Origin of the sequence: Limosilactobacillus agrestimuris (assembly GCF_943193105.1) — a bacterium.
Taxonomy (GTDB): domain Bacteria; phylum Bacillota; class Bacilli; order Lactobacillales; family Lactobacillaceae; genus Limosilactobacillus; species Limosilactobacillus agrestimuris.
In genome coordinates, this window is sequence record NZ_CALPCW010000001.1 from 288358 (window position 1) to 346028 (window position 57671).

61 protein-coding genes and 1 pseudogene (2 of these 62 only partly in view) are annotated in these 57671 nt (G+C 40.4%); 60 read left to right on the forward strand and 2 right to left on the reverse strand.

What is annotated here, in order from left to right; all coding sequences use genetic code 11:
- From NFR46_RS09440 to NFR46_RS01410, 8 genes and pseudogenes are all read left to right on the forward strand, one after another.
- A pseudogene (locus tag NFR46_RS09440) lies at positions 1-82 on the forward strand (IS982 family transposase) (its annotated part extends 65 nt beyond the left edge of the window); the annotation flags it as partial.
- A gap of 1267 nt (positions 83-1349) precedes the next feature.
- Positions 1350-2372 (forward strand): alcohol dehydrogenase AdhP, encoded by a 1023-nt coding sequence (gene adhP, locus NFR46_RS01380; RefSeq protein WP_191683841.1) that lies wholly within the window; start codon positions 1350-1352, stop codon positions 2370-2372.
- A gap of 164 nt (positions 2373-2536) precedes the next feature.
- Positions 2537-3004, forward strand: a complete 468-nt coding sequence (locus NFR46_RS01385; protein WP_191683840.1) for a CtsR family transcriptional regulator — start codon at positions 2537-2539, stop codon at positions 3002-3004.
- A 14-nt stretch (positions 3005-3018) separates the two neighbouring features.
- Entirely contained in the window at positions 3019-5508 is a 2490-nt protein-coding gene (locus NFR46_RS01390) for an ATP-dependent Clp protease ATP-binding subunit (RefSeq protein ID WP_251574128.1), read from the forward strand.
- 241 nt (positions 5509-5749) lie between these two features.
- Positions 5750-6343, forward strand: a complete 594-nt coding sequence (locus NFR46_RS01395; RefSeq protein ID WP_251574129.1) for a TetR/AcrR family transcriptional regulator — start codon at positions 5750-5752, stop codon at positions 6341-6343.
- 225 nt (positions 6344-6568) lie between these two features.
- Positions 6569-10192, forward strand: a complete 3624-nt coding sequence (gene rpoB / locus NFR46_RS01400) for a DNA-directed RNA polymerase subunit beta (RefSeq protein ID WP_251574130.1) — start codon at positions 6569-6571, stop codon at positions 10190-10192.
- Between the two features lie 53 nt (positions 10193-10245).
- On the forward strand, positions 10246-13881 hold the full coding sequence (gene rpoC, locus NFR46_RS01405) for a DNA-directed RNA polymerase subunit beta' (protein ID WP_191683836.1): 3636 nt from the start codon (positions 10246-10248) through the stop codon (positions 13879-13881).
- Between the two features lie 131 nt (positions 13882-14012).
- Positions 14013-15227: a DUF998 domain-containing protein gene (locus NFR46_RS01410; RefSeq protein WP_251574132.1), complete on the forward strand. Its 1215-nt coding sequence runs from the start codon at positions 14013-14015 to the stop codon at positions 15225-15227.
- Here the strand turns inward: NFR46_RS01410 and NFR46_RS09445 are convergent.
- Complete coding sequence (locus NFR46_RS09445) at positions 15183-15878, reverse strand: prepilin peptidase (RefSeq protein WP_420908573.1); 696 nt, start codon at positions 15876-15878, stop codon at positions 15183-15185. The genes NFR46_RS01410 and NFR46_RS09445 overlap by 45 nt on opposite strands.
- 257 nt (positions 15879-16135) lie before the next feature.
- On the opposite strand from NFR46_RS09445, the gene rpsL reads away from it, so the two are divergent.
- The 5 genes from rpsL to NFR46_RS01435 all read left to right on the forward strand — a co-directional run bounded on the left by rpsL (position 16136) and on the right by NFR46_RS01435 (position 22103).
- Complete coding sequence (rpsL, locus tag NFR46_RS01415; RefSeq protein WP_040530789.1) at positions 16136-16555, forward strand: 30S ribosomal protein S12; 420 nt, start codon at positions 16136-16138, stop codon at positions 16553-16555.
- A 21-nt stretch (positions 16556-16576) separates the two neighbouring features.
- Positions 16577-17047 (forward strand): 30S ribosomal protein S7, encoded by a 471-nt coding sequence (gene rpsG, locus NFR46_RS01420; protein ID WP_003716646.1) that lies wholly within the window; start codon positions 16577-16579, stop codon positions 17045-17047.
- A gap of 136 nt (positions 17048-17183) precedes the next feature.
- Complete coding sequence (gene fusA, locus NFR46_RS01425) at positions 17184-19268, forward strand: elongation factor G (protein ID WP_251574133.1); 2085 nt, start codon at positions 17184-17186, stop codon at positions 19266-19268.
- 156 nt (positions 19269-19424) lie between these two features.
- On the forward strand, positions 19425-20765 hold the full coding sequence (gene guaD / locus NFR46_RS01430; RefSeq protein WP_251574135.1) for a guanine deaminase: 1341 nt from the start codon (positions 19425-19427) through the stop codon (positions 20763-20765).
- Between the two features lie 12 nt (positions 20766-20777).
- Entirely contained in the window at positions 20778-22103 is a 1326-nt protein-coding gene (locus NFR46_RS01435; protein WP_251574137.1) for a uracil-xanthine permease family protein, read from the forward strand.
- 52 nt (positions 22104-22155) lie between these two features.
- Here the strand turns inward: NFR46_RS01435 and NFR46_RS01440 are convergent, their stop codons facing one another.
- Positions 22156-25044 carry a YfhO family protein gene (locus NFR46_RS01440; protein WP_251574139.1) on the reverse strand — a complete coding sequence of 963 codons (2889 nt, stop codon included), beginning with the start codon at positions 25042-25044 and terminating at the stop codon, positions 22156-22158.
- Positions 25045-25388: 344 nt separating this feature from the next.
- On the opposite strand from NFR46_RS01440, the gene rpsJ reads away from it, so the two are divergent.
- From rpsJ to rlmD, 47 genes are all read left to right on the forward strand, one after another.
- Positions 25389-25697 (forward strand): 30S ribosomal protein S10, encoded by a 309-nt coding sequence (gene rpsJ, locus NFR46_RS01445; RefSeq protein WP_003716651.1) that lies wholly within the window; start codon positions 25389-25391, stop codon positions 25695-25697.
- 43 nt (positions 25698-25740) lie between these two features.
- Positions 25741-26403, forward strand: a complete 663-nt coding sequence (rplC, locus tag NFR46_RS01450) for a 50S ribosomal protein L3 (protein WP_182580885.1) — start codon at positions 25741-25743, stop codon at positions 26401-26403.
- 22 nt (positions 26404-26425) lie between these two features.
- On the forward strand, positions 26426-27049 hold the full coding sequence (rplD, locus tag NFR46_RS01455) for a 50S ribosomal protein L4 (RefSeq protein ID WP_251574141.1): 624 nt from the start codon (positions 26426-26428) through the stop codon (positions 27047-27049).
- On the forward strand, positions 27049-27342 hold the full coding sequence (gene rplW, locus NFR46_RS01460; RefSeq protein ID WP_003716654.1) for a 50S ribosomal protein L23: 294 nt from the start codon (positions 27049-27051) through the stop codon (positions 27340-27342). Before rplD ends, rplW begins: the two co-directional genes overlap by 1 nt.
- A gap of 25 nt (positions 27343-27367) precedes the next feature.
- Positions 27368-28213: a 50S ribosomal protein L2 gene (gene rplB / locus NFR46_RS01465; protein ID WP_191683827.1), complete on the forward strand. Its 846-nt coding sequence runs from the start codon at positions 27368-27370 to the stop codon at positions 28211-28213.
- Between the two features lie 40 nt (positions 28214-28253).
- Positions 28254-28529: a 30S ribosomal protein S19 gene (gene rpsS, locus NFR46_RS01470; protein WP_003716656.1), complete on the forward strand. Its 276-nt coding sequence runs from the start codon at positions 28254-28256 to the stop codon at positions 28527-28529.
- An 18-nt stretch (positions 28530-28547) separates the two neighbouring features.
- Entirely contained in the window at positions 28548-28895 is a 348-nt protein-coding gene (gene rplV / locus NFR46_RS01475) for a 50S ribosomal protein L22 (protein ID WP_003664558.1), read from the forward strand.
- A gap of 12 nt (positions 28896-28907) precedes the next feature.
- Positions 28908-29567, forward strand: a complete 660-nt coding sequence (rpsC, locus tag NFR46_RS01480; protein ID WP_003716658.1) for a 30S ribosomal protein S3 — start codon at positions 28908-28910, stop codon at positions 29565-29567.
- A gap of 2 nt (positions 29568-29569) precedes the next feature.
- Positions 29570-30004 carry a 50S ribosomal protein L16 gene (rplP, locus tag NFR46_RS01485; RefSeq protein WP_003716659.1) on the forward strand — a complete coding sequence of 145 codons (435 nt, stop codon included), beginning with the start codon at positions 29570-29572 and terminating at the stop codon, positions 30002-30004.
- Positions 29994-30200, forward strand: coding sequence for a 50S ribosomal protein L29 (gene rpmC / locus NFR46_RS01490; RefSeq protein ID WP_003716660.1), 207 nt, complete (start codon positions 29994-29996; stop codon positions 30198-30200). Before rplP ends, rpmC begins: the two co-directional genes overlap by 11 nt.
- 25 nt (positions 30201-30225) lie before the next feature.
- Positions 30226-30492, forward strand: a complete 267-nt coding sequence (rpsQ, locus tag NFR46_RS01495; protein WP_003716661.1) for a 30S ribosomal protein S17 — start codon at positions 30226-30228, stop codon at positions 30490-30492.
- A 64-nt stretch (positions 30493-30556) separates the two neighbouring features.
- Complete coding sequence (rplN, locus tag NFR46_RS01500; protein WP_003716662.1) at positions 30557-30925, forward strand: 50S ribosomal protein L14; 369 nt, start codon at positions 30557-30559, stop codon at positions 30923-30925.
- 34 nt (positions 30926-30959) lie between these two features.
- Entirely contained in the window at positions 30960-31268 is a 309-nt protein-coding gene (gene rplX, locus NFR46_RS01505) for a 50S ribosomal protein L24 (protein ID WP_003716663.1), read from the forward strand.
- A gap of 30 nt (positions 31269-31298) precedes the next feature.
- Positions 31299-31841, forward strand: a complete 543-nt coding sequence (rplE, locus tag NFR46_RS01510; protein ID WP_003716664.1) for a 50S ribosomal protein L5 — start codon at positions 31299-31301, stop codon at positions 31839-31841.
- Between the two features lie 15 nt (positions 31842-31856).
- Positions 31857-32042 carry a type Z 30S ribosomal protein S14 gene (locus NFR46_RS01515; RefSeq protein ID WP_003716665.1) on the forward strand — a complete coding sequence of 62 codons (186 nt, stop codon included), beginning with the start codon at positions 31857-31859 and terminating at the stop codon, positions 32040-32042.
- A 31-nt stretch (positions 32043-32073) separates the two neighbouring features.
- Positions 32074-32472, forward strand: coding sequence for a 30S ribosomal protein S8 (gene rpsH, locus NFR46_RS01520; RefSeq protein WP_040530800.1), 399 nt, complete (start codon positions 32074-32076; stop codon positions 32470-32472).
- 29 nt (positions 32473-32501) lie between these two features.
- Positions 32502-33038 carry a 50S ribosomal protein L6 gene (gene rplF / locus NFR46_RS01525; RefSeq protein WP_182580890.1) on the forward strand — a complete coding sequence of 179 codons (537 nt, stop codon included), beginning with the start codon at positions 32502-32504 and terminating at the stop codon, positions 33036-33038.
- Positions 33039-33103: 65 nt separating this feature from the next.
- Complete coding sequence (gene rplR / locus NFR46_RS01530) at positions 33104-33460, forward strand: 50S ribosomal protein L18 (RefSeq protein WP_040530802.1); 357 nt, start codon at positions 33104-33106, stop codon at positions 33458-33460.
- A gap of 22 nt (positions 33461-33482) precedes the next feature.
- Entirely contained in the window at positions 33483-33992 is a 510-nt protein-coding gene (gene rpsE / locus NFR46_RS01535; protein WP_003716669.1) for a 30S ribosomal protein S5, read from the forward strand.
- A 14-nt stretch (positions 33993-34006) separates the two neighbouring features.
- Entirely contained in the window at positions 34007-34189 is a 183-nt protein-coding gene (rpmD, locus tag NFR46_RS01540) for a 50S ribosomal protein L30 (protein ID WP_003716670.1), read from the forward strand.
- Between the two features lie 32 nt (positions 34190-34221).
- Complete coding sequence (rplO, locus tag NFR46_RS01545) at positions 34222-34656, forward strand: 50S ribosomal protein L15 (RefSeq protein ID WP_182582801.1); 435 nt, start codon at positions 34222-34224, stop codon at positions 34654-34656.
- The gene (gene secY / locus NFR46_RS01550; protein ID WP_251574143.1) at positions 34657-35979 is read left to right on the forward strand and encodes a preprotein translocase subunit SecY; all 1323 of its coding nucleotides are present in this window, start codon (positions 34657-34659) and stop codon (positions 35977-35979) included. It begins immediately after the preceding gene.
- Between the two features lie 5 nt (positions 35980-35984).
- Positions 35985-36635 carry an adenylate kinase gene (locus NFR46_RS01555; protein WP_277612838.1) on the forward strand — a complete coding sequence of 217 codons (651 nt, stop codon included), beginning with the start codon at positions 35985-35987 and terminating at the stop codon, positions 36633-36635.
- A gap of 129 nt (positions 36636-36764) precedes the next feature.
- Positions 36765-36983 (forward strand): translation initiation factor IF-1, encoded by a 219-nt coding sequence (infA, locus tag NFR46_RS01560; RefSeq protein ID WP_040530804.1) that lies wholly within the window; start codon positions 36765-36767, stop codon positions 36981-36983.
- A gap of 35 nt (positions 36984-37018) precedes the next feature.
- Positions 37019-37138 (forward strand): 50S ribosomal protein L36, encoded by a 120-nt coding sequence (rpmJ, locus tag NFR46_RS01565; protein WP_003714521.1) that lies wholly within the window; start codon positions 37019-37021, stop codon positions 37136-37138.
- A gap of 31 nt (positions 37139-37169) precedes the next feature.
- Positions 37170-37535, forward strand: a complete 366-nt coding sequence (gene rpsM, locus NFR46_RS01570) for a 30S ribosomal protein S13 (protein WP_003716675.1) — start codon at positions 37170-37172, stop codon at positions 37533-37535.
- 34 nt (positions 37536-37569) lie between these two features.
- Positions 37570-37959, forward strand: a complete 390-nt coding sequence (gene rpsK, locus NFR46_RS01575; RefSeq protein ID WP_003716676.1) for a 30S ribosomal protein S11 — start codon at positions 37570-37572, stop codon at positions 37957-37959.
- 82 nt (positions 37960-38041) lie between these two features.
- Positions 38042-38986 (forward strand): DNA-directed RNA polymerase subunit alpha, encoded by a 945-nt coding sequence (locus NFR46_RS01580; RefSeq protein WP_182580895.1) that lies wholly within the window; start codon positions 38042-38044, stop codon positions 38984-38986.
- Positions 38987-39020: 34 nt separating this feature from the next.
- Complete coding sequence (rplQ, locus tag NFR46_RS01585; protein ID WP_003716678.1) at positions 39021-39404, forward strand: 50S ribosomal protein L17; 384 nt, start codon at positions 39021-39023, stop codon at positions 39402-39404.
- 201 nt (positions 39405-39605) lie between these two features.
- Entirely contained in the window at positions 39606-40433 is an 828-nt protein-coding gene (locus NFR46_RS01590; RefSeq protein WP_251574145.1) for an energy-coupling factor transporter ATPase, read from the forward strand.
- Positions 40409-41272 carry an ATP-binding cassette domain-containing protein gene (locus NFR46_RS01595; protein WP_251574147.1) on the forward strand — a complete coding sequence of 288 codons (864 nt, stop codon included), beginning with the start codon at positions 40409-40411 and terminating at the stop codon, positions 41270-41272. Before NFR46_RS01590 ends, NFR46_RS01595 begins: the two co-directional genes overlap by 25 nt.
- A complete protein-coding gene (locus NFR46_RS01600) occupies positions 41265-42065 on the forward strand; it encodes an energy-coupling factor transporter transmembrane component T family protein (protein WP_251574148.1) in 801 nt (266 codons plus the stop codon). The genes NFR46_RS01595 and NFR46_RS01600 overlap by 8 nt, the downstream gene beginning before the upstream one ends.
- 18 nt (positions 42066-42083) lie before the next feature.
- Positions 42084-42854, forward strand: a complete 771-nt coding sequence (truA, locus tag NFR46_RS01605; RefSeq protein ID WP_251574149.1) for a tRNA pseudouridine(38-40) synthase TruA — start codon at positions 42084-42086, stop codon at positions 42852-42854.
- 105 nt (positions 42855-42959) lie between these two features.
- Positions 42960-43403, forward strand: a complete 444-nt coding sequence (gene rplM / locus NFR46_RS01610; RefSeq protein WP_251574150.1) for a 50S ribosomal protein L13 — start codon at positions 42960-42962, stop codon at positions 43401-43403.
- Between the two features lie 7 nt (positions 43404-43410).
- On the forward strand, positions 43411-43812 hold the full coding sequence (rpsI, locus tag NFR46_RS01615) for a 30S ribosomal protein S9 (RefSeq protein ID WP_056974559.1): 402 nt from the start codon (positions 43411-43413) through the stop codon (positions 43810-43812).
- Between the two features lie 151 nt (positions 43813-43963).
- Positions 43964-44737, forward strand: coding sequence for a (S)-acetoin forming diacetyl reductase (locus NFR46_RS01620; RefSeq protein ID WP_251574151.1), 774 nt, complete (start codon positions 43964-43966; stop codon positions 44735-44737).
- A 141-nt stretch (positions 44738-44878) separates the two neighbouring features.
- On the forward strand, positions 44879-45508 hold the full coding sequence (locus tag NFR46_RS01625) for a glycoside hydrolase family 73 protein (protein ID WP_251574152.1): 630 nt from the start codon (positions 44879-44881) through the stop codon (positions 45506-45508).
- 18 nt (positions 45509-45526) lie between these two features.
- On the forward strand, positions 45527-46102 hold the full coding sequence (locus NFR46_RS01630) for a xanthine phosphoribosyltransferase (protein ID WP_251574154.1): 576 nt from the start codon (positions 45527-45529) through the stop codon (positions 46100-46102).
- Between the two features lie 24 nt (positions 46103-46126).
- Positions 46127-47314 (forward strand): ATP-grasp domain-containing protein, encoded by a 1188-nt coding sequence (locus NFR46_RS01635; RefSeq protein ID WP_251574156.1) that lies wholly within the window; start codon positions 46127-46129, stop codon positions 47312-47314.
- A gap of 135 nt (positions 47315-47449) precedes the next feature.
- The gene (pcrA, locus tag NFR46_RS01640; RefSeq protein WP_251574158.1) at positions 47450-49735 is read left to right on the forward strand and encodes a DNA helicase PcrA; all 2286 of its coding nucleotides are present in this window, start codon (positions 47450-47452) and stop codon (positions 49733-49735) included.
- A gap of 19 nt (positions 49736-49754) precedes the next feature.
- Entirely contained in the window at positions 49755-51797 is a 2043-nt protein-coding gene (ligA, locus tag NFR46_RS01645; protein WP_251574160.1) for an NAD-dependent DNA ligase LigA, read from the forward strand.
- Positions 51798-51800: 3 nt separating this feature from the next.
- Positions 51801-52916: a CamS family sex pheromone protein gene (locus NFR46_RS01650; protein ID WP_251574161.1), complete on the forward strand. Its 1116-nt coding sequence runs from the start codon at positions 51801-51803 to the stop codon at positions 52914-52916.
- A gap of 395 nt (positions 52917-53311) precedes the next feature.
- Positions 53312-53629 (forward strand): Asp-tRNA(Asn)/Glu-tRNA(Gln) amidotransferase subunit GatC, encoded by a 318-nt coding sequence (gatC, locus tag NFR46_RS01655; protein WP_191683808.1) that lies wholly within the window; start codon positions 53312-53314, stop codon positions 53627-53629.
- Positions 53629-55101 (forward strand): Asp-tRNA(Asn)/Glu-tRNA(Gln) amidotransferase subunit GatA, encoded by a 1473-nt coding sequence (gene gatA, locus NFR46_RS01660; protein WP_251574162.1) that lies wholly within the window; start codon positions 53629-53631, stop codon positions 55099-55101. Before gatC ends, gatA begins: the two co-directional genes overlap by 1 nt.
- Position 55102: 1 nt before the next feature.
- A complete protein-coding gene (gatB, locus tag NFR46_RS01665; protein ID WP_251574163.1) occupies positions 55103-56527 on the forward strand; it encodes an Asp-tRNA(Asn)/Glu-tRNA(Gln) amidotransferase subunit GatB in 1425 nt (474 codons plus the stop codon).
- Positions 56528-56536: 9 nt separating this feature from the next.
- Positions 56537-57556 (forward strand): diacylglycerol kinase, encoded by a 1020-nt coding sequence (locus tag NFR46_RS01670; RefSeq protein WP_251574164.1) that lies wholly within the window; start codon positions 56537-56539, stop codon positions 57554-57556.
- 96 nt (positions 57557-57652) lie between these two features.
- Positions 57653-57671: the 5' portion of a 23S rRNA (uracil(1939)-C(5))-methyltransferase RlmD gene (gene rlmD, locus NFR46_RS01675; RefSeq protein ID WP_251574165.1), read on the forward strand. Its footprint extends 1358 nt past the window's final position; only the first 19 of its 1377 coding nucleotides appear in the window; it begins with the start codon at positions 57653-57655; its stop codon lies beyond the right edge, outside the window.

Sequence of the window (57671 nt, forward strand, 5' to 3'; positions counted from 1 at the left end):
TACTTTATCTGGTTTTCAGACTCGGTTGGAAATGATAATTTTGGTCTACAATTTACGGATAATGAGTTTTATTACGAACTAGCACTATGGGTAGTTATGCTAAGTAAAATATATTTTTCCGAATAAAAAATTATTTTGAAACCTGCAATGTCAATTTAAATTAGAAAAAACTGAAAATTGTTCCTTAGAGATTTGACTTAAGAATACTTCTAATGGCGTGCGATAATTAAGTGCTTTTCGGGGAATGTAGCCGTTTGTATTGTGTGCCGGTAGAAAAGCATATGAGATTTTTATGGGTATTACTTTGTGGATAGATAAAGCTGGTAATAAAATAATCCCGGTGAGTGATGTATTACGAGGATATAGTTACTTTTATCCAAGGACAATAAAAAAACAGCAATAGCAAATACTACCGCTGAAATAGCAACTCTTACGATTGTTTTCAGAAATGACTTGGAGTTTAACCAAGAATTCCCTCAATTAGGCGTTTGAGAGCCTTTACAGAATGTAGCAGTTACTTAACGAGTCTATTCGGCACGATTAGAATTATGATGCACCAACAATGCAATTGGGACACCTTCCAACATGCACGCATTTGTAGGTTCGTTACGCCTAACAATGTGCTTAAACATTGTATCATAGAAAAAGCATATTATAATATAAGTGTTAGAATTATGATGCCGGTGTGCAAAATGGTTTCAGTTCGTTACTTAAACCGAACCGGTTGTGGGCGCCTAATAAGCGCTCTTTTTTATTAAAAAATGGCTACCGAATAACGATAGCCACATTTTCTGCCGGACAGAAGTATTCTGTATATTTTCTGTACCAAGACTCAAATTTCACAAATGAAATCCTAATATAATAGGAAGAAACTAGTTACTTGTGTACCATTTGTTCAAATCTTGTAATTCCGATAATAAAAAAGTCTGGTGTATTTAATAAGCCAATACATTAGGCTTTTTATTTATTCTCTACTTTGTTATTACTTTATTAGTAATAACTTTAGTATCAATAGGTAATTTAATTCTTAAAAGTGTTCCATCTTCATAATTAGGGTGGGGCACTTTTTACATTTTAATTGAAAGCGGTCATTAGTTGAAATTTTAAGGCGACTTCCTAAGTGAACATAGAGGTTAACAAAATAAGACTATATATTAGAATTTATTTGCTAATTTAATCACATTGGTATTATCTGGTTATAATTACATTAAGTAAAATAGTAGGCAAATAAAGAAATATTGGTCTGAAAAATTTCTGTTTATTTATTCACAAAAGCGCTTTAAAAAGCAAAACTAATTTGGTATTATAGCTTGTGTAATAAATAACAAGTCCAAAGGAGATTTTAGATTATGAAAGCTGCTGTTATTAATGATCCAGTAGATGGTTACGTTACTGTTAAGGATGTTAAACTTCGTGATCTTAAGCCGGGTGAAGCTTTAGTTGACATGGAATACTGTGGCCTTTGTCACACCGACTTACACGTTGCCGCTGGTGACTTTGGTAAGAAGCCAGGTCGGATTATCGGTCATGAAGGTGTTGGTCGTGTATCTAAAGTTGCTCCTGGCGTTACTTCCTTAAAAGTTGGGGACCGGGTATCTATTGCTTGGTTCTTTAAGGGCTGTGGACACTGTGAATACTGCCTTACTGGTCGTGAAACACTTTGCCGGAACGTTTTGAATGCTGGTTACACTGCTGATGGTGCAATGGCAGAACAATGCATTGTTCCTGCTGACTACGCTGTTAAGGTTCCCGAAGGCCTTGATCCTGTTGAAGCTACCTCATTAACCTGTGCTGGTGTTACTATGTACAAGGCATTAAAGGTTGCTGACATTAAGCCAGGTCAATGGGTATCAATTGTTGGTGCTGGTGGTCTTGGTAACTTGGGAATTCAATTTGCTCACAACGTCTTCGGTGCTCACGTTATTGCTGTTGACGGTAATCCCGACAAGCTTGAAGCTGCTAAGGAAAATGGTGCAGAAATTCTTATTAACCGTCATGATGGTGACGTTGATAAGCAAATCCAAGAAAAAGTTGGTGGTGTTCACGCCGCTGTTGTAACTGCTGTTTCTGCTTCAGCATTTGACCAAGCGGTTGATTCACTTCGTCCAGATGGTAAGTTAGTTGCCGTTGCTCTTCCACAAGGTGACATGAAACTTAACATTGCTAAGACAGTTCTTGATGGAATTATCGTTGCTGGTTCATTAGTAGGTACTCGTCAAGACTTAGCTGAATGTTTCCAATTTGGTGCTGAAGGTAAGGTTCACCCAATTGTTAAGACACGGAAGCTTAGTGAAATCAATGACATGATCCAAGAATTAAAGGATAACAAGGTTGTTGGTCGGAACGTTGTTGATTTCAGCCTAGAAGATTAATCTAAATTATCCCCTTTTTGAAATAAAAGAGACTGGAGAGCCACCAGTCTCTTTTTCTGGTTTAAATTACATTCCATATTATTGGGACTGTTTTCTGGTTCCCAATTTAATATTGTGGTAAAATTTGGTCAAGATTAGTCAAATAAAATTTGGAGGTGATGTTAATGGAAGAAAAGAGTATTTCAGATATTATTGAGGAGTATTTGAAGCAAATCCTTGGAGAGTCATCTCAGATTGAAATCCGCCGATCAGAAATTGCTAATCATTTTGACGTTGTTCCATCACAGATTAACTACGTAATCAAGACACGATTTACCATTCAACACGGTTACCTAGTTCAAAGTAAGCGTGGTGGCGGTGGTTATATTCGGATCGAGCGGGTTAATTTACTTGATAATGTTGATGTGTTAAACTCACTGATCCAAGCAATTGGCGATTCGATTAGTGAGCGTGATGCTTATGATATTATTCGAACGCTTTATGATGAGAAAGTATTGACGAGGCGAGAGGGGGACTTAATGTTAGTTGCCTTATCAAAGCAAACACTAAATGTGAATGATTGTAATGTTGAATCTCGTTTGAGAGCGAGAATTTTAATTTCAATGCTGAATCGTTTACGGTATGAGAGCTAGGTGGAAAGCAATTAATGGATAATATGTTTACACCAAGTGCTAAGCACGTTTTAGCACTTGCCCATGAACAAGCAAAATACTTTAAACACCAAGCCGTGGGTACTGAACATTTATTACTTGCATTGGCAATTGAGAAAGAGGGGATTGCTAGCAAGATTTTTGAGCAATTCTCCATTACTAGTGATGATATTCAAGAAGAGATTGAAAGAATGATTGGCTACGGAACTATGGATGACATGGGACCGGCCGATTATCTCCCGTATTCACCAAAGGCACGACAAGTATTAGCGTTAGCTGGTCAGGAAGCACAACAGTTAAATGCGTTAAAGATCGGTACTGAACATATCTTACTTGCGTTAATTTCGGATGAGGGGATCCTTTCTTCGAGAATCTTGATGAGCCTGGATGTTTTACCACGTCAGATTCGTAAGGTAACCTTACGTCGCCTTGGTATTTCTGATATTCAAGCACGGCAACGGTTAGGGAAACAACAAAGACGACAGGCAAGAAAGTCAGGAACACCAACCCTTGATAAGCTTGCTCGAGATATGACTCAAATGGCAAGGGATGGTAAGCTTGACCCTGTAATCGGTCGTGATAAAGAGTTGCGACGGGTGGAACAAATTCTTAGTCGACGAACAAAGAATAACCCAGTCCTGATCGGTGAACCGGGGGTTGGGAAAACCGCAGTGGCGGAAGAGCTAGCTCGCCGGATGGCAAATAATGAAGTTCCTGAAGATTTAGCGCGAAAACGTTTAATGATGCTTGATATGGGCTCGTTAGTTGCTGGGACCAAGTATCGAGGAGAATTTGAAGATCGTCTAAAAAAGGTTATTGATGAGATTCAAAAAGATGGCCACGTAATTCTCTTTATTGATGAATTACATACCTTGATTGGTGCTGGAGGAGCTGAAGGAGCAATTGATGCTTCTAATATTTTGAAACCAGCCCTTGCCCGTGGTGACTTACAGACTATTGGTGCAACTACTCTTGATGAATATCAAAAGTATATTGAATCGGATGCTGCATTAGAGCGTCGGTTTGCCACGGTTCAAGTTGAAGAACCATCTGAAAATGTTGCCTTGCAAATTTTGAACGGTTTACGGCCAAAATATGAGGAACATCACCATGTCAAAATTGATGATGATGCCTTAAAACAAGCTGTTAAACTTTCTAGTCGGTATATTACTGATCGTTACCTACCAGATAAGGCAATTGATTTAGTTGATGAAGCTTCATCGATGGTACGGATTGATGCTGAAGAAAAGAAAAAGCATCAGCCATCACTGACTTCTAAATTAGCTGAACTTCGGCAGAAGAAGGAAAATGCGATTGAGGATCAGGACTTTGATCAAGCTGCGAACCTTCGTCAAGAAGAATTGACATTAAAGGCCAAGGCTGATGAGCAAGAAAAGAAGGCAGAGAAGCAATCTGCAAAGCACCAGCTACATACTACTGGAGAAGACGTTGCTAAGATTGTGGCTGAATGGACTGGCGTTCCACTAACCCAGTTGAAAAAGAGCGAGAGTGAACGGCTGGTTAATCTAGAAAAAGTTCTTCATAACCGGGTTATCGGCCAGGACGAAGCTGTTTCTGTGGTTGCAAAGGCAATTCGTCGTGCTCGAAGTGGGTTGAAGGATCCGCAACGACCAATTGGTTCATTTATGTTTCTTGGGCCAACCGGTGTCGGGAAGACTGAGCTAGCAAAGGCACTTGCAGCGGCAATGTTTGGTTCAGAGGACAATATGATCCGGATCGACATGTCCGAGTATATGGAAAAGTACAGTACAAGTCGGTTAATTGGTGCAGCTCCTGGTTATGTTGGCTATGATGAGGGTGGACAGTTAACCGAAAAGGTTCGTCAACATCCTTACTCAGTTGTGCTGTTAGATGAAGCTGAAAAGGCTCACCCAGATGTCTTTAACTTGTTACTTCAAGTTCTTGATGATGGTTACTTGACTGACGCTAAGGGGAGAAAAGTAGATTTTCGCAATACCATTATTATTATGACTTCTAATCTTGGGGCTACCCAGCTTCAGGATGAGAAGGAAGTTGGTTTTGGTGCACGAGATGTTAGTCAAGATTATCAAGCAATGGCATCTGCAATCCGTCAACAATTGAAGCTACATTTCCGTCCTGAGTTTTTGAACCGGATTGATGAAACAGTAATCTTCCATTCCTTACAAAAGAATGAACTTCATCAAATTGTTAAACTAATGGTTGCTCAATTAAGAGCACGGGTCGCGGAACAAGGAATTAACCTGAAAGTCACTCCTGCAGCTATTGATGTTGTAGCAACTAAGGGTTACGATCCGGCATATGGTGCTCGGCCACTTCGGCGTGCTTTACAGGATTTGGTTGAGGATTCACTAAGTACTGCATTATTAAGTGATGAGATTAAAACCGGTGATAATGTGGTTGTCGGTGCTCACCAAGGAAAGATTAATTTAAAAGTAAAAAATAGTAGTGAAAATAGTCGTCGAGGACGAATGATAAAAAAATAATATTAATTTGACAAAAGAGGTTCCGTTGTTCAATTTGTTGGATGGCGGAATCTCTTTATTTCTCGAACTTTATTAAACATTAATGTTATCGTCTGTTTAATAAAAAATGATATAAATAAAAATATTATTTTATCTATATTAAAATGAATAACAGATAATTTTGCTGAGAAGCTTGTCAAACCATACTTTTGGTGGCATTATATATTTATAATGCGATTAATATGTTAGGAGATAATAAACCATGAAGAGGGCTGAACAGCTTGAGAAGACACGACAGTCAATTATGAGAACAGCAACTAAGCTTTTCTTACAAAAAGGCTTTGGTGAGACCTCTACTCGTGATATTGCTAAACAAGTCGGGATCACCCAACCAGCTCTTTACCATCACTTTAGAGATAAGGAAGTTCTTTATCTTGATGTGATGACTAACCTGAGTAGTAAGGTTCGTAAAGACATTAATAAGGTAATGCGAAAGCATAAGCTGACCCCTAATGAACAACTGTGGCAAATTGCTGTTGTGTTGAAAAAACACCATCCAGTAAGTATTTATGATCAGTATCACCAAGCAATTAATTTACTTTCAAAGAGTTCTCAGCAAAAACTAAATATGATTTTAGCGATGAACTATCTTCAACCAATTGCTGAGTACTTTAAACAACCAGAAGTAGAATTGCGTCCTGATATTTTGCCACAAGAAGCGGCTGAATTATTCTTAGCCGAAATTTCACCAATTTTTGGTACCTACCAACCAATTGGTGGTCATAATATTAGCGATGACCAGCGTGATCAGTTGATTTTGGACTGCATTATTAGTGGTCTTTCAAAAGTAAAATAATTATTTGAGTAACTCTATTGACATTTAATTAATAATCTTATATCATATAGTAGTATGTAATTGTGAGTTCTCATATGAACTTAGTGATCTATTGTCCACTAGGTTCAGTAAATAAAACCAAAGGCAGTTTTTAACTGTTTTTGGATTTTTTTTGCTCAAAATTACGATTTTGACCTATTTGTAATCAAATTGTAATATTTAAAACTCACTGAATAAATTAGAGAGGTGAACAGTTTGGCCGGACATTTAGTTAAATACGGTAAGCACCGTACCCGTCGTAGCTACTCCCGAATTAAAGAAGTTCTCGAGTTGCCAAACCTAATTGAAATCCAAACCAACTCATATAAATGGTTCATGGATAAAGGTTTACGGGAAATGTTTAATGATATTATGCCAATCGATGATTTCCAAGGGAAGTTGTCATTGGAATTCGTTGACTATCAACTTTTGGAACCTAAGTATACTGTTGATGAAGCGCGTGAACATGATGCAAACTACTCTGCACCACTTCACGTTACTTTGCGTCTTACTAACCATGAAACTGGGGAAATTAAGTCTCAAGATGTTTTCTTTGGTGAATTCCCATTAATGACAGATCAAGGGACCTTCATTATTAATGGTGCTGAACGGGTTATTGTTTCTCAATTAGTTCGGTCACCAGGTGTTTACTATAGTGAAGAAGCCGGCAAGAATGGTCGGCCAAGTTATGGTGCTACATTTATTCCAAACCGTGGTGCCTGGCTTGAATACGAAACTGATGCCAAAAACATTTCTTACGTTCGAATTGACCGGACTCGTAAGCTACCAATGACAGAATTAATCCGGGCTCTTGGATTTGGCTCAGATGATGAAATCATTGATATGTTTGGTGGTAACAGTGAAACCTTATCATTGACTTTGGATAAGGATGTTCACAAGAATGCTGAAGATTCTCGGGTTGAAGAAGCACTTAAGGACATTTACGAACGTCTTCGTCCAGGTGAACCAAAGACCGCTGACTCAGCTCGGAACTTGTTAACTGCACGGTTCTTTGATCCAAAGCGTTATGATATGGCTCCAGTTGGTCGTTACAAGACTAACAAGAAGTTAATGTTGAAGTACCGTCTTCTTGGTGAAACCTTGGCTGAAACCCTTGCTGATCCAGATACTGGTGAAGTACTTGCACAAAAGGGTGACAAGGTAACTAAGGAAGTATTGAAGAAGTTAGAACCATACTTAGATCGTGATGACTTCAAGATGATTACTTATACTCCTTCTGATGAAGCCGTAGTTACTGAACCAGTAAAGCTTCAAAAGATCTTAGTTTACTCCCATGAAGATCCAGATCGTGTTGTGCCAATTATTGGTAATGGTCATATTCCATTAGAATACAAGCACATTGAACCAGCTGATATTCTTGCTTCATTGAACTACTTCTTTAACTTACAAGAAGGTATTGGTTCAACTGATGATATTGATCACTTGGGTAATCGGCGGATCCGTTCTGTTGGTGAATTATTACAAAACCAATTCCGGATTGGTTTAGCACGAATGGAACGTGTTGTTCGTGAACGGATGTCAATTCAAGATCCTGATACCGTTACTCCACAGCAATTGATTAATATTCGTCCAGTTGTTGCTTCAATTCGTGAATTCTTCGGTTCTTCACAATTGTCACAATTCATGGATCAAACTAACCCACTTGGTGAATTGACCCATAAGCGGCGTCTTTCTGCCCTTGGTCCTGGTGGTTTAACTCGTGATCGTGCCGGATATGAAGTTCGGGATGTTCACTATACCCACTATGGTCGGATGTGCCCAATTGAAACTCCCGAAGGTCCTAACATTGGTTTGATTAACAGTCTTTCATCCTATGCCCGTGTTAATAAGTACGGATTTATTGAAACTCCGTACCGGCGTGTTTCATGGAAGACTCATAAGGTAACCGATAAGATTGACTACTTAACTGCTGACGAAGAAGATAATTATGTTATCGCTCAGGCTAATACACCATTGAATGATGATGGTTCATTTGCTGAAGACCAAGTTATGTGTCGTGATAAGGATGATTACATTGAAACGAGTGTTGAGAACGTCGACTACATGGACGTTTCTCCAAAACAAGTTGTCTCCGTTGCTTCCGCATGTATTCCATTCCTTGAAAACGATGACTCTAACCGTGCCTTGATGGGTGCTAACATGCAGCGTCAAGCTGTTCCATTGTTGAACCCTCATGCACCATTGGTAAGTACTGGAATTGACTATAAAGCAGCTCATGACTCTGGGGTGGCCATGATTGCTAAGAAGCCAGGGACAGTTGAATATGTTGATGCTCGTGAAGTTCGTGTTCGTGAAGAAGACGGTACTCTTGATACTTACAAGTTAATGAAGTTCCGTCGTTCTAACGGTGGTAAGAACTATAACCAACGGCCAATTGTTAAAGTTGGCGAACATGTTGATGCTGATGATGTCCTTGCTGATGGACCATCAATGGAACAAGGTGAATTAGCCTTGGGTCAAAACCCATTGATTGCCTTTATGACCTGGGAAGGTTACAACTTCGAAGATGCCATCGCAATTAACGAACGGTTGGTTAAGGATGATGTTTACACATCTATCCATATTGAATCTTACGAATCAGAAGCTCGGGAAACCAAGCTTGGACCTGAAGAAATGACTCGTGAAATTCCTAACGTCGGTGATGACGCCCTTAAGGATCTGGATGAAAATGGGATCGTTCGAATTGGTGCTGAAGTCCACGACGGTGATATCTTAGTTGGTAAGGTTACTCCTAAGGGAATGACAGAATTATCCGCTGAAGAACGTTTGCTTCACGCTATCTTTGGTGAAAAGTCACGTGAAGTTCGTGATACTTCTCTCCGTGTTCCTCACGGTGGTGGCGGTATTATCCAAGACGTTAAGGTCTTTACTCGTGAAAATGGTGATGAACTTTCACCAGGTGTTAACACCATGGTTCGGGTTTACATCGCTCAAAAGCGGAAGATCCAAGTTGGTGATAAGATGTCAGGTCGTCACGGTAACAAGGGTACTGTTTCAATCGTTGTCCCTGAAGAAGATATGCCATATATGCCAGATGGTACTCCAATCGACATTATGTTGAGTCCAATGGGTGTGCCAAGTCGTATGAACATTGGTCAGTTGCTTGAATTGCACTTAGGAATGGCCGCAAAGCGTCTTGGTATTCACATGGCAACACCAGTATTTGATGGTGCTACTGATAAGGATGTTTGGGATGCTGTTAAGGAATCTGGATTCCCAGAAGATGGGAAGACAATCCTTTATGATGGTCGGACAGGTGAACCATTTGAAAACCGGATTGCCGTTGGTTCAATGCACTATCTTAAGTTAGCCCACATGGTTGATGATAAGATTCACGCCCGTTCTACTGGTCCATACTCACTTGTTACCCAACAACCATTGGGTGGTAAAGCTCAATTCGGTGGTCAGCGGTTCGGTGAAATGGAAGTTTGGGCTCTTGAAGCTTACGGTGCTGCATACATCCTTCAAGAAATCCTTACTTACAAGTCAGATGATACTGTTGGTCGTGTTCGGACTTACGATGCCATCATTAATGGTGAACCAATTCCAAAGCCAGGTGTTCCTGAATCATTCCGGGTTCTTGTTAAGGAATTACAAGCATTAGGCCTTGATATGAAGGTTCTTGATGGTAACCATAATGAAGTTCAATTAAAGAACATGGACGAAGACGATGATCAAGTTGTTAATGTTGATGCTTTAGCTAAGTATGCCGCAAAGCATAATGCTGAAGAAAAGGAAAAGAAGGAAGAAGCTTCTTCTGAAAAGTCAACAGCAACAACTGATGAACAAGACAAGACTAAGCAAGACTAGTTAGTTTTACTTAGCACTGAACGTAAACTACTAAAATAAGGAGGAAAAATCCTTTGATTGATGTCAATAAATTTGAAAGTATGCAGATCGGCCTGGCATCACCAGATAAGATCCGTAGTTGGTCTTATGGGGAAGTTAAGAAGCCCGAAACAATCAACTACCGGACTTTAAAGCCAGAAAAGCAAGGTCTGTTTGACGAACGAATCTTTGGCCCAACTAAGGACTATGAATGTGCTTGTGGCAAGTACAAGCGGATTCGCTACAAGGGTCGTGTTTGTGACCGTTGTGGTGTTGAAGTTACTAGTTCAAAGGTTCGTCGTGAACGGATGGGTCACATCGAATTGGCTGCTCCAGTTTCACATATTTGGTACTTCAAGGGGATTCCAAGTCGGATGGGTCTTGTCTTAGACATGAGTCCACGTTCACTTGAAGAAGTTATTTACTTTGCTTCATATGTTGTTTTGGATCCAGGTGATACTCCACTTGAAAAGAAACAACTTCTCTCTGAAGCTGAATACCGTGATAAGAAAGCTGAATTTGGTGATCGCTTTACTGCTGAAATGGGTGCCGCTGCTATTAAGAAGTTATTAGCTGACGTTGACCTTGAAAAGGAAGCAGCAGAACTGAAGGAAGAATTGAAGGAAGCTACTGGTCAAAAGCGGACCCGTGCTATTCGTCGATTGGATATTTTGGAAGCCTTCATTAAGTCTGGTAACAAGCCTGAATGGATGGTTCTTGATGTTATTCCAGTTATGCCACCTGACTTACGTCCAATGGTTCAACTTGAAGGTGGCCGGTTCGCTACTTCTGACTTAAACGATTTATACCGGCGTGTTATTAACCGGAACAACCGTTTAAAGCGCCTTTTGAAGTTGCAAGCTCCCGGAATCATTGTTCAAAATGAAAAGCGGATGCTTCAAGAAGCCGTTGATGCTTTGATTGATAACGGTCGTCGGGGTCGTCCAGTTTCTGGTCCTGGTAACCGTCCATTGAAGTCACTTTCTCACCTTCTTAAGGGTAAGCAAGGCCGTTTCCGTCAAAACTTACTTGGTAAGCGGGTTGATTACTCTGGTCGTTCAGTTATTGATGTTGGTCCATCATTACGGATGAACCAAATGGGACTTCCAGTTCCAATGGCTCTTGAATTATTCAAGCCATTCATTATGCACGAATTAGTTAAGCGTGGTTTATCTGCTAACGTTAAAGCAGCTAAGCGGAAGATCGATCGTCGGGATGATGATGTCTTTGATGTTCTTGAAGATGTTATTAAGGAACACCCAGTTCTCCTTAACCGGGCACCCACTTTGCACCGGTTAGGTATCCAGGCTTTCGAACCAATTCTGGTTTCTGGGAAGTCAATGCGTCTTCACCCATTGGTATGTACTGCTTACAATGCCGATTTTGATGGGGACCAGATGGCTATCCACGTGCCACTCTCAGATGAAGCACAAGCCGAAGCACGGTTACTTATGCTTGCCGCTTCCCACATTTTGAGTCCTCGTGATGGTGAACCAATCGTTTCTCCATCTCAGGATATGGTTATCGGTAACTACTACATGACCACTGAAGATAAGGGTCGTGAAGGTGAAGGAATGATCTTCAAGGATACCGATGAAGCTGAAATGGCATACCGGAATAACTATGTTTCATTACAAACACGTGTTGGTGTGCAAGTTTCTGCATTCCCTGATAAGCCATTCACTGAAGAACAACGTGGCAAGATCATGGTAACTAGTGTTGGTAAGTTATTGTTCAACCGGATTCTTCCTAAGGACTTTAACTACATTAACGAACCAACCGCAGATAATATCACTAAGGGTGTTGATGATCGCTTCTTCCTCGATCCTGGTGAAAATATCAACGATTACCTTGAAAATGCACCACTTGTTCCACCATTCAAGAAGGGCTTCTTGTCTGACTTGATTGCTGAAGTTTACAAGAAGTACAAGGTTACCAAGACTTCTCTTTTCCTTGACCGGATTAAGGATCTTGGTTACTATGAATCAACTATTTCTGGTTTGACAACTGCAATGTCAGATATTCATGACTTACCTGAAAAGCCAGAAATCATTAAGAAGGCTCGTAAGCAAGTTGATTTGGTTACTAAGCAATTCCGTCGTGGTTTGATTACTGATGATGAACGTTATGATCGGGTTATTGGTATTTGGAACGATGCTAAGGATGAAGTTCAAAACAAGTTGATTGAACACATGGACATCCATAACCCAATCAACATGATGTCTGACTCAGGTGCTCGTGGTAATATTTCTAACTTTACTCAGCTTGCCGGAATGCGTGGATTGATGGCTTCACCAAACGGTAAGATTATGGAATTGCCAGTTCTTTCTAACTTCTATGAAGGTTTGTCAGTTCTGGAAATGTTCATTTCCTCTCACGGTGCTCGTAAGGGTATGACTGATACTGCCTTGAAGACTGCTAACTCAGGTTACTTAACTCGGCGGTTGGTTGATGTTGCTCAAGACGTTGTTGTTCGTGAAAAGGACTGTGGAACTGATCGTGGTCTTGAAGTTACTGCAATTACAAACGGTAACGAAATGATCGAACCACTTTACGATCGGATTATGGGTCGTTATACGATGAAGTCAGTCTTTGATCCAAAGACTGGCGAAAAGATCGTTGGCAAGAACGTTCTGATTGATGAAGAAATGGCACAAAAGATTGTTGATGCTGGTGTGAAGAAGGTTACTATTCGTTCCGCATTTACTTGTAACACTGAACACGGTGTTTGTGAACGGTGCTACGGCCGGAACGCCGCTACTGGTGACCGTGTTGAAGCCGGTGAAGCAGTTGGTACTGTTGCAGCTCAATCAATTGGTGAACCAGGTACTCAATTGACCTTGCGGAACTTCCACACTGGTGGTGTTGCCGGTAACGACGATATTACCCAAGGTCTTCCACGTATCCAAGAAATTGTTGAAGCACGTAATCCTAAGGGTCGTGCAACAATTACTGAAGTTACTGGTGAAGTTGAATCGATCGAGGAAAATCCTGCAGAACGGACTAAGGATGTTACTGTTAAGGGTGAAACTGATACCCGGACGTACACTTTACCAATTACTGCTCGGATGCGGGTAGCTGAAGGGGACTTCATTCACCGTGGTACCGCCCTTAACGAAGGTTCAATTGATCCTAAGGAATTGATTCGTGTTCGTGATGTTCTTTCTACAGAAACATACCTCCTTGCTGAAGTACAAAAAGTTTACCGTATGCAGGGTATTGATCTGTTAGATAAGCACGTTGAAATTATGATTCGTCAAATGATGCGGAAAGTACGTGTCATGGATCCAGGTGACACTGATATGTTGCCAGGACAATTGATGGATATTGGTCAATTCCGTGACGCTAACTACAAGACATTGATAGCTGGTAACATTCCCGCTACAGCTCGTCCAGTTATCTTAGGTATTACCAAGGCTGCCCTTGAAACTAACAGTTTCTTATCAGCTGCTTCATTCCAGGAAACTACTCGTGTCCTGACTGATGCTGCTATTCGTGGTAAGAACGATCCATTAGTTGGTTTGAAGGAAAATGTTATTATCGGTAAGATTATTCCTGCCGGTACTGGTATGAGTACATACCGGAACATTAAGCCAAAGGAAGTTAATGTTGCCGCTTACTCCATTAAGGACTTAGAAGCCAAGATGAAGGAAGAAGACAAGCAAAACTAATTAACTAGTGTTTGAAAAGGACCGTGACTTGATTGTCATGGTCCTTTTTGCTATTTTAAATGTTGGATAATTAACGTCAGGGGAACTGTAGTTTAAGTTACTATGGTTCTCCATTACTTTTGGGAGAAAAAATGTCAAAAAGATATACTATTGAAATTCCAGCGTCAGCAATGAAAAAGACGGGTTTTAAATCAAATGAACAACTAGAATTAAATGTTAATCATAATGAAATTACTATTAGGCCTTCGAAGGTAACTGATCAATTGCCACGAATTAAATTATATTGGTACATCTTACCAGCTATCTTATTAACAGTTTCATTTTTTATTTTTTGTCGTAATCACCATATGAGGACAGTGCCAATTACTGGGGGTTATTCGATTGCTAATGGTTCGATGTTGCTAAGTTTGGTAAGTGGGTTATTTGTCTTTGTGGTTAGTTTTATTGTTACTAAGCTACGAAATAATGGGCCAACGAGGAATGTTTATTGGCGAAGCTTACCGACAATTACGATTGCTTGTGGGTTGATTATTGCGTTCTCATTTTCAGCTTTTTTTTGGTTGTTAGGGAAACTTTTTATGGATGCATGCTTTGATATCTATACTTCAACTACTTTTGTTTTTGTAATTATTGCGCTAATTAATTACTTGATGATTAACCTTGCCTTAACCCTTACTTCAGGAATCATTACTAATTTATTAACGATCATGATTATCGGTGGGATGCTGTTTTCCATGCTTACAAATTCTACCCGAGACTGGTGGAAACACAATTTTAGCTTTTTGGGGACGTCACAGAATCCAGCAAATTTGCAATTTAATGTAACCTTGATTTTTTCGGGATTATTAATGATTGCACTGGTTGATTACCTTTTTGTTAATTTACAACGGAAGTATCCGGGAGTTAAGACGCAATTATTGCGCTGGTTATTGTATGGTGAGGCTGCTTGTATTGCAGCAATTGGGCTATTCCCCAATGATCCTAAGTTTCATATCCTCCATGACCGGATTTCAATGTGGTTAGTTTATATTATGCTAATTTTAATCGTTGCAATTAGGTGGATCTTGCCAGAAGTGACTAAGCAATTTTTGACGATTTCCTATGTAATTGGTGCGGTGATGGGGGCAGAATATATTATCTTTAAGCTAGCAAATTACCTATCATTAACAGCGTTTGAACTAATTGAATTTGCCCTTTCATTTTCATGGTTACTATTGTTACTTCAAAATATTGAAAACCTTGCTCAATATGGCGAACAATTATTTCTTGTTAAAATAAGAGACGATTCGACAGATGAAACCTTAGTAGGGACAGAAAAGCAACCTCAGGATGAAGCCAAGAGCTAATCCAGGGATGAGGGGCAGTTTTCTGTCCTTTTTAATTATTGCAGGGATGAGAGTAAGTAAGCAGCCAATTAAAACAATCTGGGCGGTTGCTTCCCAGTGCCAAATTATGTTGGTTGCAAGAATAAATTCAATATCACCAGTGCCAAGTCCTTTAGTAATCATTTGAAGTGTAAATAGGAAGCCAGAAATAATTAAGAGTTCAACCGTGACATTTATAATTGAAAAATGTTGCTGTGGGAGAATGAGGATGAGTGGAAACAAACCAATTATGGCGACCGGATAGATTACTTGGGCAATAAAATCGGTGGTTGAAAGGTATAAGAGTGTAAGTAAAACACAGGTGAGAACAAGATTGTGGTACCAGGAGTGAGTGAAGGCTTTGAGGGTGACTAAGACGATTATTAGTTCTGATAACGGAAAAAATAGCGAAATCCGCTTATTACACCAGTGGCAGTGTCCTAGTTGAAGGACAAAACCGAAGATGGGGATGAGTTGCCACCAGCATAATGTGTGATGGCAATGATCACAAAAAGAACGTTTAGGTGACCACGGCAACTGATTATTGAGTTGCCGTTGAGCGCAAAGGGTCGTAAAGGACGTGAGAGTAACAAGAATACAACAATTAATAAGTATAAAAAGCAACGTGATCATCTCCAAAAGTTTTGCTATAGATACATAACGTAAAAATCACGAAATGTTACTTAGAAAATTTATTGAGACTTCGTTGACATTACTGGTAGTCCGTGATAGTCTATTAAAGGTGCTTTTTATAGCAACGTCGGTGTCTGTCGTTGGGCAGACTTTGCGTCAACGAAGGCACGTAATTTAATATCATCCAAGAACTTTTTTTATTCGCAAAAAAGAACCACCTGGATGTGTGGACTTAAAAATTAGGAAGGGGAAAAATTATGCCAACCATTAACCAATTGGTACGTAAGGGCCGTAAGAGCCACAAGGGCAAGTCAAAGTCACCAGCTCTTGGCTACGTTTACAACACTTTTAAGAAGGAAGAAGTTAAGACTCCATCACCACAAAAGCGTGGAGTTGCTACCCGTGTCGGTACTATGACACCTAAGAAGCCTAACTCAGCTTTGCGGAAGTACGCCCGTGTACGTCTTTCAAACTTGATTGAAGTTACTGCTTATATCCCTGGTATTGGTCACAACCTCCAAGAACACTCAGTTGTTTTAATTCGTGGTGGTCGTGTTAAGGATTTGCCTGGGGTTCGTTACCACATCGTTCGTGGTACTCTTGATACTGCTGGTGTTGAAGGACGGATGCAATCACGTTCTAAGTACGGTACCAAGAAGCCTAAGGACAAGAAGTAAAATATTAGGAGGGATTAAGTAATGCCACGTAAAGGACATGTACAAAAGCGTGAAATTTTACCAGATCCAATGTACAACTCAAAGTTGGTTACCAGCTTGATTGACCACTTGATGATCGATGGTAAGCGCGGAACTGCTACTAAGATTTTGTATGCAGCTTTTGATGAAATTAAGAATGAAACAGGTAACAACCCTGTAGAAGTTTTCGAACAAGCTATGGAAAATGTTATGCCTGTTCTTGAAGTTAAGGCTCGCCGTGTTGGTGGTTCAAACTACCAAGTTCCAATCGAAGTTCGTCCAGAACGCCGGACCACTTTAGGTCTTCGCTGGATTGTTCAATACGCACGGTTGCGTGGTGAACACACAATGGTTGAACGTCTTGCACGCGAAATTATTGATGCTTCAAACAACACTGGTGCTTCAGTTAAGAAGCGTGAAGATACTCACCGTATGGCTGAAGCCAACCGTGCTTTCGCACACTACCGTTGGTAATCACTGCGAATTGAAACCGGTTGTCTAACCAGTTACAATATAGGGGTGACGTAGATTATTGAATAACCGTCATCCCTTTTTCTAAATAAAGTTCGATTTAAAATAACCATATTCTGGAAGGAGATACACTTTTAAGATGGCTAACAAACGTGAATACCCTCTTGACAAGACTCGTAACATCGGTATCATGGCCCACATCGATGCCGGTAAGACGACTGCCACTGAACGGATTCTTTACTACACTGGTAAGATTCACAAGATTGGTGAAACCCACGATGGTGCTTCACAAATGGACTGGATGGATGAAGAAAAGGAACGTGGTATCACTATCACTTCCGCAGCCACTACTGCCGTTTGGAAGGATTACCGGATTAACATTATCGATACCCCAGGACACGTGGACTTCACTGTCGAAGTTGAACGTGCACTTCGGGTTCTTGATGGTGCCGTAACTGTTCTTGATGCCCAAGCTGGGGTTGAACCACAAACTGAAACTGTTTGGCGTCAAGCTGATGACTTCAATGTTCCACGGATCGTGTTCGCTAACAAGATGGACAAGGTTGGTGCCAACTTTGATTACTCAGTTCAAACTATCAAGGATCGTTTGAACGTTACTCCATTGCCAATCCAAATGCCAATTGGTGCCGAAGATACTTTCTCTGGTGTTGTTGACTTGGTTAAGATGGTTGCTTATGTTTACGATGAAGATAAGCTTGGTACTAACTGGGACACTGTTGACATTCCTGATGATATGAAGGAAGAAGCTCAAAAGCGTCACGATGCTTTGATCGAAACCTTAGCTGACATTGATGACAACATCATGGAAAAGTACCTTGAAGGTGACGAAATTTCTGTTGATGAAATTAAGGCTGCTATTCGTAAGGGTACTTTGGAACAAAAGCTCTTCCCTGTATTGGCTGGTTCAGCATACAAGGATAAGGGTATCCAAATGATGCTTGATGCTGTTATCGACTACTTACCATCACCACTTGATGTTAAGCCATTCGTTGCTCATGATGCTGATGGTAATGAAGTTGAATTGACTGCCGGTGATGACAAGCCATTCGCTGCTTTGGCATTTAAGATTGCTACTGACCCATTCGTTGGTCGTTTGACTTTCTTACGTGTTTACACTGGTTCACTTCAATCAGGTTCATATGTTCTTAACGCTACTAAGGATAAGCGTGAACGTATTGGTCGTTTGCTCCAAATGCACTCTAACCAACAACACGAAATCCCAGAAGTATTCTCTGGTGATATTGCCGCTGCTATCGGTTTGAAGAACACTGGTACTGGTGATTCCTTGACTGATCCAGATCACCCACTTCAACTTGAATCAATGGACTTCCCTGACCCAGTTATTCAAGTTTCCGTTGAACCTAAGTCAAAGGCTGACCAAGATAAGATGGACAAGGGTCTCCAAAAGTTGGCTGAAGAAGATCCAACCTTCAAGGCTGAAACTAACCCTGAAACTGGTGAAACTTTGATTGCCGGTATGGGTGAACTTCACTTGGACATCATTGTTGAACGTCTTCGTCGTGAATTCCACGCTGAAGTTACTGTTGGTAAGCCACAAGTTTCCTACCGTGAAGCATTTACTAAGAAGGTATCTGCACAAGGTAAGTTCGTTCGTCAATCTGGTGGTAAGGGTCAATACGGTGATGTATGGATCGAATTTACACCACTTGAAGAAGGTAAGGGATTTGAATTCGAAGATGCCATCGTTGGTGGTGTTGTTCCTCGTGAATTCATCCCTGCCGTTGAACAAGGTTTGAAGGAAGCTATGCAAAACGGTGTATTAGCAGGTTACCCACTTGTTGATATGCACGCTAAGCTTTACGATGGTAGTTACCACGAAGTCGACTCTAGTGAAGCCGCCTTCAAGGTTGCTGCATCACTTGCCTTGAAGAACGCTGCTAAGAAGGCAGATCCAGTTATTCTTGAACCAATCATGAAGGTTGATATCGTTGTTCCTGAAGACAACATGGGTGATGTTATGGGTCAAGTTACTGCTCGTCGTGGTACCATTGATGGTATGGAAGAACGTGGTAACGCTCAACAAATCCACTCATTTGTTCCACTTTCAGAAATGTTCGGTTACGCTACTGCCCTTCGTTCTGCTACTCAGGGTCGTGGTACCTTCACTATGACTTTCGATCACTACTCAGCTGTTCCTAAGTCTGTTCAAGAAAAGATTATTAAGGAAAGCGGCAACAACTAAGAGTAGTTGCTAATTAAAACTTAAATTGAGCTTAAAGACGAATTAGTCTTTAAGCTCTTTTCTTTTTCATTAATTAGAAGCGAATGATTAGCTGTTTACAAATGAAATAGTTCGTGTTAATCTAGGAATACAAATTTAGTGAAAGGGAACTATTTAATGGAGAATCTAGTTATTTGTGGGACTTACTATACTTCTAAAGATATTGATGAGTTAGAAGTTCATAAAGATAATTTAATTTGTATTGATCATAGTGGGACCATAAGCCGAACATTATCCCCAGATGATAAGGAATATTTAGCTTTATTAAATGAAGCAAGGGAAAAAGACCGGCTGATTAAATTACAGGCGAATCAATATTTATTACCTGGATTTATTGACCTTCATGTTCATGCTCCCCAATGGCCTCAAGCTGGGTTAGCACTTGACCTTCCGTTAGCTGACTGGTTAAATCACTATACGTTCCCGTTGGAGGCTCGGTTTACTGATAAGGGTTATGCGCGTCGCGTTTATCATGATTTTATCCATGAATTGCTTAGCCAGGGAACTACAACAGCATTGATGTTTGGTACTATCCATAACGATGCAAATCTTGAATTAGCACGTCAAGCAGTCAACTATGGACTACGGGCGTTTGTTGGCCAGGTGGTTATGGATAACCCCGACCAAACGCCAACGTACTATCGTAACCAAACTTCAGCAGCTGCGCTTAGGGATACAGAGAAATTTATTCAGGAGATTCTTGAGTTAAGAAAGAACACGAGTGTAACTGTTATGCCGGTTATTACACCACGCTTTGTTCCTAGCTGTACTGATAAGGCATTGCTTGGTTTAGGCCAACTAGCGCACCAATATGACTTACCTATTCAATCGCATTTAAGTGAGAGCAATTGGGAACATGAATATGCAATTAAGCGATTTGGAATGCATGATACTGCAGTTATGGATTGGTTTCACCTTTTAACGGATAAGTCGGTCATGGCACACGGAACTCAACTAACGACTGCTGATTTAACGACGGTCCGTCAACGAGGAACAACGATTGCCCATTGTCCGCTTTCTAATATTTATTTTGGTAATGGTGTATTACCCACCAAAAAACTCTTAAGACTTGGAAACCGGGTTGGACTAGGGAGTGATATATCTGGGGGATATTCACCAAGCCTTTACCATAATATTCGGCAGGCGGTTAAATCATCTCAAATGCTTACGGATGGGGTTGATAGTTCCCAGCCAGTTGAACAACGTGGAGTAGCAGGCTCAAGAATAACAATGGCTAATGCTTTTTACCTTGCTACTGTTGGTGGAGCAAAAGCGCTTCATCTCAAGACGGGCCAGATAGTTCCTGGCTTTCAGGCAGATTTTCAAATTGTTAATGGTCATCAAAGTTTGATGGAGTTATCAAGTGTTGATATTTTTCAACGTTTAATGTATCAGACTGAGCAACAGGATATTCAAAGTGTTTATGTTGCAGGAAAGAGAGTATACGGAAGAGATTAGGAGGATATTTTAATGGATGAAAAGGCACAATTACTGATTGGACCAGATGAAAAGGTTCCTACTGGTGAAGCAATTTTACTTGGATTACAACATGTTTTGGCAATGGACATTTATGTGCCACCAATTATTTTGGCTGGACTGTTAACGATGGGAGCCGCTGATTCTACTGGACTACTTCAAGCAACGTTCCTGGCTTGTGGGATTGGTACAATTTTACAAACTGCGTACTTTATGAAAATGCCCGTATCTCAGGGACCATCATTTGTTCCTTTAACTGCGGCTGCCGGAGTGGTTCTTGCGAGTGGCGGTCTTCATGGTGGCGGAATGGCGACGCTAATGGGTGCCTTGCTTGTTGGGGCAATTCTTTTAATTCTTTTGGGCTTAAGTGGCTTTTTCCAAAAAATTATTAACCGTTTAGTTCCAGCAGTTGTTGGTGGAACGATTATTACTTGTGTTGGGTTATCATTGATTCCTTCAGCTTTGAATGACAACATTTTTGAAGCTAAGGGTGATGTTTACCAGAATATGGAGTTAGCAGGAATTACAGCCGCAATTTTGATCGTGTGTGTTGCGATTAGTATTCGTTTTCCTAAAGTTCAAAAGTTATTTAAGACCGGTTCAATTGTTATTGCTTTGTTAGCGGGAACTGCAATTAGTGCTTCGATGGGACAATTTGATGCTTCATCAGTTGCAGCCGCCCCTTGGTTTAGTCTTCCTCAACGAACAATCTTCCATTGGGGGATTCACTTTGATATGACCGCAATTTTTACGTTTATCATTATTTATGCCATTTTAACTACTGAAACGACGGGAACTTGGTTTGCAATGGGGGCCGTAACAAATCATGAAATCACCGATAAGCAATGGAACCGGGGAATTATTGGTGAAGGCCTTAGCTGCTTAATTGCTACGATTACGGGCTCAACACCGGTTACTGGATATTCCACGAATGCGGGAATTATTTCAATTACCGGAGTGGCAAGTAAAATTGTCTTCGTTGCTGCTGGTGTTTGGTTTGTAATTCTAGGTTTTTGCACGAAGCTTTCTGCCTTTCTGGCTGCTATTCCAGCACCAGTAATTGGTGGTGTCTTTGCGATTATTACAGTAACAATTATGCTAAATGGGCTAAATGTTATTCGAAACTTACAGGTTCGGGAAAGCGATCTTTATATCATTGGATTACCGATTGTCATTACAATTGCCTTGGTATTAATTCCACAAAAGATTGTTCATGGTGCGCCACAAATGGTTCAGTACCTTTTAGGCTCACCAGTTGCGATGGCAGCAATCACAGCAATCGTTCTTAATCTTTTGATGCCAAAACGGGCTAAAATTTAGTAAATAAAAAACTTCCCTAGCGTGATTTACGTTAGGGAAGTTTTAATATTCTCTACATTTTTTTATTGAAGATTAGTGACAGAATAGCAGCTAGAAGAGTCCAAATTAAACCAATGATACTAATAATAATTCCCGTACGGAAACCAGGTAATTGGTAGTTAAAGGTTACCCGATGAGTACCCTCAGGAAGGGGAATTCCTAAGAAAGCTTGGTTTGTCCTGACCGTTTTGACAGTTTTACCATTTACGGAAGCACTCCAACCACTTGAGTATGGGATTGAGGATGTCAATATTCCCTTCTTATTAGTGGTGATTGTTCCCTGGACCTTATTCGGACTAAATTTAAGGTTGCGTAAACGATGCTGTTGAATGGTTGCTACTTGTTTATGATAATGATCATCAAGCTTTTCAGCGACTACTTGGTACTTTAACCGGTAAGTACCGAGTTTTGTTGGCTGAAATGATAGTTTATCAGGGAGACCGCCATTGTAGTAACCAATATTTAACGTTGTGTTTTTAACCTGCTTAAAGAAGGATAAGGTACTCTGCTTTGGCTGATTAATAGTTGCAGTCCCAAAGCGACTACCAACGTTAATCTTAAAACTGATATCAGGTGAACCATTAAGAATATGGTAGCGCCAGTACCGGTACTGGTTGTACTTATAGTTAACCATGCTTCCTGGATTAGTGGCCATTTGTTGTAAATGTTGTTGTTCGTACTTAATCTGTTTTTTCATTGAGAATGGGGTGAACTTAATTTGACTGAATTCAATATGAAGTTCAGTGCCCCGAAGCTTCTGCCGGAGAGTTGAATTGGCTAACTGGGGAAGTTCAATATGATACTTCTCTTCACTATCTGTATACTTCAAGTGCTCGGGATTAACTTTGTTTAAGCGATTTGAGATCAGGTTACTCTTTAATTTATAAACGTGATTATTGAGATTTGCTTGTTTCATTCCCTTAGTAACCTTTTCTTGGCTAACAACAACCCCACTTGCGAGTGCCCGTTCTTTCTCAGTCGGGGATAATTTTTGGTAACGTTTTTGACTAATATAGCTATCCTGCCAATAAATTAGTGGGAAGGCATTGTTAGTTTTGTAGCGATTTGTTTGGGTGGGGATGAAGTCTTTTTTATCCTGAATATCATTAGGTTGACCAGAATCATAGTTAATAATTGGTTCGGATGATTGATCTAAGAAGTATCCTTCAGGAATCTTTGTAGCATTTTCACCGTCACTTTGGACAAAGAGGTATTTAACACCTAAGAAGTTATTCAAGACGGTTCGATCATCAACCTGGCGAAGGGGAACGTTAGCCTGATACTGGTTATTTTGTAAGCTCGTACTAAAGTTCCCCAAGTATTGGTTTTGTAATGAATAATATGAATCAATATTATGAAGGCCAGAAGTGAGATCGTTATCGATGGTTGGAACGTCAATGATTTGATTTTCACTAATTGTTGAAACCCGAAAAGAAGGTGTTCGTTCCAGTCCTTGATCAAGTCCTCCATACCGCATTGCCATCATTTTTTGGTATTGACCACGGCTAAGCATTTTAGTACTGAAATCGCCGTTGTAAGGGAATGATGCATAAATTGCATTAAATCCAGCGTTTAAGACAATAATACTTAAAAGCCATAGTTGGGGATGAGAAAGGCGGTGAAAACTAATTAGCCAAAGAAGAAGTAAGGAAGTTAGCAGGAAGAGGAGTGGGATAACAATATCATTTTCGTTTTCAAAAAGGAATGTAAGAAGAAGGATGGCTACATAAATTCCAGTTGCAAAGGAAATGATCTTTAATGAATGGTGAGAAAGTGAATGAGCATTTTCTACCAATAAACAGATTGCCATTGATAAGGGGAGGTAAATAAGAAGTGTCCAACGATTTGAAGCAGCCATCATTCCGTTAAAGGTAGCTCCAACAGCAGGAATGAGGAGCATAATGAGGGCGAGTCCTAAACTGATCGTTATTAATGGGTACTTTTTAGCATGGATGTAAACATATACCAGAGCGATAAAACCAATTGAAACAATCCCTAAAGCACTCCAGAACATAAACGACCATTGATCACCATTAATTAGTTGTTTAGGCAAGAAAAGATAATAGTAAAGTGGATAAACTTTTAGGTCATTTGCAAATTGTGCACCAAGTCGTGTGGAATGGCTAACGGCAATTAGTTCTGGAACCCACATAATTGCTGATAAGAGCAAACTAGTAATAGTAGCAAATGTAAGCTTGATAAGTGCTTGAAGATAATTAAGGCTTTTGCGGTATTTAGTAATAACTCGCAGAATAAGATAAATTAGTGAGCCAATACCGAGAATAAACGCTAAATAGTAATTACTAATTAGCATCCAGGTAAAGACACCAGCTAAAGGCCATGCTGAACCGCCCTGCAAAATTCGTTCAATTTGAACAACTATTAAAGGAAAAAGAATAAAGGGTGTTGTGAAGAACGGCTGAGCAACACATGCATATAACAGAAATGAATTTACCAAGTAGGCAGTGGTTCCTGCAAGGATAGTTGTATTCCTAAACTTAAAATGTTGAGTGAAATAGACAAAAGACAGACCAACGCAGTACATTCGAACAATACTAATAAATTGATAGGCACGAGTTATTTTATGCGCTGGGAAAAGTAACGCTAAGTACGAAAAAATATCTCCTATATTATAATAGGAAAAAACTTGAAAAGTATCGGAACCTAACCCGAATTGCCAAGACCAGAAATTTAGTGTTCCTGGATGGTGGAAGAAGTTAATAACTGCTTCACGATACTGGGCTAAAAGAGGGAGGTGCTGATTTAATGCATCTTTACTCCAAATAAAACTATGACCAGTTATTAAATATGTACCGAAAATACATAGTGCAAGAAAGAGAAAAAGGACTGTGTATTCAAGGTACAGCTTTTTTACTGATCTTTTCTTAAACGAAAACTCCATAACTAACTCCTTAAAATGATTGTACAATGATCATATTTTAGCATTTGTTAGAACAAACACGGCAAAAACAAAGAAACTATTGCAAGAAAATTTCGGGCCTGCAATCAATTTGTAAAGAAAAAATTGAAATTAATTTCTTAAAAAGGTTGATATAACAATCATTCTTTAGTATTATGGATAGGTGCTTGAGTTCAAGGGGAATAATTTAATATACCCCCAAACGAAATTAAGCTGCGAAGCGATGATGCGGAAGGTTGCGACACACCCGGCCGCTTTGCCACAGGATGTGGCGGTAATTTCCGCGGAGCTAGTCAAATTTTAAATCTGACGAAGGAGGGAATATAATGGCAAAACAAAAGATTCGTATTCGGTTAAAGGCTTATGAACACCGTATCCTTGATCAATCAGCAGATAAGATTGTTGAAACTGCAAAGCGTACAGGTGCTCAAATTTCAGGTCCTATCCCGTTGCCAACTGAACGGACTATCTACACTGTTCTCCGTTCACCACACAAGTTTAAGAAGTCTCGGGAACAATTTGAAATGCGCACTCACAAGCGTTTGATTGATATTGTTGATCCAACACCAAAGACTGTTGATTCACTTATGAAGCTCGATCTTCCAAGTGGTGTTGATATCGAAATTAAATTGTAATTATTATTCTGAATTAAATTAAATCTTATTAGGAGGTGTACTCATGGCCAAAGGAATCTTAGGTAAAAAAGTTGGGATGACTCAAGTTTTTACTGACAACGGTGAATTGGTACCAGTTACTGTTATTGATGTAACACCAAACGTTGTTATGCAAATCAAGACTGTTGAAAACGATGGTTACAACGCTGTTCAACTTGGTTTTGATGACAAGCGCGAAATCTTGAGCAACAAGCCTGAACAAGGTCATGCAGCAAAAGCAAACACGACCCCTAAGCGCTTCATCGGTGAAATCCGTGACGCTGAATTAGGGGATGACATCAAGGTTGGAGACGAAGTTAAGGCTGATGTCTTCAATGAAGGTGAAACTGTCGACGTTACGGGTGTTACAAAGGGTCATGGTTACCAAGGTAACATTCACAAGGACAACCAAAGACGTGGACCTATGTCACACGGTTCTCGTTACCACCGTCGTCCTGGTTCATTAGGACCAATCATTAACCGTGTCTTCAAGGGTATGAAGTTACCAGGTCGTATGGGTGGCAAGACTGTCACTATGCAACACCTTGAAGTTGTTAAGGTTGATCTTGATAACAATGTTCTTTTAATTAAGGGTAACGTTCCTGGTGCTAACAAGTCATACGTTACTATTAAGAACTCTGTGAAGGCTAACACTAAGAAGAGCCTGAGCAAGCAACACAATAAATAATTAAGAAAGGAGGAAGTTAATAATGACTAGCGTTAATTTGTACAAGCAAGATGGTAGCCAAAACGGTACTATCGATTTGAATGCTGACATTTTTGGTATTGAACCAAATGAAAATGCTGAATTCGAAGCCATTCTTCGTCAACGTGCTGCAATGCGTCAAGGTACACATGCCGTAAAGAACCGTTCAGCTGTTAGCGGTGGTGGTAAGAAGCCATGGCGTCAAAAGGGTACTGGTCGTGCTCGTCAAGGTTCAATCCGTTCACCACAATTCCGTGGTGGTGGTATCGTCTTCGGACCTACTCCACGTTCTTACAAGTACAACCTTCCTCGCAAGGTTCGTCAACTTGCTATTAAGTCTGCCCTTTCCCAAAAGGTTCTCGACAACGCATTAGTTGTTGTTGATGCATTAAACTTTGATGCACCAAAGACTAAGGAATTTGCAGGAGTTATGGATAACCTTAAGGTTGCCGAAAAGGTACTGGTTGTTGTTACTGATGATGATAAGAACGCTGCTTTGTCTGCTCGCAACTTGGCAAATGCCAATGTTGTTACACCAGCTGGTGTTAACATCTTAAGCGTTGTTGACAGTCAAAAGATCGTCATCACTAAGTCAGCTCTTTCTCAAGTAGAGGAGGTGCTCGCATAATGGAAGCGCGCGAAGTTATCTTACGTCCAGTAGTTACCGAAGCTTCAATGGCCGGTATGGACGACAAGCGTTACACATTCGATGTTGATTTACGAGCAACTAAGACACAAGTAAAGAATGCTGTTGAAGAAATCTTTGGTGTTAAGGTTGTTAAGGTAAACATCATGAACTTAAAGGGTAAGAAGAAGCGTCAAGGCCGTTACGTTGGTTACACTAAGCGTCGTCGTAAGGCTATTGTTACTTTATCTGCCGATTCAAATGAAATCAAACTGTTTAACGACAGTGAAAACTAATCATTAAAAAAAGGAGGAAAACATAGTGGGAATTCGTAAGTACAAACCTACTACTAACGGTCGCCGTAATATGAACGGTTATGACTTTGCTGAAATTACAAAGTCAGCTCCAGAAAAGTCATTATTGGCTCCTTTGAAGCACAAGGCTGGTCGTAACAGTTACGGTCACATTACTGTTCGTCACCGTGGTGGTGGTGTAAAGCGTCAATACCGCATCATTGACTTTAAGCGGATTAAGGATGATGTACCTGCAACTGTTAAGGCAATCGAATACGATCCAAACCGGACTGCTAACATTGCTTTGCTTGTTTACGCCGATGGTACTAAGTCATACATCCTCGCTCCTAAGGGTCTTAAAGTTGGTATGACAGTTCAATCTGGTCCGGAAGCTGATATCAAGGTTGGTAATGCTCTTCCATTGAAGAACATCCCAGTTGGTACTGTTATTCACAATATTGAATTAAAGCCAGGTAAGGGTGGTCAATTAGCTCGTTCAGCTGGTGCTTCTGCTCAATTACTTGGTAAGGAAGAAAAGTATGTACTTGTTCGTCTGTCATCTGGTGAAGTTCGGATGGTTCTCGCAACTTGCCGTGCTACTATCGGTACTGTTGGTAACGATGAACATGCATTGCTTATTAAGGGTAAGGCTGGTCGTACTCGTTATGCTGGTCAACGTCCACACGTTCGTGGTTCTGTTATGAACCCTAATGATCACCCACATGGTGGTGGTGAAGGTAAGCAACCTGTTGGTTTACCATCTCCTCTGTCTCCATGGGGTAAGAAGACCGCTGGTAAGAAGACTCGTTCACACAAGGCTCGTTCAAACAAGTTCATTGTTCGTGGTCGGAAGCGCGGTCCACATACTCGTTAAGATTAAATATCGCTCAAATACCCGAGAGGAGGTACACTAAATGGGTCGTAGTTTGAAGAAAGGACCTTTCGCTGACGCTTCTCTATTAAAGAAGGTTAAGGAACAAGAAGGTTCTGATAAGAAAACCGTCATCAAGACATGGTCACGTCGTTCAACAATTTTCCCAAGTTTTATCGGTTATACTTTCGCTGTATATGATGGTCGTAAGCATGTGCCAGTTTACGTACAAGAAGATATGGTTGGTCACAAGCTTGGTGAATTTGTTCCAACACGGACTTTCCATGGTCACGCAACTGATGACAAGGCAACTAAGTAAGGAGGGTGAACAATAGACATGGCTGAAAACATTACATCCGCTAAGGCAACTGCTAAGATGGTTCGTGTTTCTGCACGGAAGGTTCGTCTTGTTTTAGACGCTATTCGCGGTAAGAGCGTTGCCGAAGCATTTGCTATTCTGAAGTTCACTCCTCGTGGTGCCGCTTCAGATGTTGAAAAAGTATTAAAATCTGCTGTTGCAAACGCTGAAAATAACTTTGACTTGGATCGTGCTTCACTTGTAGTTAGCGAAGCATTTGCAAACGAAGGACCAACCCTTAAGCGGTTCCGTCCACGTGCCAAGGGTTCCGCTTCACCAATTAATAAGCGGACTAGTCACATCACAGTGGTTGTTACAGAACGATAGGAGGAATGAATAGTGGGTCAAAAGATCAATCCTAATGGTTTTCGTGTTGGGGTCATTCGCGACTGGACTGCTAAGTGGTACGCAGAAAAAGATTTTGCTAACTACTTAAACGAAGACCTTCGGATCCGTAAGTACATTGAAAAGCGACTTGCTGATGCCTCAGTATCAACCGTTGAAATTGAACGTGCTGCTAACCGCGTAAACGTTTCAATTCATACTGCCAAGCCTGGTATGGTTATTGGTAAGGGTGGTTCAGAAGTTGAAGCACTTCGTAAGGAATTAAACAAGTTAACTGGTAAGCGTGTCCACATTAACATTGTGGAAATCAAGAAGCCAGACTTGGATGCACACCTTGTTGGTGAAAGCATCGCTCGTCAATTGGAAGCACGTATCGCATTCCGTCGTGCAATGCGTGGTGCTATGCAACGTGCAATGCGTGCCGGTGCTAAGGGTATTAAAACTCAAGTTGCTGGTCGTTTGAATGGTGCTGATATGTCACGGGTTGAATCATACTCTGACGGAACTGTTCCTTTGCACACATTACGTGCTGACATTGATTACTCTTGGGATGAAGCTAACACTACATACGGTGTTCTTGGTGTAAAGACTTGGATCTACCGTGGTGAAGTTTTGCCAACCAAGAAGAACAACGATGAAGAAGGAGGGAAGTAAACATGCTAGTACCTAAGCGAGTTAAGCACCGTAAGGTTCAACGTGGCCACATGCGTGGTGAAGCTAAAGGTGGTAAGACTGTTTCATTCGGTGAATTCGGTTTACAAGCATTGGATTCCCACTGGATCAGTAACCGTCAAATTGAAGCTGCTCGTATCGCTATTACCCGTTACATGAAGCGTGGTGGTAAGGTTTGGATTAAGATCTTCCCTCAACTTTCCTACACTAGCAAAGGTGTCGGTGTCCGGATGGGTAATGGTAAGGGTGCCCCAGAAGGTTGGGTTGCCCCAGTTAAGCGTGGCAAGGTAATGTTCGAAGTAGCAGGTGTATCTGAAGAAACTGCTCGTGAAGCTTTACGTCTTGCCGGTCACAAGTTGCCAGTTCGCACTAAGATCGTAAAACGTGAGGAAGTAGGTGGACAATCTAATGAAAAGTAAAGATTACGTACAAGAACTGAATGGATTAACCACTGAGAAGCTACTTGACCGTGAAAAGGAACTGAAGGAGCAATTATTTAACTTACGTTTCCAATTAGCAACCGGCCAATTGGAAAACACTGCAAGTCTTAAGCAAGTACGCAAAGACATTGCCCGGGTTAAGACAGTTCTTCGTCAACAAGAATTAAATAAATAAAGAATACGAAAAGGAGGATTAGCGCATGAGTGAAGAACGTAATGCACGTAAGGTTTATCAAGGCCGCGTTGTTTCCGATAAAATGGATAAGACTATCACTGTTGTGATTGATACTTACAAGAGTGCCCCAATTTACGGCAAGCGTGTTAAGTACTCAAAGAAGTACTACGCACACGACGAAAACAACGAAGCTAAGACTGGCGACACTGTACAAATCATGGAAACACGTCCATTATCTGCAAAGAAGCGTTTCCGTCTTGTAAAGATTGTCGAAAAGGCTGCTACCCTTTAATTAGCAGATAACTCTAAATTTCGTATTCTAATTCTTATTCAAAGATGGAAGGAGGACATTAACCGTGATTCAACAAGAAAGTCGGTTGAAGGTCGCTGATAACTCCGGTGCCCGTGAAATCTTGGTAATCAAGATTTTAGGTGGTTCCCGAGTAAAAACAGGTAACATTGGTGATATTATTGTTGCTACTGTAAAACAGGCAACACCAGGTGGCGTTGTCAAAAAGGGTGACGTTGTTAAGGCTGTTGTAGTACGGACTAAGCAAGGTCTACACCGTAAGGATGGTTCATACATCAAGTTTGATGAAAACGCCGCTGTTTTGATTAACAACGATAAGAGCCCTAAGGGTACCCGTATTTTTGGCCCAATTGCTCGTGAACTTCGTGGAGATGACTTCATGAAGATCGTTTCATTAGCTCCAGAAGTTCTGTAAGATTTACCCAAAAATAAGGAGGTGCACTATCAACATGTTCATTAAAACAGGTGACAAAGTTCGCGTTATCGCCGGTAAGGACAAGGGCAAGGAAGGTACTGTAAAGAAGACCATTGCTTCTGCTAACCGTGTGATCGTTGAAGGCATTAACATGGTTAAGAAACACCAAAAGCCAAGTAACTCAAACCCTAATGGTGGAGTTATTGATACTGAAGCTGCTATCAGTGCTTCAAATGTTATGCTGATTGATCCTTCTACTAACGAACCAACCCGTGTTGGTTTCAAGTTCGTTGATGGTAAGAAGGTTCGTTTTGCCAAGAAGTCCGGCAAGACTATCGACTAAAATTAATTACGAAAGGAGGAATAACTTCCAATGGAAAATCGTTTGAAAGCTAAGTACGAAAGTGAAATCCGTCCAGCATTGATTGAAAAGTTTAACTATTCATCAATCATGCAAGCACCTAAGATTGACAAGATTGTCTTGAACATGGGTGTTGGTGACGCTACTACCAACTCAAAGAACCTTGATGAAGCCGTTGAAGAATTAGGATTAATTTCTGGTCAAAAGCCTTTGATTACTAAGGCTAAGAAATCAATTGCCGGATTCCGTCTTCGTGAAGGTATGTCAATTGGTGCTAAGGTCACTTTACGTGGTGAACGCATGTATGATTTCTTGGATAAGTTGATTAATGTTTCATTACCTCGTGTTCGTGATTTCCATGGTGTAAGCAATAAGTCATTTGATGGCCGTGGTAACTACACTTTGGGTATCCGTGAACAATTAATCTTCCCTGAAATTGATTTTGATAAGGTTAACCGTGTTCGTGGTTTGGATGTTGTCATTGTTACAACTGCACAAACTGATGAAGAATCACACGAATTATTGGCTCAACTTGGTATGCCGTTCGCTAAATAAAGGAGGTTCCACAAATTGGCTAAAAAATCAATGATTGCTAAGTGCAACCGTCCAGCTAAGTTCTCAAGTCGTGAATACACACGCTGTGCACGTTGTGGACGTCCGCACTCAGTTTACCGTAAATTCCACTTATGCCGGCTTTGCTTACGAGAACTTGCCCACAAGGGACAAATTCCTGGTTTAAAGAAGGCTAGCTGGTAAACAAATCACCGACAAAAGGAGGAAAACATCGATGTCTATGAGTGATCCAATCGCAGATTTCTTAACTCGTATTCGTAACGCTAATATGGCTCAACACGAATCAGTAGAAGCACCTGCATCAAAGATGAAGAAGGACATCGCTGAAATCTTAAAGAATGAAGGTTTCATTCGCGATGTTGAATACGTTGACGATAACAAGCAAGGCATCATTCGTGTCTTCTTAAAGTATGGTAACGATGGTCAACGGGTTATTTCCGGATTAAAGCGGATTTCTAAGCCTGGTCTTCGTACATATGTTAAGGCTGACGCAGTGCCAAAGGTTCTCAACGGATTAGGGATTGCCATTATCTCAACATCTGAAGGTGTTGTGACTGACAAGGTTGCTCGCGCCAAGAAAATTGGTGGCGAAGTTATCGCCTACATCTGGTAATTAAATAAATTAAGTTAGGAGGTGCAAGCATGAGTCGTATTGGTTACAAGGAAATTGATCTACCAGAAGGTGTAGAAATTTCTCAACAAGGTAATGTTGTGACTGTAAAGGGACCTAAGGGTACTTTAAGTCGTGAAATTTCACCATTGATCAAGATGAGCGTTGAAGGTAACGTTGTAAAGTTTGATCGTGATGATGACAGCAACCAAGTTAAGATGATTCACGGAACTACCCGTGCAAATGTCAATAACATGGTTGAAGGTGTTGTTAACGGATTTAGTAAGACCTTGAAGCTTGTCGGTGTTGGTTACCGTGCTCAATTTAAGGGTAACAAGCTTATTTTAACTGTTGGTTACTCCCAACCAGTTGAAATGGACAAGCCAGAAGATGTTGATATTAAGGTTCCTGACAACACTACTATTGAATTAAGCTCAATCAACAAGCAACATCTTGGTGATTTTGCTGCCTTAGTTCGTGCCGTTCGTTCACCTGAACCATACAAGGGTAAGGGTATTCGTTACGAAAACGAACACATTATTCGTAAGGAAGGTAAGACTGGTAAGTAATATTTCATTACTACTTAGTTATTATCTACAAATTAAACTAAATTTTATATTAAGAGGTGACTGTTGTGATTTCTAAACCAGATAAGAATAAGATCCGTCAACGTCGTCATATGCGCGTTCGCGGTAAGATTTCTGGTACTGCGGAGCGCCCACGCTTAAGTGTTTACCGTTCAAACAAAAACATTTACGCTCAATTAATTGATGACGTAAAGGGTGTGACGCTCGCAAGTGCCTCCACAATTGACAGTGAAGTTAGTGGAAAGAGCAAGACTGAACAAGCTAGTGGTGTTGGTGAATTAATTGCCAAGCGTGCTGCTGCTAAGAACATCACTAATGTTGTTTTTGATCGTGGTGGATACCTTTACCATGGTCGTGTTCAAGCATTAGCTGAAGCTGCTCGTGAAAACGGACTTAAATTCTAAGGAAAAGGAGGAATAACCTGCAATGACATCATCAGAATTCATTGATCCAGCAAAGTTGGACTTAGACGATCAAGTTGTTGCCATCAACCGGATTACCAAGGTTGTTAAGGGTGGTCGTCGGATGCGTTTTGCCGCTTTAGTTATCGTCGGCGATCGTAAGGGCCATGTTGGTTTTGGTACTGGTAAAGCTCAAGAAGTTCCAGAAGCTATCCGTAAGGCTCAAGCTGCTGCTGAAAAGAACCTGATCACTGTTCCTATCGTTGGTACTACTATTCCACACGAAGTTATCGGTACATACGGTGGTGGAAAGATTATGTTGAAGCCAGCTGTTGAAGGTTCTGGAGTTGCTGCCGGTGGTGCGGTTCGTAACGTTATGGACCTTGCCGGTGTAGCCGATGTTACTTCAAAGCGTCTTGGTTCAAACACTCCTGTTAACGTTGTTCGTGCAACATTTGAAGGTTTGAAGCAATTGAAGAGCGCTGAAGAAGTTGCTAAACTTCGTGGCGTTTCTGTAGACCACTTAGCAGAATAAGGAGGGCACTAATTATGGCTCAAGTTAAAGTTACTTTAATCCACAGTGTTGCCCACCGTCAGCCTACTCAACGTCGGACTGTGAAGGCATTGGGTCTTGGTAAGATTAACAGTTCTGTTATTTTGCCAGATAACGCTGCAACACGTGGCCAAATCTTTAAGATTGCTCACTTAGTTTCTATTGAAGAAGTTAAGTAATTACAACTAAATAATAAGGAGGTGCCTACTAAATGAAGTTAAACGAATTAAAACCTGCTGCAGGTTCTCGTTCAAAGCGTCTTCGTAAGGGTCGTGGCCTTTCATCTGGTCATGGTTTTACTTCTGGACGTGGTACTAAGGGTCAAAAGGCTCATGGTAAGACACGTTTGGGCTTTGAAGGGGGCCAAATGCCACTTTACCGGCAAATTCCAAAGCGTGGTTTCACTAATATTAACCGTAAGGAATACGCTATTGTTAACTTAAGTACTTTGGACCGGTTCGAAGATGGTACTGAAGTTACTCCACAATTGTTGATGGAAAGCGGTATTGTTAAGAACTTAAAGAGCGGTGTTAAGGTTCTTGGTAGCGGAAAGCTTACTAAGAAGTTAACAGTAAAGGCTAATAAGTTTTCTGCTTCAGCAGTATCAGCTATCGAAGCTGCTGGCGGTAAAACTGAGGTGATGTAATTGTTTACAGCCGTCAAAAATGCATTTAAAGTTAAGGATATTCGAAAAAAAATATTCTTTACTTTATTTGTATTAATTGTTTACCGGATTGGGGCGGCGATCACAGTTCCTGGGGTTAATGCTGCTGCTTTGCAGGAAATTTCATCGACTGGATTGGCTTCAATCCTGAATACCTTTAGTGGTGGTGGGCTTGAAAATTACTCATTGTTTGCAATGGGGGTTTCCCCATATATCACTGCGCAAATTGTTGTTCAATTACTGCAAATGGATATTGTTCCACGATTTGTTGAATGGAGTAAACAAGGTGAAGTTGGTCGGCGAAAATTGAATCAAGCAACCCGGTGGCTAACAATTGTTCTTGGATTTATTCAGTCAATTGGGATAACGGCAGGTTTTAATGCTTTAAGTTCAATTAAACTTGTCAATCATCCAACGCCAACAACGTACTTAACTATTGGATTAATCCTTACGGCTGGTACAATGTTTGCTACTTGGATGGGGGATATGATTACTGAGCGAGGATTAGGAAACGGTGTTTCTATGTTGATCTTTGCTGGTATTGTTGCCCAAATGCCAGGTGGAATTTATCAACTTTGGCAGGATCAAATTGCTGGTGAATCTGGATCAGCTCTTTGGATGGGAATTGGATTTGTTGCATTAGTTGCGATTGCATTGATTATTATCGTTGCATTTGTTACTTGGGTACAGCAAGCTGAACGACGCTTACCAATTCAGTATACTCGACGGACTACAACTTCACCTGCTAGTAGTTATTTACCATTAAAGATTAATGTTTCTGGTGTTATTCCAGTTATTTTTGCTGGTTCATTTATTTCTACACCACAAACAATCTTGATGGCATTTCAACAAAATCATGGTGGAGACACCTGGTACCAAGTATTATCTACAATTTTTAATATGCAATCTGGACCAGGGATTACATTATACATTTTCTTAATTGTTGTATTTACCTTCTTCTACGCCTTTGTTCAAGTCAATCCAGAAAAACTTGCGGAGAACTTGCAGAAACAAGGAAGTTACATTTCAGGTGTTCGTCCTGGAAAAGGTACTCAGCAATATGTTTCAGCATTATTAATGCGGTTAAGCACTGTTGGTTCACTTTTCTTGGGATTAATCTCGTTAATTCCATTGGTTGCCAGCAATGTATGGAACCTAAGCCAATCAATTGGATTAGGTGGTACGAGTTTACTAATTATTGTTCAAATTGCTCTTGATGTTGTTCGTCAATTGACTGGTTTGACAATGAAACGTGAATATATTGGATTTATTCGTGGACCAAGACCTGAAGGGGGAGAATTATAATGACAATGAATCTCGTTTTAATGGGCCTGCCAGGTGCCGGTAAGGGTACTCAAGCTCAAAAGATTGTTGAGGATTTTGATATTCCTCACATTTCTACCGGAGATATTTTCCGGGCAGCAATTAAGAATGAAACGCCAATGGGAATTGAAGCTAAGAAGTACATTGATAAGGGAGAACTTGTTCCTGATGAAGTGACCAATGGTATCGTTAAGGAACGTCTTTCAAAAGATGATACGAAAAATGGTTTCATGTTAGATGGCTTCCCACGTAATCTTAACCAAGCAGCTGCTTTGGATAAGATGCTGGCGGAAAGTAATCGGCAACTAGATGCGGTTATCAATATTCACGTCGAACCAGATGTATTGGTAGAACGACTAAGTGGTCGATTTATCTGTCGTAATTGTGGTGCAACTTATCACCGTCTTTACAACCCACCTAAGGTTGAAGGTACTTGTGATGTTTGTGGTCATCATGATTTTTACCAACGTGATGATGATAAACCTGAAACCGTAAAAAATCGGTTAGATGTTAACATCAAGTTAAATACACCACTGGTAGATTACTACCAAAAGAAAGGTGTTTTGTACACAATCGATGGTCAACAAGATATTGACAAGGTTTATGAAGATGTTAAGAAGGTATTAGATAACCTTTAAGCTGTTAAACCTTGCGAAGTTTACATAGTTATGCTAAACTTTGTAAGGTTTATATAGCTTACAGTGGAAAATAATACTATTTTCCACCGTTTTTACGTCATTTCTTGGTTATGCAAGGAGGAACCAATTGTGGCAAAAGCCGATGTGATTGAAGTTGAAGGTAAGATTACAGAAACCTTACCTAATGCGATGTTTAAAGTTGAATTGGAAAATGGTGCAGAAATTTTAGCACACGTTTCTGGTAAGATCCGTATGCATTATATTAAGATTTTGCCAGGTGATCGTGTTAAAGTAGAAATGTCACCATATGATTTGACCAAGGGTCGGATCACTTTCCGGTTTAAGTAGAAATTAAACAGTAACTCTCTAGGAGGATTAATAAAATGAAAGTAAGACCATCAGTCAAGCGGATGTGCGAACACTGCAAGATCGTAAAGCGTCATGGACGTGTTATGGTTATTTGCTCTGCTAATCCTAAGCACAAGCAACGCCAAGGCAAGTAATTTATTTAAATAAGGATGGAGGTGTAAATAAATGGCTCGTATCGCAGGTGTCGATTTACCTCGTGACAAGCGAATCGTAATCGGCTTAACATACATTTACGGAATCGGTAACACTCGTGCTCAAAAGATTTTGAAGGATGCTGGTGTTTCAGAGGATATCCGTGTTCGTGATTTGACTCCTGAACAAGAAGAACAAATCCGTACTCAAGTTGACCAATACCAAGTTGAAGGTGACTTACGTCGTGAAGTTACTTTAAACATTAAGCGGCTCCAAGAAATTGGTTCATACCGTGGAATGCGTCACCGTCGTGGTTTACCAGTTCGTGGTCAACACACTAAGAACAATGCACGTACTCGTAAGGGTAAGGCAGTTACTATTGCTAACAAGAAGAAGTAATTTTATTTTAATATAAAGGAGGTTAGTACTTAATATGGCAACCAAAAAAGGTACGCGTAAGCGTCGTGCAAAAAAGAATGTTGAAACTGGTGTTGCACACATTCACTCAACATTTAATAACACTTTGATCATGATTACCGATGTTCAAGGTAACGCTGTTGCTTGGTCATCAGCTGGTGTATTAGGCTTTAAGGGTTCACGGAAGTCAACTCCTTTCGCTGCCCAAATGGCTTCTGAAGCTGCTGCAAAGCAAGCTATGGAACACGGTATGAAGACTGTCGAAGTTGAAGTTAAGGGGCCAGGTTCTGGTCGTGAATCAGCTATCCGTGCTCTTCAAGCTACTGGTTTGGAAGTTACTGCTATTCGTGATGTAACTCCAGTTCCTCATAATGGTTCTCGTCCTCCAAAGCGTCGTCGTGTTTAATTGACATTGCTGGAGTTACGAATCCACCAATGGCCTTTTAGTCTAAAATACGAACTGCGTTTGAAAGGGGTACAGAGATAGAATGATCGAATTTGAAAAGCCAAACATTCACAAGGTTGAAGAAACTGATAGCTACGGTAAGTTCGTTGTTGAACCACTCGAACGTGGTTATGGAACTACACTTGGTAATTCATTAAGACGAGTTTTACTAGCATCTTTACCTGGTGCTGCCATCACTAGTATTCAAATTGATGGTGTTTTACATGAATTCAGTACTGTTGAAGGTGTTACTGAAGACGTAACCCAAATCATTTTGAACTTGAAGAAGGTTTCTCTGAAACTTGATTCAGAAGAACAAAAGGATCTTGAAATTGATGTTAAGGGTCCTGCTGAAGTTACCGCCGGTGATATTCAAGGCGATAGTGACGTTAAGGTTCTTAATCCTGACTTGTATATTGCTACCGTTGCAGATGGTGCCGAATTACACATCAAGATGACCGCTGATAAAGGGCGTGGATATCTTTCTGCAAATGATAACAAAGCTCGAATGGATGATCTTGCAATTGGTGTATTGCCGATCGATTCCATTTATACCCCGATTGAACGTGTTAACTACACAGTTGAAAATGCTCGGGTTGGTCAACGTAATGATTACGATAAACTAACCTTAGATGTTTGGACTGATGGTTCATTAACACCGACTGAAGCTGTTAGCTTGGGTGCAAAAATTTTAACTGAACACTTGGCAATGTTTGTTAACCTTACTGAAGAGGCTCAAAATGCACAAGTAATGGTTGAAAAGGAAGAAACCCATAAAGAAAAGATGCTTGAAATGACGATTGAAGAATTGGATCTTTCTGTTCGTTCTTATAACTGTCTTAAGCGTGCGGGTATTAATACTGTTAAGGAATTATCCGATCGGACCGAAGCTGACATGATGAAAGTGCGGAACTTAGGCCAAAAGTCACTTGAAGAAATTAAGCTGAAATTAAACGATCTCGGCGTTTCATTCCGTCAAGATGATTAATTAATCAAACCAATGGAAAAGGAGGGACAACTTCATGAGTTACCGTAAATTAGGACGTACAAGTTCACAACGTAAGGCTTTATTACGTGATTTAACTACTGATTTAATTGTTAATGGTCGTATTACTACTACCGAAGCTCGTGCTAAGGAAGTTCGTAAGACTGCTGACCAAATGATTACCCTTGCAAAGCGTGGCGATTTAGCTTCACGTCGTAAGGCAGCTGCTTTTGTTCGGAACGTTGTTGCTGATGTTAAGGAAGATGGCGACAACATTCGTATCCAATCTGCTCTTCAAAACTTATTTGAAGAATTGGCACCTAAGTATGCTGAACGTAATGGTGGTTACACACGGATTTTGAAGACTATGCCTCGTCGTGGTGACGGTGCTAAGATGGTTATCTTAGAATTCGTTGACTAACATTTCGTTAATCAAAGTTTATTAATACGTAATAAAGAATCACTATCACTGAAGTATAGAGCGTTACGATGGTGGGATTATTATCCCTAGTCTAGCTTGAATGCGGGAGACCGTGCACTTCTTTGGTAAGTGATTTTTTATTTTTAAATTCTTTTAATTTCTCTGTTAAAATAATAAGTATTAATGTAAAGGATAAAAAAGATGCGAGAGATTAAATTTAACCACGTTACATTCAAATATCCGAATTCCCCAAAAATATTGATAGATGATCAGTCTTTTACTTTACCCACTAATAAATGGATTTCTATTGTTGGTCATAACGGAAGTGGCAAAAGTACTATTATGCGACTTCTTAATGGACTCCTTCAGCCTAATAAGGGGCAAATTACAATTGATAATTTAGTAGTAAATGAGCAAAATTTAGAAGAAGTTCATAAGCTTGTTGGAATGGTATTTCAGAATCCAGAAAATCAATTTGTGGGTTCAACAGTTGCAGAAGATGTTGCTTTTGGCTTGGAGAATTATAATGTTGTACCTGAAAAAATGCCAATGATAATTAAACGTGCTTTAGCGACGGTTGGAATGACAAAGTATGAAAATAGTTTAATTTCCGATCTTTCTGGTGGGCAAAAGCAACGGATAGCAATTGCTGGTGTTTTAGCGGTCAGACCCCAAATAATTGTTTTGGATGAGGCAACGAGTATGCTTGATCCAATGGGAAGAGAATCAATCATGAAGTTATTAAGAAAGCTTCATGATGACGGTCACTATACGATTATTATGATTACTCATGATTTAAATGAAGCAGAACTAGCCGATCACGTTTTAGTTCTTGATCAGGGTAAAGTGTTAGCAAATGGTATTACTGAGGAAGTTTTATCAAACCGTAAGTTATTAAAAGAACTTCAACTAGCACCGGCAGCTGGTGAACAAATAAGGGAAAAATTAATTAGTGCAGGAATTAATGTGCCTGATAAATATTTAAAAACGGAGGAAATGGTTAGATGGCTAAAACAAAAATTGAATTAAAAAATGTTAGTTTTACCTATCAACCGGAAACTCCCATGGAATACCAGGCATTGAATAATATTAATTTAAAAATTGATGATGGAGCATTTACCGTCCTAGTAGGGCAAACGGGTAGTGGTAAATCTACTTTAGTGAATTTAATCGATGCCTTAACACAACCAACATCAGGGCAAGTTATTGTTAATAATCATTTTCTTAATAGTCAAACCTCTAAAAAAGAGCAAGAAATTTTTCGACGAAATATTGGTTTTGTTTTTCAATTTCCTGAACGCCAATTATTTGCTCAAACTGTTCGTGAAGATTTAGAATTTGGCCCACGTAATCTGGGGTGGAGCCAATCTAAAATTGATGATGCAGTTATGAAGGCCTTAGAAACTGTTCAATTAAATTCTAAAATGCTTAATAGTTCTCCGTTTTCATTGTCTGGCGGACAAAAGCGGCGCGTAGCAATTGCTGGAGTGCTGGCAATGAATCCGGAAGTATTAATTTTGGACGAGCCTGCTGTGGGATTAGATTCATTATCGGTTAAACAGCTCCTAAGTATTCTTACAGACTTAAATCAGCGCGGAGTCACGATTATTATGATTACTCATTATCTTGAAATGATAACTTCTCTAGTAACTCAAATAGTAGCCCTTCATAATGGGGAAATTACATTTGATGGTAGCCCACAGGAATTTTTTAAGAGTCAAACCATGTTAAAAAAGAGTAAATTATTGGCACCTAAAAGCGTTCAGATTTCCCGGGAAATAGGATTAAGTAATTTACCATTGTCAATTGATGAATTATCAATGGAGCTTATTAAGCAGTTAAAAAATGGGGGTAGGGCTAATGAGTAACATGGTTGTTTTTGGGAGCTATGTTCCACTTAGTTCGCCGATTCATCGCTTAGACGCACGAACCAAATTAATTCTTTGCATTTGGTATGTAATTAGTGTCTTTTTCGCTAACCATCTATGGCCCGCACTTTGGGTCTCGTTAGTTTTACTCGCAGTCCTAATTATGAGTCGCGTACCCCTTAAAATGTATTGGGCAGGATTGAAACCATTTTTAATTATTATTTTAATTACGGTTTGCCTTCAGGTCTTATTTAGTAGTGGGGGACAGATGTATTGGCATTTTGGTTGGATATCGGTTACAAGTGATGGAATAAAAAATGCGTTTCTAATTTTTTATCGGTTTACTGTAATTATTACTGCGTCTACCGTTTTAACTACTACTACACCAACGCTTCAGCTGGCAAGTGCATTTTCATGGTTAATTTATCCCCTTAAATGGTTGAAGGTTCCAGTTGATAAAATTTCACTGATGTTATCAATTGCATTAAGGTTTGTGCCAACGATTATGTCTGATATCAAAGTAATTATGGATGCACAACGTTCACGGGGAATGGATTTTCACCAGGGTAATCTAATAACAAGGTTAAAACATCTTTTGCCGGTCGTGATTCCGTTATTCGTAAATTCACTTCAACATTCTGAAGGCCTTGCAATTGCAATGGAAGCTCGTGGATATTCACTTGATCGTCAGCGGACTCAATATCGGCAATTACGGTGGCGTAAGGGTGACAATATTGCATTGCTCTTAATGTTAGTTGTCGATGTTGGAATTGGTATATTAAACTTAATTTAGTGAGGAAGGTTTTTGATTGTGTATCGCTACAAAATAACGTTTGCATATGATGGGGCAAACTTCTCTGGTTTTCAGATTCAGCCTCATAAACGAACTGTTGAACAGGTACTAAAAAATGCGGTTAATAAAATTGCTAAGCATCCGACACCTGAAATTCCCGTAATCGGCTCTGGAAGAACTGATGCTGGAGTTCATGCGTTAAACCAGGTAGCTCATTTTGATATTCCGTATCATTTAAGTAATGAGTCAATGCGAAAGGCATTAAATAGTATTCTGCCACTCGATATTTTAATAAAAAAGGCAGAATTAGTGGATAGTAACTTTCATGCTCGCTATAGTGCTCACGATAAAACCTACCGTTATCGGGTAGATCAGGGTGAATTTGTTAATCCATTTAAGAGAAATTACACAGCTCATTTTAAATATCCATTGGACTTAGATTTAATGCGAAAAGCGGCTCAGGACTTTATCGGTGAACACGATTTTACCAGTTTTGTAGCATCAGGAAGCCAGGCGAAGAGTAACGTAAGAACGGTTTATGCGATTAAGATTAGACGTGATGAACTAAGAAATGAAGTTGTCTTTGACTTTACGGGGAATGGCTTTTTATATAATCAGATTAGGATTATGGTTGCTTTCCTTTTAGAGATTGGAAGTAAGCAGCGGCCAGTTGATGATGTAAAACGAGTCTTAGCAGCTAAGGATCGAACACAGGCACGGATGACGGCTCCTGCAAGTGGTCTCTATCTAGTTTCAGTAGATTACGGGAATGATCAGGAAAGTATTTGACGAAGAGCAAGGAACAAGGTATACTAGCACTTGGTATTTCTTTTCCATCTAATAACTCGGTACACTATTATATGTAAAAGAAAAACAAAATTGGAGGACTTAATCGTGAGAACGACATACATTGCAAAACCTGGTGAAGTTGATCGCAAGTGGTACGTTGTCGATGCTAAGGATGTCCCAATGGGTCGTCTTTCATCTGCTGTAGCATCCATTTTGCGTGGTAAGAACAAGCCAACATACACTCCACACGTTGATACTGGTGATTACGTTATCGTTATCAATGCTGCGCAAGTTAAGTTAACTGGTAAGAAATCATCTCAAAAGATGTACTACCGTCACTCAGACTACCCTGGTGGTTTGAAGCAACGGACTGCCGGTGACTTCCGTGCTAAGGAACCAGAAAAGTTATTGGAACACTCTATCAAGGGTATGCTTCCACACAACTCTCTTGGTCATAAGATGGGCTTAAAGCTTCATGTCTACGCTGGTGAAGACCACAGTCATGCAGCACAAAAGCCTGAAGCACTCGATATTACTAACTTAATTTAAGGAGGGAATGGAATTGGCTCAACAAGTTCAATACAGTGGTACTGGTCGGCGTAAAGACGCTACTGCGCGTGTTCGCTTAGTACCAGGTTCTGGTAAGATTACAATGAACGGCAAGGCAATTGAAGACTACATTCCATTTGCCAACTTACGTGCTATCGTTAACCAACCATTTAACGTAACTAAGACTGATGGTCAATACGATGTTTTAGCTAACGTTAATGGTGGAGGTTTCTCTGGTCAAGCTGGTGCAGTACGTCACGGTATCGCCCGTGCATTGCTCGCCGTTGACCCTGACTTCCGTGACGCCTTAAAGAAGGCCGGTCTATTGACTCGTGACCCTCGTATGAAGGAACGTCGTAAGCCAGGTCTTAAGAAGGCTCGTAAGGCTGCTCAATTCAGTAAGCGTTAATATTCGATTTATCGCTTCCAAAAAAGAAGTTGGATTTTATCCAACTTCTTTTTTTATACAATTAAGTGTACAAATTTCTTTTTTCTTTTGATAAAAAGACGTATAATAAAGATGATGTAAACGCTTACGCTAATTGTAGGAGGCATGAATTATGGCAAAAAGAGTTGCTTTAGTTACAGGTGGTAGTCAAGGAATCGGCAAGGCAATTGCAGAACGCTTAGTTAACGATGGCTTTTCTGTTGCTCTAGTTGCTTTGGAAGAAGATAAGTTACAGCAAACAGCTAAGGAACTTGAAGAAAAGGGTGGCGAAGCATTGCCACTTGTTGCTGATGTTTCTGACCGTGACGTTGTATTTGCTGCAGTTGAAAAGACTGTTGATCATTTTGGCGACTTAAATGTTATTGTCAACAATGCTGGCCTTGGCCCAACTACACCAATCGACACCATTACTCCAGAACAATTTGAAAAGGTTTATGGTGTAAATGTTGGTGGTGTTCTTTGGGGAATCCAAGCTGCTCATAAAGCATTTAAGAAGTTAGGTCATGGTGGAAAGATTATTAACGCTACTTCACAAGCTGGGGTTGTTGGTAATCCAAACCTTGCCCTTTATTCTGGTACTAAGTTTGCTATTCGTGGGATTACGCAAGTTGCAGCCCGTGACTTAGCTGACGAAGGAATCACAGTTAATGCTTATGCTCCTGGTATTGTTAAGACACCAATGATGTTTGACATTGCCCACCAAGTAGGAAAGAATGCCGGTAAGAGCGATGAATGGGGAATGCAAACATTTGCTAAGAATATTGCGTTGAAACGCCTCTCTGAACCAGAGGATGTTGCTAATGCGGTTGGCTTCTTAGCTGGACCTGATTCAAACTACATCACTGGTCAAACAATCATTGTTGATGGTGGGATGCAGTTCCACTAAAATAGTTGAATAAAATTCACTAAGGGGGTTGGATTATTCCAATTCCTTTTGTATTTTAAATTTAAAATGATAAAATATTCTCCCAAACAAAGCTTATTTTGCTACAATCAATAGTTAGTAGGAAATAAGGGAGGCATGATTTTGGCAAAACGGCGCCGGAAAAAAACGAGAAAGAAAAAATCGCAGGGGAATATTTTCGTTTGGTTATTAGTCATTATTATTTTATTTTTAGGTGTTTACGTTGGTCATCATTTTTACCGAATTTGGAACCAACAACGGATTGAACAAGCTGCCTTGAAACGTGATCGTGAGGCAAAGGAGTTATTTATTAAACAAGTTGCTCCAGAGGCTCAAGCAATGCAGAATACTTATCATGTGTATGCATCTATTACAATTGCCCAGGCGATCCTTGAATCCAATTGGGGGACAAGTAAGTTGTCTACCGAGTACCATAATCTTTTTGGAATTAAAGGGACCGGTGCTAATTCAAAAGTCATGACGACTAAAGAATATGTTGGCGGTAAATGGATTGTTATTAAGGATCGGTTCCGTGTTTATAATAGTTGGGATGATTCAATTAAGGATCATACCCGGCTAATGCTTCAGGGAACGGATATGAATCAGCAAAATTATGATCGGGTTGTTAAAGCTACCAATTATGAGGAAGCTGCAAAAGGATTACAACAATCTGGTTATGCCACTGATCCAAATTACGCACGAAAGCTTATTTCAGTCATTCAAACATATAAGTTATATAATTATGATAAGTAATCAAGAGGGGGTTACATTATGAAGGAATTGCAAGAAAAGATTAAAAAATACGGAACGGTCCTTCCCGGTAATGTTTTAAAGGTTGATGCCTTTCTTAATCATCAAGTTGATCCAGAATTGATGTTTAAGGTAGGACAAGAGTTTGCTCAGTTATTTGCTGATGAGGGTATTACTAAAATTTGGACGGTTGAGTCTTCTGGAATTGCCCCAGCAGTAATGACTGGTCTAGCACTTAAGATTCCAGTAATTTTTGCACGAAAGCATAAGAGTTTAACCCTTAATCAGAACATGTATACTGCTGATGTATATTCATACACTAAAAAAACAACTAATCGAATTTCTATTTCTAAAAAGTATGTTGACCCAAACGATAAGATCCTAATGATTGATGATTTCTTAGCTAATGGTCAAGCAGTTGAAGGAATGTTAGAGATTGCTGATCAAGCAGGTGTCGATGTTGCTGGTGCTGGAATTGTGATTGAAAAGAGTTTCCAACCGGGGGCCCAAGAGTTAAAAGATCGTGGTATTCGTGTTGAATCATTGGCACGGATTAAGTCATTAGCAGATGGTAAAGTAACCTTTATGGAAGATTAATTATAATGTGGAGAGGGGAATCAAATGAGTAGTACAATTTTTCCTGGCAGTACTTTAGGGATTATTGGTATTAACCGGAACGGGGTAGCAATGATTGCCGCTGCCAAAAAAGCTGGCTTTAATGTTGGTGTTTATGTCGATCATTCTCAACCAGATATTACTAAAATGGCTGATTTCACTATTGATGGTGCTTACAATGATAAGCAAAAGTTAACTGAGTTTGGTGAAGCTTGTGATGCAATTATTTATCAAACACCAAATATCGATTCAATGGTAATTCGTTTTCTCGGACAGTATGCTGCGATCCCTCAAGGTATTAACGGTCTAGAGATTGTTCAGGATCGATTGATGGAAAGAGCATTTTTGGATCAAATCAATATCAACATTGCTCCCTACGTTACTGTTGTTGGCTTGGACGATGTTTATCAATCAATTGATTCAATTGGTTACCCTGCTCTTTTGAAGCCAATTCAACGGGGAATTGGTGAACAATCGATGATGATCAAGCGACAATCAGATATAACACGGGCTGCAGACTTTATCGATACTGGAACATACCTCCTCGAATCATGGATTGATCATACATCTGAATATACATTGACAGCGGCATGTACGAAGGATGATGTTGAGATCTTTCCGTTAGCTCAGCTAGAGTATACCGAAGATCGGAAGCTAATCTCAGTTGCTTCTCCTGCAAAGGTAGACGACGATATGTTAGAAGAAATGCAACGGATCATTAAGAGTGTTGCTGATTCTCTCCAATATACCGGTGTTCTTTCCGTGAACTTTTATGTAACCTCAACTGGTACGCTTTATGTAAAGAATATTGAGCTGGGTTTAACGTCAATTGCGAATGTTTACGATAACACAACTAACGTAGATCAATATGAACAACAATTACGGACAAGTGTTGGGATGCCACTTCACATTATTCGCCAATTACAGACTGCCTTATTGATGATTATTCGTAACTATCAGGCGGTTGCGATCAAGCGACAATGGTTATTGAAAAACAACTGGAAGTTTCGTTTCTTTAATAATTCAAATACTGATGATCCGGCAGGGATCCTTGGTTTTGTTTGGGTTACCGGGGATGCTGATCTGGAAGCACTACGGAATCAGGTTGATGATACAGAAGTTTGGAATAAACCATTACCAACCTCTGATTCTGAGGAAGCACCTAAGCCGACTGACGAAGATCAAGAAGAATAATTTGCTAAAACTGAGCTAAGACTGCTCACTGAAAAGTCTTCGGTTCAGTTTTTTTATTTTGCAACATATGTTCGTTAAAGGACCAAAAGACGGTGAAAATTTGGTATAATATGAGCCGATTGAAATTTAGAGAGGATGGAAAAAGGCGTGAATAGTCAAGCACTTTTAGACGGCATGAATGATAAGCAAACCGAAGCAGTCCTAACAACGGAAGGTCCACTCTTAGTAATGGCCGGAGCTGGTTCGGGTAAGACGCGAGTGTTAACTCATCGGATTGCATACCTAATCGAAGAAAAAGGTGTTCTCCCATGGAATATTTTAGCGATCACCTTTACAAATAAGGCCGCACGAGAAATGCAAGAACGTGTTGGAAACCTTCTGGGCGAAAGTGCTCGTGATATTTGGGTTTCTACTTTTCACGCCTTGTGTGTGCGGATTTTACGTCGTGATATTGAAAAATTAGGTTACAACCGTGCTTTCACAATCGCCGATACTAGTGAACAGCGGACATTGATGAAGCGGATTTGTGCGGAATTAAATATCGATACCAAGAAATACGATCCCCGCAGTATTTTGGGCGCAATCTCCAACGCCAAGAACGCTCTGCAAACACCTGATGATTATTCAAAAGAAGCTAACAGCATGTTTGAAAATATGGTTGCTCGTGCATACAAGCTTTACCAGCGTGAATTAGAGGCTAACCAGTCTCTTGATTTTGATGATCTGATTATGAAGACGATTGAACTCTTTGAAAAGGATCAAGAAACGCTTGAATTTTACCAGGATAAGTTCCACTACATCCATGTCGATGAGTACCAGGATACCAATGATGCTCAGTATAAGTTGGTTAACATGCTAGCTCAGGGTTACAAAAACCTCTGTGTTGTTGGGGATGCTGACCAGAGTATTTATGGCTGGCGTGGTGCCAACATGAATAATATTTTGAATTTTGAGCATGATTATCCACAAGCTCATACAGTAATGTTGGAACAAAATTATCGGTCAACCCAAACGATTTTGGATGCGGCTAATGAAGTGATCGATAACAACGTTTACCGGAAAAAGAAGAAGTTATGGACGGAAAATGGTAAGGGAGATAAGATTTCTTACTATCGGGCACAGAATGAGCACGATGAAGCCCAATTTATCGTTTCAAAGATTAAAGAAGAACGGGAAAAGAATAATTATAAGTACAATGATTTTGCGATCCTTTACCGGACAAATGCACAATCACGGATGATCGAAGAAACCTTCCTCAAGAGTAGTGTTCCTTATACCATGGTTGGTGGACATAAATTCTATGACCGGAAGGAAATTCGGGATATTCTTGCCTACTTGACGTTAATCGTTAACCCTCAGGACTCAATGAGTTTCGAACGGGTTGTCAATACTCCTAAACGGGGCATCGGGATGACAAGTGTTGATCGTTTACGAGATTTTGCTAATGATAATAACTGGTCACTTCTCGAAGCAGCAGAAAATGTTGATGTTGCAAACAATATCTCAACACGGACGCGGGTAAAAATTGATGAATTTGGCCAATTAATGCGGAATTTAAGAAAGCAAGCCGAATTCTTAAACATAACTGACTTAACTGAGGAGATCTTGGATAAGAGTGGTTACAATAAGGCTCTTGAACATGATAAGAGTCTTGAATCTCAAGCACGTCGGGAAAACCTTGATGAATTTAAATCAGTTACCCAGGAATATGATGAACAGCACAAGGATGACGATAGTGATAATATCCAAAAGATTACTAACTTCCTTGCTGATTTAGCCTTAGTTTCTGATCAGGATGATGTTGATGAGCAGGCGCCAGCGGTAACCTTGATGACGCTTCATGCGGCTAAAGGGCTTGAATTCCCAGTTGTCTTCCTGGTAGGGATGGAAGAAGGGATCTTCCCTCTTTCTCGAGCAATCATGGAAGATGATGAACTGGAAGAAGAACGACGCTTAGCATATGTTGGGATTACCCGGGCAAAGAAGAAGCTGTACTTAACAAATGCTTTCTCTCGGTTACTGTATGGCCGAATTCAACGGAACCAACCATCGCGGTTTGTGGAAGAAATTAATCCTGACTTGCTTGAATTTGAAAATGACCGGACTAGCAATACTCTTGGTGGACAAAAACTACCATTTGGTGGTGAGGCTGCAACTGCCACTACTTATCGTGAGCAAAAGCAACGTCGTCAATACCGGAGTGCCGGGAAGAGAGTTAAACCAGTAACTAATACTGGAACAGGTGCTGACCAGGTTTCATGGAAGACCGGTGACAAGGTAACCCATAAGAAGTGGGGAGAAGGAACTGTTGTAAAAGTTAGTGGAACTGGTAATGACAAGGAATTGGATATTGCCTTTCCACAACAGGGAGTTAAGCGTCTTTTAGCTAGTTTCGCACCAATTAAGAAGGTTACTGACTAATTAAAGTGAGGCCAATAAAATGGATAATCAATTAACCCCAGTGGAACAATTAACGTTGGACCAAGCCAAAAAAGAAATTGGCCCATTACGTGATCAGATTACTCAATGGGGAAAGGAATATTACGAACAAGATAATCCAACGGTTGAAGATTACGTTTATGATCGGCAATATCAACGACTTGTGCAGATTGAACAACATTTTCCTGAGCTTCAAACACCTGATTCGCCAACACAACGGGTCGGTGGTGAGGCAGAAAGCCAATTAACAAAGGTTCGTCACGAAATTCCGATGTTATCAATGGGGGATGTTTTCTCCATTGAGGAATTGATGGACTTTAACCAACGGCAACAGGAAAACCGTGATGTTGACGTTGAACCAGAATATAACCTGGAACTAAAAATTGATGGTCTTTCATTATCCCTCGTTTATGAGAACGGAAAGCTAGTTCAGGGCTCTACCCGGGGAAATGGGAATATCGGTGAGGACGTTACCGAGAACGTTAAGACGATTAAGTCCGTTCCTCAAGAATTACCCGAGCCACTTTCCGTTGAATTTCGGGGAGAATGTTACATGCCTAAAGAATCGTTCGCCAAATTGAATGCTCAACGGGAAGCCGATGGACAACCAGTCTTTGCTAATCCCCGGAATGCGGCAGCTGGTAGTTTGCGGCAGTTAGATCCAAAGGTAACGGCTAAGCGTGATTTGGATACATTTATGTACTATGTTCCGGAATACCAAAAAATTGGTGTTACAACTCAAGCTGAAGCGTTAGATAAAATGCGTGAACTTGGCTTTAAGGTTAATCCAAATAATCGAGTTGTTCATAACCGGCAAGAAATTGAGAATTACATTAAAGAATATACAGCTAAGCGCGATCAGCTAGCTTATGGAATTGATGGAATTGTTGAAAAGGTTAACGACCTTGAAACTGAAGAGGCACTTGGTAACACTGTTAAGGTTCCTCGTTGGGAGATTGCCTATAAGTTCCCACCAGAAGAGCAGGCAACGGTTGTTCGGGATATTGAATGGACAATTGGCCGGACCGGAAACGTTACGCCAACAGCAGTGATGGATCCAGTTCAACTGGCTGGAACAACAGTGAGTCGGGCTTCCCTTCATAATCCAGATTATTTGAATGAAAAAGACGTTCGGTTAGGTGATACGGTATACCTTCATAAAGCTGGTGATATCATTCCAGAAATCTCTAAGGTAGATTTGAAGAAGCGACCAGCAGATAGTAAACCGTATCAAATTCCGACAAAGTGTCCAGCATGTGGTTCAGAGCTTGTTCATCTTGATGATGAGGTGGCACTTCGTTGTATTAATCCAATGTGCCCAGCACAAATTAAAGAAGGGTTAGCTCACTTTGCATCACGAAATGCGATGGATATTGGAGGATTAGGCCCGAAGATTATTGAGCAATTATGGGATAAAAAGTTAATCCATGATGTTGCTGGACTTTACGCATTAACTGAAGACCAATTATTAACTTTAGATAAATTTGGCGAAAAATCAGCGACAAACCTATTGACTTCGATCAATAATAGTCGTAATAATTCTGTCGAACGTCTTTTATTTGGTCTTGGTATTCGCCATGTTGGCGCTAAAGCTGCCCGGCTAATTATGGCCCAATTTGGTAATTTGGATCGATTGATGGCTGCAAGTGCAGAGGAAGTTTCAGCAGTTGATGGGATCGGCCCCACAATTGGTGAAAGCGTTGAAACTTATTTTGCTAATGAACAGGTTCGATCGTTAATCGAAGAGCTTCGTCAATCAGGACTTAACTTTGAATATCTTGGTTCAACTACTTCAGTTGATGAATCAAGTGAATGGAACGGTAAGCGAGTTGTCTTAACTGGAAAGTTAGTAGAGATGACTCGTGGAGAAGCTAAGAAATGGCTTGAGGCACACGGAGCTAAGGTCACAGGGAGCGTTTCTAAAAAGACAGATATTGTCATTGCTGGTGAAAAAGCAGGAAGTAAACTTACCAAGGCTCAAGACTTAGGTGTTGATGTCTGGGATGAACAACGCTTTAGTCAGGCAATGAAGGAGGAACAATAAACGTTGAAGAGTAAACTAAAAAAAGTAACCGTTGGGGTTGCCCTCTTGATGTCAACGCTAGTTTTGGCTTCATGCGGTTTCGGTCATAAATCATCAAAAAACTACAGTACCACTGGTTCTTTGAGTGGGACTTATCAGGGAGTCATTAAGGGCGGCCATTATAAAACCAGTAAGGCACGAGGAGTTAATGTTACCCAAAACAGTAACCCTTACAACCTTAAAAGCTTTGAAAGTGGGTTAACCCAAGTTTCAAAGCGGGTTTTCTCAACGAAAAACTACATTTTCCAAGAAGGCCAGTATCTTGATACTAGTACAATTGAAAATTGGCTAGGTCGGAAGAGTAAGAGCAATCCAGAAGGGCTTAACCCTGCTCAGGGAAAGAAGAGTGATCCTAATCCCGAATATATCCAACAAATTGAAGAACAGGATTACATGCAAGAGAGCGGTAATTCAATGAAACTTCATGGTGTTACTATCGGGATTGGAATTAATTCCGAATATAATTACCAAAAGAAGACTGATGGACCAAACTTCACCAAGAAGATCAGTGACGAGGAAGTTAAGCGCCAAGGTGAGATTGCTGCCCAGAAGGTCTTAACTCGGTTGCGGAAAAAGAAAGCATTACGGAATGTTCCAATTGTGATTGCTTTGTATAAGCAGGCACCCGATGATAGTCTTGTTGGTGGAAGCTTCTTTGCTTACAGCAAGAATAATGGTAATAAGATTAGCAGTTGGCATAAGCTGGATTACCGGACTGCAGTATTACCAAAGGCTAATGGCACTGATCAGGAAACAAAGTCTGATCAGGCTGATAATGATAGTTTCTCAAACTTCAAGAGCCAAGTTCAGAGTTTCTTCCCGAACCTTAGTGGTGTAACAGCTCAGGCACAGTACAATGGTGATTCATTAACTGGTTTGCATATTACGATTACTACGCAGTTCTATAGTCAAACTGAAATCACCAGTTTTACTCAATATATTGCCCGCGCTGCAAGAAAGTACCTTCCAAGTGGGATTCCGATTGATATCAAGATTCAATCTAGTTCCGAAATGCAGGCTGTTGTCTACCGTAATTCCGGCTCTGATAAATTCCAAACCCACGTCTTTGATTCGTATTAAAATAGAATGCGAGCCCGTTAAAAACTTCCGGTGGCTAACGATTTCTCCACTGAACGACGAATTTGTCGTCGGAGGTGGAGGTCGTTAGCTTGAGGAAGTTTAGGGCGAACAGATCTCAACTATGTAATATTAGAAAGTGTGCGGTCACGGCGAGCAGATCTTAGCTAGATTGCCTAGGACTTTAGCTCTAGCAAGTTCCTGGCGAGTATTTTATACCTGCATAATAAAAGAAAGTGTTTCATAACCTGAAGTTTTATTTCTTCGGAGATTATGAGACACTTTCTTTTCATTCAATATTTAGGAACGAATAGTGAAAACCACTAGTATTCTGTGCTAAAATTATAAATTGTATGTACTATATTTAAGCCATAATTACTGGAAAAGAGGTAGAGAGAATGGCCAGTAAGATCACTGAGCAACAAGTAGAACACGTTGCTGAACTTGCTAAGTTAGAATTCAAAGATGAAGAACTTACCAAGTTTACCACTCAATTAGGAAGCATTATTGATATGTTTGAAGACCTCACTAATGTTGATACTGATGGTGTTGAACCAATGACTTCAGCTTCAGATCGGGAAAACGTTATGCGTGAGGATAAGGCAGTTAAGAGTTCAAAAGAAGAGACGGATGCACTGCTTAATAACGCTCCTGATACTGATGATGGGTACATTAAGGTTCCTGCAATCATCGATGAAAGTGAGGACGGCGAATAATGGATTTCTATCAAACCGATTTAAGCCAGTTACACGATGATTTAAAGAATAAGAAGATCAGTGCAACTGAATTAACGAAGGAAACCTTTGATCACATCAAGGAAAATGAAGACCAAGTAAAGGCCTTCATCACCTTAAATGAAGATGCAGCAATGAAGAAGGCTGCTGAGATTGATCAACAAGGAATTAACGATGACCAACTAACTGCTGGGATTCCATTGGCAGTTAAGGATAACATCTTAACTAAGGGCTTGAAGACCACTGCAGCTTCAAAGATGTTGGAAAACTTCAACCCCGTTTATGATGCAACGGTTGTGGAAAAGTTAAATAATAACGGTTTTATTAATGTTGGGAAGACTAACCTGGATGAATTTGCAATGGGTTCATCAACCGAAAACTCTGCATTCTTCACAACACATAATCCTTGGGACCTTACCCGAGTTCCTGGTGGTTCTTCAGGTGGTTCTGCTGCAGCAGTTGCAGCTGGAGATGTCCTTGGTGCTCTTGGTACTGATACTGGTGGTTCAATTCGGATGCCAGCATCATTTAACGGAATTGTCGGCATGAAGCCAACGTATGGTCGTGTATCTCGTTGGGGAATTATTGCCTTTGGTTCAAGCTTTGACCAAGTTGGTTGGCTTACTCGGACCGTTAAGGATAATGCATTGTTGACCCAAATGATTAGTGGTAATGATGAACATGATATGACTTCATCAATGAAGGAAGTTCCTAACTGGGCTGCTCAATTGAATGACGACACTAATGTTAAGGGCTTGCGGATTGCTGTTCCTAAGGAATACTTCGAAGGAATTAATGATGATGTTCATGAAGTAATCAAGAATGTCCTTGATCATCTTGAATCACTTGGTGCAATTATTGACGAAGTTTCATTACCACACACTAAGTATGGTGTGCCTGCATACTACATTTTAGCCTCATCTGAAGCTTCCTCAAACCTTCAACGGTATGATGGAATTCGCTATGGCTTCCGTGCTAAGGATGTTAAGAATATTGAAGACGTCTACGTTCGTTCACGGACTGAAGGTTTTGGTGAAGAAGTTAAGCGTCGGATCATGTTAGGAACCTTCTCCCTTTCAGCAGGGTTCTACGATGCTTACTTCAACAAGGCTGCTAAGGTTCGTCGCTTAATTGCCCAAGACTTTGAAAACGTTTTTAAGGATCATGATGTTATCCTTGGTGCTACTGGTGCTTCAACTGCATTTAAGATTGGTGCCGAGATTGATGATCCGCAAACCATGTACATGAATGATGTTTTAACCGTTCCTGTAAACATGGCTGGTCTTCCTGCAATGTCTGTCCCAGCCGGCTTCTCTTCTAAGAACGGTATGCCTGTTGGATTACAGATCATCGGAAAGCCATTTGATGAACAAACGGTTTACAACACTGCTTATGTCTTTGAACAAACAACTGATGTCCACAAGAAGACACCTAAGTTAGGAGGTCAAAACTAAGATGAACTTTGAAACAACGATTGGGCTAGAAGTCCACGTCGAATTGAAGACAAATTCTAAAATTTACAGTCCATCACCAGTAGAATACGGTGACCAACCTAACAGAAATACTAATGTGATCGATTGGGGATACCCTGGTGTTCTGCCAACTTTGAACAAGGGTGTTGTCCGTGATGGAATCATGGCTGGATTAGCACTTCACGCTCAAATTGCCCGTCACATGCACTTTGACCGGAAGAACTACTTCTACCCAGATAACCCAAAGGCTTACCAAATTACTCAATCCGAAACCCCAATTGCTCATGATGGTTGGATTGAAATTGAAGTTGATGGGAAGAAGAAAAAGATCGGGATCAAGGAAATGCACATTGAAGAAGATGCTGGTAAGAACACCCACACCAGTAAGTACTCATATGTTGACTTGAACCGTCAAGGAACACCTTTAATTGAAATTGTTTCTAAGCCTGATATTGCTTCTCCTGAAGAAGCGGTTGCTTACTTGGAAGCTCTCCGTCAACGGATCCAATTTACTGGAATTTCTGACGTGAAGATGGAAGAAGGTTCTATGCGTGTTGATACCAATATTTCCATCCGTCCTGTTGGTTCTGATAAGTTTGGTACCAAGACTGAAATGAAGAACATCAACTCCTTCAACTACGTACGGAAAGCATTGGAATTCGAACAAAAGCGGCATCAAAACGTCCTTCTTTCAGGTGGTCACATTGCCCAAGAAACACGGCGTTACGATGAAGCAACTGGTGAAACAATCTCAATGCGGACTAAGGAAGGTTCCGATGATTACCGTTACTTCCCAGAACCAGATATTCCTGATTTAAATGTTGATCAAGCATGGATTGATGAAATTAATTCTGAGATGCCTGAAATGCCAGGTGAACGTCGTGCGCACTACGTTAACGATCTTGGCTTGACAGATTACGATGCCATGGTTTTGACCCAGACTAAGGAAATGTCTGACTTCTTTGAAGAAGCCGTTAGGGACGGTGGCGATCCAAAGCGGGTTGCTAACTACTTGATGAACGATGTTAACTCTTACTTGAATGATAAGCAGGTTGACTTACCAGATACCAAGTTGACTCCAGCTAACCTTGCCGGAATGGTTAAGTTGATTGAAGATGGTACCATTTCATCCAAGATGGCTAAGAAGGTCTTCAAGGGAATCCTTAATGGTGAGGAACCACAAGCTTACGCTAAGGAACATGGCTTGGTTCAATTATCTGATCCTGCTCAATTGCAACCAATCGTTGATGATGTTCTGGCAAACAACGAACAGTCAATCGAAGACTTTAAGAATGGTAAGGATCGGGCTGTTGGTTACTTGATGGGACAAATCATGAAGCAAACTCGTGGTAAGGCCAATCCACAAGTTGTTACGAAGTTGTTGATGAAGTCATTGAACGCTAAGTAGTTTGGAGGGATGAGCGTGCGAAAACGTGCTCGGATAATTTATAATCCTACATCTGGTCGGGAAACATTCCGCAGTGATCTTGTGGATATTCTTTCAATCTATGAAAAAGCAGGTTATGAAACCAGTGCTTTCGCAACTACACCTGCGCCGGACTCAGCTAAAAACGAAGCAACCCGGGCAGCTAAGGAAGGCTTCGACTTGATTGTCGCTGCTGGTGGTGATGGAACTCTCAACGAAGTAATTAACGGAATTGCTGGGCTCGAACACCGTCCAACCTTAGCGATTATCCCTGCCGGAACGACCAATGATTATGCGCGGGCATTACGGATCCCCCGTGATGATCCGATTGCGGCAGCTAAGTTAATTTTGAAGAAGAACAAGAAATTCAAGATTGATATTGGTAAGGCCGGCAAGAATTACTTCATGAATATTGCTGCTGGGGGAACGATGACGGAATTAACCTATGAAGTTCCGTCCCAAATGAAGTCACTCTTTGGTTACGCTGCTTACTTTGCTAAGGGTGCCGAATTAATTCCGCGGATTAAGCCAATTGAAATGCAAATTAAGTATGACGATCAGGAATACCGGGGAAACGCAACGATGTTTATGATTGCTTTGACAAATTCAGTTGGTGGTTTTGAACAAATTGTTCCCGATGCTTCTCTTGATGATGGAAAGTTTACCATGATCATTGTGAAGAAGAGTAACATGATTGATATGCTGAGTTTGATGGCCAAAGCATTGCAAGGAAAGCATTTGGACGATCCACGGATTATCTATGCCAAGGCAACTGATATTGAAGTAATTCCGCTAAACAAGGATGACCGCTTGATGGTTAACCTTGATGGGGAATACGGTGGCGATGCACCAATGGAATTCCATGATTTAAAACAACATATCGAAGTTGTTGCTAACTTGGATGAGATTCCGGATGATGCAATCACAGTTTCCGATGATTTTAAACGGGTTGAGAAAGACTTCGTGAAGAGTGTCGATGACATTCAGGATCAAGAAAAAGAGCAAAATTAAATAATTAGACGGCTAGCATCCTTAAAATGGGAAGTTAGCCGTTTCTTTTGCTATAATAGTGAAAGTTTGTAACGTGAAATATATGGAGGAATAACCTTGAAATTAAACATTCCAG

Bases quoted from the DNA above. Each gene is read 5' to 3' on its own strand.
- rplV (WP_003664558.1), top strand. From the start codon at position 28,548: ATGGCTGAAAACATTACATCCGCTAAGGCAACTGCTAAGATGGTTCGT.
- rpsI (WP_056974559.1), top strand. From the start codon at position 43,411: ATGGAATTGGCTCAACAAGTTCAATACAGTGGTACTGGTCGGCGTAAA.
- NFR46_RS01600 (WP_251574148.1), top strand. From the start codon at position 41,265: ATGAGTAACATGGTTGTTTTTGGGAGCTATGTTCCACTTAGTTCGCCG.
- gatC (WP_191683808.1), top strand. From the start codon at position 53,312: ATGGCCAGTAAGATCACTGAGCAACAAGTAGAACACGTTGCTGAACTT.
- rplP (WP_003716659.1), top strand. From the start codon at position 29,570: ATGCTAGTACCTAAGCGAGTTAAGCACCGTAAGGTTCAACGTGGCCAC.
- NFR46_RS01670 (WP_251574164.1), top strand. From the start codon at position 56,537: ATGAGCGTGCGAAAACGTGCTCGGATAATTTATAATCCTACATCTGGT.
- gatA (WP_251574162.1), top strand. From the start codon at position 53,629: ATGGATTTCTATCAAACCGATTTAAGCCAGTTACACGATGATTTAAAG.
- rplC (WP_182580885.1), top strand. From the start codon at position 25,741: ATGGCCAAAGGAATCTTAGGTAAAAAAGTTGGGATGACTCAAGTTTTT.
- rplD (WP_251574141.1), top strand. From the start codon at position 26,426: ATGACTAGCGTTAATTTGTACAAGCAAGATGGTAGCCAAAACGGTACT.
- NFR46_RS01580 (WP_182580895.1), top strand. From the start codon at position 38,042: ATGATCGAATTTGAAAAGCCAAACATTCACAAGGTTGAAGAAACTGAT.
- NFR46_RS01440 (WP_251574139.1), bottom strand. From the start codon at position 25,044: ATGGAGTTTTCGTTTAAGAAAAGATCAGTAAAAAAGCTGTACCTTGAA.
- NFR46_RS01620 (WP_251574151.1), top strand. From the start codon at position 43,964: ATGGCAAAAAGAGTTGCTTTAGTTACAGGTGGTAGTCAAGGAATCGGC.
- rpmC (WP_003716660.1), top strand. From the start codon at position 29,994: ATGAAAAGTAAAGATTACGTACAAGAACTGAATGGATTAACCACTGAG.
- rpsQ (WP_003716661.1), top strand. From the start codon at position 30,226: ATGAGTGAAGAACGTAATGCACGTAAGGTTTATCAAGGCCGCGTTGTT.
- adhP (WP_191683841.1), top strand. From the start codon at position 1,350: ATGAAAGCTGCTGTTATTAATGATCCAGTAGATGGTTACGTTACTGTT.
- pcrA (WP_251574158.1), top strand. From the start codon at position 47,450: ATGGAAAAAGGCGTGAATAGTCAAGCACTTTTAGACGGCATGAATGAT.
- NFR46_RS01555 (WP_277612838.1), top strand. From the start codon at position 35,985: ATGAATCTCGTTTTAATGGGCCTGCCAGGTGCCGGTAAGGGTACTCAA.
- NFR46_RS01435 (WP_251574137.1), top strand. From the start codon at position 20,778: ATGGATGAAAAGGCACAATTACTGATTGGACCAGATGAAAAGGTTCCT.
- rpsK (WP_003716676.1), top strand. From the start codon at position 37,570: ATGGCAACCAAAAAAGGTACGCGTAAGCGTCGTGCAAAAAAGAATGTT.
- ligA (WP_251574160.1), top strand. From the start codon at position 49,755: ATGGATAATCAATTAACCCCAGTGGAACAATTAACGTTGGACCAAGCC.
- rplX (WP_003716663.1), top strand. From the start codon at position 30,960: ATGTTCATTAAAACAGGTGACAAAGTTCGCGTTATCGCCGGTAAGGAC.
- rpmJ (WP_003714521.1), top strand. From the start codon at position 37,019: ATGAAAGTAAGACCATCAGTCAAGCGGATGTGCGAACACTGCAAGATC.
- rplO (WP_182582801.1), top strand. From the start codon at position 34,222: ATGAAGTTAAACGAATTAAAACCTGCTGCAGGTTCTCGTTCAAAGCGT.
- fusA (WP_251574133.1), top strand. From the start codon at position 17,184: ATGGCTAACAAACGTGAATACCCTCTTGACAAGACTCGTAACATCGGT.
- NFR46_RS01630 (WP_251574154.1), top strand. From the start codon at position 45,527: ATGAAGGAATTGCAAGAAAAGATTAAAAAATACGGAACGGTCCTTCCC.
- NFR46_RS01390 (WP_251574128.1), top strand. From the start codon at position 3,019: ATGGATAATATGTTTACACCAAGTGCTAAGCACGTTTTAGCACTTGCC.
- rplF (WP_182580890.1), top strand. From the start codon at position 32,502: ATGAGTCGTATTGGTTACAAGGAAATTGATCTACCAGAAGGTGTAGAA.
- guaD (WP_251574135.1), top strand. From the start codon at position 19,425: ATGGAGAATCTAGTTATTTGTGGGACTTACTATACTTCTAAAGATATT.
- NFR46_RS01395 (WP_251574129.1), top strand. From the start codon at position 5,750: ATGAAGAGGGCTGAACAGCTTGAGAAGACACGACAGTCAATTATGAGA.
- rplW (WP_003716654.1), top strand. From the start codon at position 27,049: ATGGAAGCGCGCGAAGTTATCTTACGTCCAGTAGTTACCGAAGCTTCA.
- NFR46_RS01410 (WP_251574132.1), top strand. From the start codon at position 14,013: ATGTCAAAAAGATATACTATTGAAATTCCAGCGTCAGCAATGAAAAAG.
- rplE (WP_003716664.1), top strand. From the start codon at position 31,299: ATGGAAAATCGTTTGAAAGCTAAGTACGAAAGTGAAATCCGTCCAGCA.
- rpsH (WP_040530800.1), top strand. From the start codon at position 32,074: ATGTCTATGAGTGATCCAATCGCAGATTTCTTAACTCGTATTCGTAAC.
- NFR46_RS01595 (WP_251574147.1), top strand. From the start codon at position 40,409: ATGGCTAAAACAAAAATTGAATTAAAAAATGTTAGTTTTACCTATCAA.
- rpsJ (WP_003716651.1), top strand. From the start codon at position 25,389: ATGGCAAAACAAAAGATTCGTATTCGGTTAAAGGCTTATGAACACCGT.
- rpsS (WP_003716656.1), top strand. From the start codon at position 28,254: ATGGGTCGTAGTTTGAAGAAAGGACCTTTCGCTGACGCTTCTCTATTA.
- rpsL (WP_040530789.1), top strand. From the start codon at position 16,136: ATGCCAACCATTAACCAATTGGTACGTAAGGGCCGTAAGAGCCACAAG.
- rpsM (WP_003716675.1), top strand. From the start codon at position 37,170: ATGGCTCGTATCGCAGGTGTCGATTTACCTCGTGACAAGCGAATCGTA.
- NFR46_RS09445 (WP_420908573.1), bottom strand. From the start codon at position 15,878: ATGATCACGTTGCTTTTTATACTTATTAATTGTTGTATTCTTGTTACT.
- NFR46_RS01635 (WP_251574156.1), top strand. From the start codon at position 46,127: ATGAGTAGTACAATTTTTCCTGGCAGTACTTTAGGGATTATTGGTATT.
- rpsE (WP_003716669.1), top strand. From the start codon at position 33,483: ATGACATCATCAGAATTCATTGATCCAGCAAAGTTGGACTTAGACGAT.
- gatB (WP_251574163.1), top strand. From the start codon at position 55,103: ATGAACTTTGAAACAACGATTGGGCTAGAAGTCCACGTCGAATTGAAG.
- NFR46_RS01590 (WP_251574145.1), top strand. From the start codon at position 39,606: ATGCGAGAGATTAAATTTAACCACGTTACATTCAAATATCCGAATTCC.
- NFR46_RS01385 (WP_191683840.1), top strand. From the start codon at position 2,537: ATGGAAGAAAAGAGTATTTCAGATATTATTGAGGAGTATTTGAAGCAA.
- rplQ (WP_003716678.1), top strand. From the start codon at position 39,021: ATGAGTTACCGTAAATTAGGACGTACAAGTTCACAACGTAAGGCTTTA.
- rpmD (WP_003716670.1), top strand. From the start codon at position 34,007: ATGGCTCAAGTTAAAGTTACTTTAATCCACAGTGTTGCCCACCGTCAG.
- rpsG (WP_003716646.1), top strand. From the start codon at position 16,577: ATGCCACGTAAAGGACATGTACAAAAGCGTGAAATTTTACCAGATCCA.